Source organism: Bacillota bacterium, from assembly GCA_013178125.1.
Taxonomy (GTDB): Bacteria; Bacillota; SHA-98; order Ch115; family JABLXJ01; genus JABLXL01.
This window is the reverse complement of record JABLXJ010000013.1, coordinates 1-57,671: the sequence shown is the minus strand read 5'-3', so window position 1 is coordinate 57,671 and position 57,671 is coordinate 1. Positions and strand designations below refer to the sequence as shown.

The following is a 57,671-nucleotide window of genomic DNA, read 5'->3' as shown; positions in this document are numbered from 1 at the left end:
TCAAAAAGAAAGTATTAGAGGAGGTAAGGTACTGCTACCACGAGCAGGGGGAAGACGTGGGCTTCTGCTTGGAGGCGAAGAAAAAGGGATTTGAGATATGGGCGAACAGCAAGATTGCATGTAAACATATGATGGAAAGAAGGGCTCCTGGTTTTTAGGAGCCCTTTCTTCTAGCTGCCTATGGATTTATATACATGCCCAGTCCTTGAGGGGTCGAGTCTAAATCTTACCAACCCTCGGCGTCTTGGTTAAGAGCCTCACTACAGGTGACGCAAGCTCATGCTGTCGTCTTATGTCTTCATCGTTAAATTGTAAGTACCGTCTAACCATATCCATACTGGAGTGACGTAAAATCTTCTGGAGAGCATATACGTTTCCTCCGTCTCTCAAGAACAAGGTGGCAAAACCGTGGCGCAAATCGTAAGGAGTGACGCTCGTTCCCAGGATGTCTGAGTATTTCTTGAGCCTTGCTTCCCACCTTCTTACTGTCAGCGGTGTTCCATCTCTAGTGCAGAAGAGTGGTGCGTCTTTATCCCACACGGGGTGTCTTACATGAACGAGCTTTTTCAGGGCATTGACAACCGGCTCAGTAATGGGCAGGATACTGGTCTTCCTGGTCTTGGATATCTCGCGCCTGATGGTAACCGTCTTACCTTCCAGGTCAACATCAGACACAAGTAAAGATAACGCTTCTCTTGGGCGGATCCCGATATCGAGACTTAAGAGGATCAAAGCGTAGTCACGCAGGCCAGTGTAGGTCTTTTTGTTTGGCAGGGACATAAGACGCTCAAGCACCTCCGCTTTAATGTCCCTGATCCGGCCTTCGTCCCTCTTCTTTGGGACTCTGGACAACGGGTTTTCGGGGAATATGCCTTCCTCCATACACCAGTTGAAGAAGATCTTCAGGTACTTCCGTCGGTTGTTAAAAGTGGCGGGTGCCACAGGATGGGACATGTGCATCATCACTGCTCGTTTGAGATTTGAGGGGTTCCAAGCGTCAGGGTAACGGGAGAAGAAAAGCTTGACATGTTGCTGATAGTCATTGATTGTCCTGGGCGATAGACCCATGGCTTGCCTGGAAAGGATAAAGTCGGATAGGGCTTCCTGCCATGTCGAGATTACCTTCCTGTCAATGCGCATAACCCTTGCCCTTGCCAAAGTAAAAACCTCCCATTTTTTACAATGGGAGATACGTTTAGGGTACCACGGCCCCAAGGGGTTAAAACCGACTGTTATTGTTTTCCAACATGGCCTTTAGCAGGATGTTTGCTTCTGAAATGGCCCTCTAGCTGGCCTAGGGCTCCGGAGGCCGGCGCTCTAATCCTCTGAGCTATAGGCGCACTCGATAAAATCCCCGGGATGATTACCCGGCTAGTATCTTCTTTAAAATGCATTATACACTATCCTTCTTTCAATGTCCATACCTGTTTGAGCCGAACTTTTTGAGCCCGACCGCGTTTTAGCCTGCCTCCACCGGGACACACTATTGGTAGGAGGGAGAACGAACACATGCAAAAGGATGTGCGTTCCAGGAAGGTTGTCGTAATAGGCGCGGGCTTTGTGGGCTCGACCTTCGCCTATTGCCTCATGATCAGCGGCCTCGCCTCCGAGATCGTGCTCATAGACGTAAACCGGACCAGGGCTGAGGGCGAGGCCATGGACCTTGCGCACGGGGTGCCGTTTGTGCGGCCCGTTATCATCAGGTCCGGCGACTACGACGAGTGCCAGGGCGCGGATATGGTTGTAATTACGGCCGGGGCGGCCCAGAAGCCCGGGGAAACCCGTCTCGACCTGGTTCAAAGGAATGCAAATATCTTTAGAGACATTATACCGAAAGTTACCAGGCATATGACATCGTCGGTTCTCCTCATAGTCACCAACCCCGTAGATATAATGACCTATCTTGCCTATAAGCTTTCGGGTTACCCCCCATCCATGGTCATAGGTTCGGGAACGGTGCTGGATACCTTGCGTTTCCGGTCCCTGTTGAGCCTCCACTGCAATGTAAGCGCGAGAAATGTCCACGCTTACATAATCGGCGAGCATGGCGATAGCGAAGTCCCCGTCTGGAGCCTCGCTAATATCGCAGGGATGAGGCTGGCAGAGTATTGCCCGCTCTGCGAAAAGGGGTGCGACCCATCATGGCAGCGCGAGCTCTTTGAAGAGGTGCGGGATGCAGCATATAAGGTTATCGAGAAAAAAGGGGCGACCTACTATGCAATCGGCCTCGCCATGACGGAGATTACAGGGAGCATACTCAGGGATGAGAATTCCGTATTGACAGTATCCTCGCTTCTCGATAATTACCACGGGGTGAGCGACGTATGCCTATCCGTGCCAGCCCTGGTTGGGAAACAGGGCGTAAGCAGGGTCGTCCCGCTTAGCCTCAGCGAGGAGGAAGAGAAAGCCTTCTGCAAATCCGCGGAGATCATAAGGGGAATTATAGATAAAGTGACACTCTGAAGCCAAGCTATGAAAACCGCGCCTTGGAGCTGTATCGTGCTTGAGGCTGCACCTTGTAAAGTTAAAGAAAGAATCTGTAAATGTGAATATGATGACAGCCAGTGGAAGAAAATAGACTAAAGAGCTTTTTGATGCTCCCTGGTGTCGACAGAGAAATCGGCCAGCCTAGACTATCTAAACCATGATCGAAGAGGGGGAACTGGAAACCTATGAGGCGATTCTTAGCTTTGCTTGTCATCATGGCGTTACTTGCAATATGCGTATCGCTTTTATTCTACCCAAACACCATCATGCCGGTGGCCATTTCAAGCCGCAACGACAAAGCCCTTGACCAAGGCCTGATCGCGGCCCCCTGGGATTCGTACAGGTATAACGTCGACTTGATGGCAAGAGTGATACAGGGAGAGGCCTGGGCCGAGCCCTACATAGGCAAGGTTGCCGTTGGAGCGGTAATCATGAACCGATTAGAAAGCCCAAACTTCCCCAAGACCATACCGGGCGTCATATTCGAGCCCGATGCATTTGAGTCGGTAGCTAATGGGCTCATCTGGCTCAGATATCCAGGCACAGATGCTTATAGGGCTACCCAGGATGCCCTTAGCGGGTGGGATCCTACAGGAGGTGCGCTCTATTACTTTAACCCGTCAAAGCCTGTAAGCTGGTGGATTTGGTCCAGGCCTATTATTACGCAAATCGGCAACCATGTTTTTTCAAGATGAATCTCAATCTCATCCCTAACTTATCCAGGAGGTGTACGCCTTGCAACGGAAATTAGCTCTACCTATCCTTACTATAGCCTTGGTGATCACGGCATTCTTAGGGATTCGTGAGTACATATTAAGACGGCATGTTGAAATCCAGGTCGAAAACCAGTACCAGCGGGCGTTTCAAGAGCTATCTTACCACCTGGATGGGATCGAAGCCGAGACCGCTAAGGCTCTTGTTGCTAACTCGCCAAAGGGGCGAGTGCAAACCTTTTCAGATATATGGCGTCACGCCTCGACCGCCCAGGCAAATATCGGCCAGCTCCCTCTCCTCACCGTCCCCCTGACAAGAACCGAACAGTTCATAGGGCGGCTTGGCGCATTTACATACTCACTCGCCATCAAAAACGCTCAGGGTCAACCGATCACAGCCAGCGAATGGGCGACGCTCCGCGACCTTCACCGCCAGGCCAAGTTCATGAGCACCTCGATCGGGAAAATGCAGGCTTCATTTATGAATGAAGGGGCCCGGTGGAATGATATCCAGAGGGCCATGGCGGCGACAAGGGCCGAGCGACCGGGGGCGACTCGAAAACCGCGAATAAACCCCGCGACTAAGAGCCTGAAGATGCTGGAAGACGGGATGCGCAGATTCCCCGACCCGGATTTCGCCGGCAACATACCCCCCGAAAAGATCGTCCCCAAGGGCCTGACCGGGCCTCTAATAACTGAAACCAAGGCCATCGAGATCGCCCGGGGGTTTATCGGGCCAGAGCGGACTGAGGGTAAGCAGCTTACGGTCACCCGGGTCGTGACCGACCCGCGATCATATAGGGTGACTGTAGCAGATTCCAGGAGCGGGGGGGGCGATCAAGATCAAGGCGCCAGCATAAGGGTTGATGTCTCGGAAAAGGGCGGACATGTGATATGGATGCTAGACGACCGGCGCGCTAGTGTCTCAAAATTGTCTCTCGATAAGGTTACTGAGATCGGAGCGGCGTTCCTGGAGTCGCGCGGGTTCAAGAACATGCGCCCCACCGATAGAGATCAATACCAGAACGTTGCCGTTATAACGTATGTTCTTGAACAAGACGGTGTGCTCGTATACCCGGATGCGATCAAGCTCCGCATCGCCCTCGATAATGGAGCCATCCTGGGGTTCGAAGGGTCAGGCTATATAACGTTCCATCACGCGCGCACCCTGCCGATGCCTGCACTGACCATGGATGAAGCCAGGTCAAGGGTCAGCCCGAGGCTGGATATCACAAGCGCCAGGCTAGTTGTGATCCTGGATGACCTCGGCCGGGAGAAGCTATGCTATGAATTCCGTGGGAGGCTGGATACTGAGGAGTTTCGAGTGTATATAGATGCCGTTACAGGTCAAGAAGTGAAGATCCAGCGAGTCACCGCGCGCCGTGTTGAGATAACATAGAGAATACAAAAGCCGAAGTAGCCAGGGAATAATACCAGGAATGGCACCAAACCAGAGACAGTATACGGTATACAGTATAAGGTAAAGATAGCAATAGACAAAAAGGGTAGTAAGGAAAGAAAAGGGGGCTGTACCAGGCTAAATGGCTGCCAGTGCCATGGGTAAGGACCATGAAGGCAACGTGTTGGAGAATGAGGCCGGGGGGGCAGGTCAAGATAAAGCCCGCGGATTCAAGGGGTGCGGTGACAAAGGAAGCTCTCGACAGATTACGGTGCTTGCAATGGATTGACGACCCCGAGCGAGGACCTGAACATAAACATAAGCAGAAACAGAAAAAGGCAAAAAAGGAAAAGGAGTCCTGACAAGATGGGACGCAACGATAAAATCGAGAAGATACTGGAGTTTGTGAGGGAACATAGGGAATCTCAGGCTACACGCGTAGTATGCGGTCGAATTCTCGGCAGGTATGACGCGGAGATATCTGACGAGAACCTCGGGGAGTTAAGGAAGGGTCTCCAAAAGGCCAATGATGATGATGTAGATTCCCTCTACGTGATAATTACCTAGCCTCCACTCCATCCCTATGCCGCGTGCGGTGATACCGCTACATGGCGACACAACGTTACTTATGATAGGTTTCGCCTCTCAATATCTTGAATGCCCTATAGATTTGCTCTAGAAGGATGACCCGCATGAGCCCGTGCGGAAAGGTCATCCTCGAGAACGAAAGCCTCATATCCGCCTTGTTTATGACCTCGGTGGCGAGCCCGGTTGAGCCGCCGATCACGAAGGCTATATCGCTCATCCCGGATAGCATCGCTTTCTCGAGTGCTGCCGAAAGCTCCTCTGAGGAGAGCGCCACCCCCTCGCGATCCAGGGCGATGCAGTAAGAATGCGGCCTGATATGATCGAATATCCTCCCGGCCTCCCTCTGCCTCGCAAGAGTCTCGTCGGCCGGGCTTGCGGACTTCCCCAGCGGCTCCTCCGCAACCTCGACGATCTCGACCCTGGCATAAGGCCTGAGACGTTTGAGGTATTCCTCGACCCCCTCCGACAGGTACCTCTCCTTCAGCTTCCCAACGGCAATTACCCTTATGCTCAACAAACCTTGCAATACCCCTTCTCGATCTTGATGGGCCGGGTCATCCTATTGCGATAGGTGAGGCCTACTCGCAGATCTTTTCCTACGGAGATACCGTTAAGCTTAAGGATAGCTATCACCGTAAGAAGAGCCAGCTCCGGGACGTTGTTTTCCTTGCTAAGGTGCGCAAGCAGGATATTTGACGTCCTCTCGGTGACAATAGATCCCAGGAATTCCCCTGTTGCCTCATTTGAAAGATGACCCAGGTCGCTTAGGATGCGCCGCTTCAAAGCCCAGGGGTAGGACCCGACCATGAGCATCTCTATATCGTGGTTGGCCTCGACAACGAGGAGGTCGCAATCCGCCAGCTGCCGTTTCATAATCTGCGTCGCGTGCCCAGCATCCGTCGCAATCCCGACCTTCCTCGGCCCATCGATGATACAGTAACCAAGAGGGTCTGCTGCGTCGTGAGGCACCGGAAACGGCTGGATCACAAGATCTTTGAGGTCAAAGGGTTCTCCGCCTGCAATCATCCTTTTATTTTTTTCCCTGATGGGTCCGGAAATCCGCGGGTTCGCATCGAGCGACTCCCAAGTGGCCTCGCTTGCGTAGATGGGGATATCGAGGGCCCGCGACAAGGTGCCGAGGCCGCTTACATGGTCAGCGTGTTCGTGGGTTATGAGGATGGCATCGACGTCACCAGGGTGGACGCCGGTCGCAAGAAGGCGCTCCACAACCACCTTGCCGGGGAGCCCTACGTCGACCAAAACCCTGGTGGTATCGGTTTGTATGAGGGTGCAATTGCCCGAGCTCCCGCTCGCAAGGACGCAGATATTTGTGCTCAAAATGATCAAGCTCCCGATTCAAACTGCGCAAACCACGCTTTAAATTATAGCGGAGCGGACAACCCTTTTCAAGGGCACTGCTATCCCCCTATCCTCTCGTAATACTTGCTGCCCAGATTCAGTCCAGGCCCGCCCGGTAGTCGGCTTCCCTGCGACGCAATAGCTTCTTGATGCGGACCTCAACAGCTTCGCGCCTGAGCCTCGTCGCCTCGGTGTCGATGGTGAGATCCACGTTGACCACATCACCCTCCCTGGCGCCCGGCGGCAAGAGCCGGGCCGGCATCTCAAACCTCTCCCGTTCATCATCCCAGTTCGCAAGGATAGCGATATCCCCTTCGACGCGGTCGAGAATCGCCCTTACCCTCCCACTCGCCGGCGCCGTCTCGGCCCTGGGCAACACCATAGTCGACACCAGCACCAAAGCCGCAACCACCAGGGTTACAGGAATAACCAGCCTGGACGCGATACCCGGGGACACGGCGTCCCTGACTCCACCCTCATGTCTACGCCTCGATCTGTCGCGTCTTGACCTATCACGCCTTGACCTCCACTTGCGCCTGACCCCGTCCACCGCGCCCCTCCCCGCCGCCGGCCTCCTCACGACCTGATAACCCCGGCCAGCGACTTGCTTCTCGACGATATAGGGATTCGGCGCGGCAATTTCCCTTTCCTTCGCACTTTAGCTGGTTATTCCTCACCCTTTTGAATGAGTTTATCAAGGAGTCCCCGTATCCGTTCCCGCTGCCTCTGCGTGGCTACCCTGTCAATCTCAAGGTCGAACGCCAATATATCCCCCTCCTTGGCGCCTCTAGGCAGGAGGCTCCTGGGGAAATCGATCTGCACGTCCCTAGCGTCCTCATCCTCATCACCTTGACCCTGGCCCCGGCCTTCCTGGCCCTGCACGAGTAGGACAGCGAAGCCGCCCTCAAATCTATCGATAGCCGCCTTAAATTTCAAGGTTATCCCTCCTGGCTTGCCTTACCTCTTATCTAGCGAGCTGCCGCCCTCTGGTGAATCCTGCCGCGCCGTCTCTCCCGCAGCTCCCTTTGATGTATCTGCCGCTCTGTCTCCCGCTGTATCTCCCGGTGATTCCTTTCCCGGCAGGTCCTCACCAGATAAGTCGCCCAGGGACTCATCGCCTATAGCCTCCCCGATTATCTTCTGGACCTGGGCCACAAGCTCACCGAGCCTGGCCTCGGCGGCGAAAAGCTCCTTTATGTAGGGATTGAAGCCAACGATCTCATAGGTCCGCTTAAGATCCTCCAGCCTGGCCTCATCCACCTTCTCGCCGGCCAACGCCGCCTTCCCGATCTCCTTTCGCTTTCTCTCAAGGTCCTTAAGCATTATCCTGGCCGCTTCGTGGTTGCCGATCTCCTCCCTGGCCCTAATGTAGGCCGCATACTCGGGAGACTCCTTCAAAGCCTTCGCAAGTTCATAAGCCTTGGCAATCACCGACATAGCTGTCACCTCACAGATACGTTTCCTAGATGCCTGATTATGATGCCTGCTTGACGATGGCGATGATGCTTAATGATACCTGTTAGCACCATGAACTATGTATGGAACATCCACGGGCCTGTAGTAATCCTCTGAGATAAGCTCCCTGGTCTCTGTCGCCGGCTTTGGGCCACCCTGACCCTGGTCCCCGCCCCCGTCCTCGTCCAGGTAATGGGTTACCCGCCATGTCAGGACCTTGTAGCCTTCGCGCCCGCTTGCGATCGCGCTCGGGAACGCCGTGCCGGCATCCCGGGCGCCACCACAGACAGGGGGGTTATCAAGCACCCTGGGCTCCACGACCTCCTCGATCGATGTGAGTATCTCCACTTTCCTCCCTAAAGGCCTCTCCGCCAGAGCCTCGATGAGCAAGCGATTACCGTCCACCCCCGCCCTGAGGATTATGGTATCCCTCGTCGGATTCCGAAATTTCAGATCCAGGCTTCCTTCTGCAACAGTCGCATCCCGGCCGAGCGGCACATAACCGACGGGCCTGGAGTGGTGATGCCGCTCGAGAATCTCCATGCCCGCCAGGAGCGCCACGTTGTAAAGCGTTGTAGAAACCTGGCAGATTCCACCTCCGATGCCAGGCGCGGCCGCACCCTCGACAATGACCTTCGCCTCCTGGTACCCCTTCTCCCGTATGCGGGGGCCGACTATAGCGTTAAACGAAAAAACGGCGCCCGGGGCGAGCCTCGTCCCGTCTATGGCCTCCGCTGCGAGCCGGATGTTATTGTTGCGCGTGAGCTCGCCCTCCTCGAGCGCGGTCGAGAAGCTCGCAACCACAACGGGCTGCCCAGCATCGGCAGGCTGGCCGCTCGAAGGCCCGCTGGCGCCGCACCCAGCCCCACCACCGCCTGGCCCCACCAATTCCGCCGGCCCATTCCCGGGCTCACCCCCGACCTCTCCCTCGGCACCTCCCGACCATCCGCCAGGTCCCTCTGGAACCCCGCGAAGGACCGGGACAACAGCCGGGGCGATGGCAACGAGGATCAAGACGATGATACAGGCAACCGCAGCCCAGGCGATCGCAACCCAAGCCCGCCCCCGCAGGCTGAGCGCCCGCCTATGCGAGGTGGGCGCATACTCCTGCCCTTCCGCATTAGCATAAGCATTAGCATCAGCATTCGCATTCGCATTCGCATCCGCCTGCGCCTTTGCACGCATCTGGGCCTCCTCATTCCGTGAGGGCATGACCGCCCGCCTCCTCGACGGCGATCTCGGACGCGCCCGCCACCGCGGTGATTTCCGGATCATACATGCACCATACATTCGTGGGAGCCACGCGGTACCGGCCCGGGCGCTCCGCGCGCAGGCTGTAGATTATCTCGTTCGCACCCTTCCTTAGATAGCTGCTGGCGAAGGCCACCTTTGCATCCCTGACCTCTTTTCGCCCGTACCAGAAATCCCAGCTATAGCTGTCGATATAATCGTCCACGACCTCAAACCCGCTGGGTATCGCATCCTCGATCATCATGTACCTATAGGGACGGTCTGCCTTGATAAGCAACCTGACAAACACCTCATCCCCGGCCCTCACTGGTCCCCTGAGCGGCTTATACGTATAAGTGTACCCCTTATCTCCCCGTGACTCCCCGCCCGGGTCCCGGCGCTCGTGCACCTCACGGGTGAAATAGCCCCGGACCACCTCAATGCCCGCAGCTCTACCTCCGGCAATACCCCCCTCATCGCCGGTCGCACGAGACGCAACGTCCCCGGTCCCAGTCACAGTCCCGGTCCCGGTCCCACGAGGCGCAGGAACATAGAACTCCATGGCAGCTGCGTAATAAAGCTTCCCCTCCCCGGCCTTTTCTATCCCGACCCGGACAGGTCGCCCAGGATGGACGTCGAGCCCGTCGAGCCGCACTACCTTTTCCCCGGCGAAGACGTCGCCCCCTGTGAACGTCAGCTCCCCGACCATTCTCCCATCGACATAGACCCTCGCCGAGAAGCGGGGCGCGAGATTCCCCTTCACCTTCAGGAATTCAAGCAACGCCAGCGCGGCAGCCGCCGTATCCTTCGTAGATGCCCACCGGTTGCCCTGGCGAACATTCATAAGCCACCTTGCCGCCTTTGGCACCAGCGCATCCTCCGGTCGCACCGCCATAAAGGCCCGGAGCACATAGGCAGTCGTCTCGACCTTATTGTCCTGCCACAGGTCGTCCTCATCGCTCTCATCCTCAACCTGCAGGCCCCTCCCACGGGACTCCCAGTAGCACGCTGTGGCGCTTTCACGCGCCGAGCGCCTCAGGTCTTCGAGAACGCGACCTGCGTCAGCCTCCCTGCCCAGGCCCTTCAAGGTCATGGCCAGCAAAGCCCTGGACAGGTTGGTCAGCTCGTCCCGCCTGGCGAGGGCCTCGTCAAGACGGATGAGCTCAGGCTCCCTGGCTCCGGCCTGAGTCAGAGCGTAATGCGTGTAGACCAGCTCATCGAGGCAGGAGGGCTTCATCAATGCCTCATACAGGGCCTTCTTGCCCCGGTCGATAACCCTCTGGTCAACCTGGAACCCCGCCTGTCGCGCAAGGGCCAGGCCCCAAACAACATAAGCGGTCATTCGAGTATCCGTCTCGTCGTGTTCCCACCAGCCCCAGCCGCCGTCGTAATGCTGGAACCGGTAGAGCCGCTGCAGCCCATCGTTCACCATCCGGGGAAGGCTCTTCTCGAGCTCGGGATCGCTAGCACCCAGATCTGATAGGGCTCTCGCGGCCACGATGTCTGGCAAAAAGGAGCTCATTGTCTGCTCAACGCAGCCGTAAGGGTAGGATGCCAGGTAATCGAGGGCCCCGAAGACCGCACCCCCCATGGATGGGGAGAGCCTTATCTCGAGGTTTGCCGTGCCCGGTATCACGTCCGATGGTAGTTTAAACTCGATCTGAGCCGGCCCTGCCGTAGGCCTCCATGTTGACCCTAACGGTGCGCCTCCTCCCGCGCCAGCTTCCTCTCCAGCTCGGGCTCCCGCGGCGCTCCCGGCGCCCCCGGCTCCCCGGGACCCTGCAATTTCCCCTGCAACCGCCTCCCTCCGCTCCACCCCGCACGGCCTGACAGGCAACGACACCTGCATTGCGTCGGAATCGCGCCCCGCCACGGCGCGTGCCACGAGCATGGCGTTGCCAACCCCATTCGCCTTCACGCGCCAGTCGACCCGCCCGGCCCCGCCCGGTGCAACACTCACCACCCTCGCTCCAGCTCCAGCCCCAGCTCCGGCCCGGACCCCCTTAGCCATGGCCGCGCCTCTCGCCGTCGCCGCACCCTCTTCACCTTCACCTTTGCCTTTACCTCCACCTGAACCTGCGGACGCGCCCCCTGCCTCCCTGACCGCGCCGATTTCAACTCCAGATCCAGAGACCTCGAGGCTGACCTTGGCCTGAATGCTCCGCGAGGTATAATTATGCACGATCGTCGATATGACCGTCTCATCCCCCTGGGTGAGGAACCTCGGGGTAGCCACTCTTACGAAGAATTCCTTGCTGGCCCGGATATCGCAGGTCCCGCTTCCCACGGAGGTATCCAGCGTGTGGGCTCGCACCGTCGCCCTCCACGTGGTGAGCGAATCAGGGAGCCTCACCTTCAGCCTGGCGTTCCCGCGGCCGTCTGTGATGACGAAAGGCTCCCAGGCCGCCGTGTCGGGGAACCACTTCCGGGTCTCGCCCGCCCCGGCATCCTTATCAGCGCCGCCGTAATACCACTCGGGAAAGGAGTAGTTGGTCACAACCCTGTTCGCCCGCGCCCCATAGAAGAACCTTCTTATATCAGGGGCCATCTCACCCTGAACCGCGTAGACCGACGCGTCCACGAGGCCGAATGAGAGCTCCGCCCGCACGGGCTTTCCCGCCGAATCCGTGGCCTTTATGGTATAGGTTGCCTCCTCCCCGGGCCCGTATGTATCCTTGTCGGGCTTGATGGTCACATTCAGGAACTTCTCGCGCGGCGATATATAGATGGCCTTTTCCCGGGAAATAAGGCGTTTACCTGCAACAAGCGTCACCCCAAAATAGATGTTTGGCGAATACTCCCGCCTCAAGGGGATCTCGAAAACGCGCGAGTGTCCAGCGAGGTGAACCACCTCGGCTGAATAGAGTCTATAACCTTCAATGGTCACAAGGGCAAAGACATCCTTCTGAGTCGTGTTGACCACGACCCTGGCGACATCATTCCTATCATATGAGACCTTATCCGTCACAATGTCGAGCTCGGGCCCACCATAGGAATCAAGAACATACTCCTCGCCGGTCACCCAGATGAGCTCGGTCGTTGCAATAACATTTCCCCGCTCATCGCTCCCCCTGATCTCGATCTCGTACGAGCCCTCCTCGCGCGGCAGGAAGGTGAATCCGCCCCTGCCATCGCGGCCAGTCGCCACCCTGACCGACATCGCCTCCCACCTTCGCATCACCTTGCCCTGCCATTCGACCCTGTAGACCCTGGTCTCGAGGCGTTGCGCCACGGGCTTCCCCTCTAAATCCTCCGTCCTGACCTTGATCTCAACTCGCTCGCGCGGCTTGAGCACATAACGCTCCGGCCGCAGGGCGATCTCAAAGGTACCCCGGGCCACGACAACGCTGGTCCGGCCCATGACCTCCCTACGGCTCTCATCCACGACCCGGGCCTCTATTATAAAGCGCCGGTTGCGCCCGATTTTCCTGGTCGCCACCGAAAACCTGGCCACCCCACCGCCATCGGTCTTCGCCTCGCCCTGAGTAACCAATTCACCGTAATACATCCCCTCGTCGCTGAGATACGAGTAATAACCCTCCTCCTCAGGAGGGGAGAAATATGTATAGTACGGCTGGCTATACACATAATACCTAACCCTCGCTCCGGCCACCGGAGCTCCGAAATAATAGCTGGCCGAAACCTCTACCGGCACGCGATCCCCAGCCACATAGGTGGGGCGGGGGCATTTCACGGTAACCTGGTATTCAGGCTTTCGATATTCGGCAACCTTGAACCAGGCATACTGGGTGCTCCCCTTCACAGTCGTCAGAATACGATAAGTTCCTAGGGCGGGCTCCCTTCCAAGGGTGAATTGCCCCCCAAAGGCTCCAAATTCGTTTGTCACCAGCTCGGCGCGATAAACTGAGGCGTCGCCCGCGTCTCTTATATCCACCAGGACCTTTTCGCCCCCGAGCACCCTGTAGTCCCCGCCCGTGCCAGTGTCCTCGCGCGCTATCCCCTTGAAAAAGACCTCCTGGCCCGGCCTGTATACCGGCCTGTCGGTATAGGCGTAAACCTTATAGCGCGAATCCTCCCAGTAGTATGTGGAATTCACGTGCGCGAAGTTTGGACCGTAGCGGGCAACCACCACCGCATTCCTGGGGAGGCCGGCCTTCCCGACATAGAGAAGGCCATTCCTGTCGGTATAGCCGCTCGCAATCGCGGTATGGCCGTCATACACCCTGACGAGCACCCCGGCGAATGGCCGACCACTGGCGAAATCCTGGGCGTAGACAACTAGGGCGTTATTTGCTTGCTTGGTTACCAGCCCAAGCCTGGTTACAATTACCCATGTGGCCTGCTTCCTCCCTCGCTGATCCCTGGCAACGACCAGGTAGCCGCCAGGTCCGGGCGGGGAAAACGGCACCTTGAGCAGGAAGTCGCCTGATTTATCCCGCCTTCGCGGCGTAAGAGAGAAGCTCGCAACCAGCCGCGCATCCTCGGGGGTAACACTGCCGACCCTGCTGAGGGTCTTCTCCTTCTCAATGAGAGTGAAGGGATCGAACCGGTAGACTTCGAACTCGAGCTCCAGGCCCCTTGGGGTCCCGGCCCCGCTCCCGGCGCCGGTGCCTCGCGCCATGACGTAGGGCTTCTCTTGAGGAGAGAATACCCTCTCGGTCGTGTAAAGATAAAAGGGGGCCGCCTCGCGGGCCCACACTGCAGCCGGCGCGGCGCCAGGCATGAGAACGCACAGTAGAGCCCAAATGAGGGCTAAGATACATAGAGCTTCATATCGGACTCCACCTCGGACTCCACCCCGAGCTCTGTCCCCGCTATACCCGGGTTCATTTTCATCTCTGCATCTATCCAGCCTATCCTTCACGCAACATTGCATGGAGCCCACCCCCGATCTCTGGATGGTATCGGCGTCTGGATGGCCAGCTGGGGTGGCCAGCTCGATTGCCCGATTACTCGGTTGCTCGGTTGCTCGATCGCTGGCGCCAGCTGGATTGCTGGTATAAACTGAATCACCGGGCCGCTGACGGCACGGCGGCATGCGTCAGCGGTAAAGCTCGAGCTTCTTGCCGAAGCTCGCCGCCTGAAACCTTTGAACCTCGAATACCTCTCCGGACGAGATGCCCGCCTCCTGCATCGCCCACGAAACCGCTTTGGACCACGTCCTCGCCTCCCCGGGGAGTATCACCCCTGCGCGGCCTTCCCCTCCCGGAACCGGGGTTACCAGGACGCCAAACGCCCCCGGGTCAAACTCCATGCCCGGGTCCACCCGCTCGACCCTCCCCACGATCGCCACCGAATAGCCCAACTCAACGAGCTCATCCTCCCGCACCGGGGGATGTCTCATATCAGCGCTCGCGGCCATTACCGCATTATGGATGATCTCGGCCTCGATGGAATCCTGCTGAGGGGAGATGCTGCCGACGCAGCCGCGGACCCTGTTATTTGCGATAATTGTAACGAACACGCCCGCGCGCTCCGAGAGCAGCAGGTCAACCTCCTCCTGAGCCGCCCCTTCTCCCTGGCCAGCGTGCTCGCGCCCATGCTCATGCTCATACTCATGCTCATGGCGGCCGGCGCGCTCGTAGCCCCTCTTATAACCCCTCTGTGGGGTGGCAGTCGTCATCACAACACCGGTTCTCACAAAGCGCTCCACAGCCTCTTTCGCGAGGCCGGTCACCCGCCGTTCGAAATCAGGCCCGGCCGCCCTCACGCGGTCAAGCAGGTCCCCGCCCGAGCCCTCGCCCAGACCCTCGACCGGGCTTTCGCCTGGATTTTCGCCCGGACCATCCTCCCCCCGGACCCCTTGGAGCCTTCTCGACTCCCCTGCAGGGTACAGGCTCGGTGTACCAGCAGGTTCGGGATTCCCTACCTGGCGGCTATTCAATACTCCTCTATTCAATACCCCTATACCCGTAAAGCCCGCCAATAAGAGAGCTACAAAGATAAGACCAGACAAGAGAGTCCGCGACCGGCCCCTGCCGGCGATCCCAGCCCCGGAGGCCTGCTCCCTGCCACGGTAGGCTCCGTGGTTATACCCGTCATTTCTATGCCTATAATCTTTCACAAACAAACCAGCCTCGATGTATATGAGGCATGCCAATGCATACCTCAGATATACCTTAATATGGCCTTATAGTCTCACAGCCCGGCACGATCATACTACCACTACTATTCTCCGTGAGATACATATTCCCTCCACATCTGCTATAAGAAAACCATGATGAACCATAATAGTATCCCATCAGGTCCCACCTCGTTCCAGAGCGCACCCGTAAAACAGTAGCCAAGATAATTACCGGGCGCACAATAAATAATAATTAGGCGGGGATAACCCCGCCTAACAGTGGATTTGAGGGTTATAGTGCTAGCTATTAACACTGTCCCTGGCAGACGATGCTAGCCATTAGCATTGTCACCGCCGGATAGTGCTAGCCATTAACACTATTCCGGGGGAACAGTGTTGGCCACCAACATTATTCCTGACGGACAATGTTAACCACTAGCATTGTTCCTAACGGATGATGTTAACCATCAGCACTGTTTCCGATGGACGATGCTGGCTATTAGCATTGTTCCTGACAGACGATGTCGGTCACTAACATTGTTCCCGGCTGACAGTGCTCGTGGCTAGCACTATCCCGGCTGACAGCGCCAATTTGAACGGCTCCGGGATGCGCACAGCAATGATATACATTATAGGGACCTTAGGGATCCAGCCTCTAACCATCACTCGAGCTCTACAATCTTCACCCCTATACCATACAGCCGTGCTATCTCATTTATCTCATCCTGGCCTGAGAAAAGGCAGCGCCTCTTTTGCGCCTCGCTCTCCTGCATCAGCGTAAGCGCATCCCTTGTAAACCCGCCCGTCGACACAAGCCATACCGTGAGATCCCGGGCCATCCGCATCTCCTTCAGCGCATCCGCCGCCTCGAGCGCCTTCCTTACCTCCTCTGATGTCATGGGATCACCCTTACGATACTTACACTCCGCAACCCATAGGTGCCTCGTCCCATCCTGGTCATATATCCCGAATGCATCGATCTGGTACTCCCTGGAGGTGGGTAGCTTTACAACCGTATCCCCCCGCATCCTGAAAAGGGGCGCTGTGATGACCTCCCCCGGATGGCCAAAAAGCCTACCGTCGAGCTCCTCGTTGTTGAACCTGGACATCACATTCTGGACCACCATCTCGAGGAGCTTGCCCTTAACGTAGTTGAAGAGCCCCTGCTCCTTGAGGTCCACCTTCTCGATATCCTTTAGCTCGTTCTCATACCGGTGCTGGATGTAGCGCATGAGCATGATGTCGTTGAAGGTGTAATACTTGAAGTCGCTCCTGTAGACCAGGTCTGCCTGGTAGAGCTTCTCGATCTTCTCCTCAACAGCGTACTTGCTCACCCCGAGCTTGCCTGCTATCTCCCCGATATCCACAGGGGCGTTATTGTATTTCGTGAAGTAGTAGATGATCTTCTTCCCAAGCTCAACATCGTTATCCTGGTTTATATACTGCCTATTCTCTGCAAAATGGGTCTCCCAGAAGCCGAATATCTTGCCCCTTGTGACCTCGTATTCTATGACCCTGTCGATGCCATCCTTCGTGGTGAAGTCCTTTTCAGGGTAGTCAGATTCGGCGCAGCAGTATACGTAGTATGGGTGGCCGTTTACCCTGGAACTTAAGTATATGGCAAGCTCATCGGTGATGCCCAAGCCCCGCGCCCTGAGGAGCTTCTTCATCAGGGTTGCGCCATCCTCGATCGTCATGGGCTTCAAGTACTTGAAGCCGAAGCGGCCTCCGAGGGGCCCACCCATGACGGTGCGGAATATCATGGTTACGGCAGAGCCCGAGACCAGCATGGGCGCGCGCCTGCTCTGGGATTGGCGGTCATATGTGGCTGTAAGGTCCACCCCGCCATAGCCTGGCTCACCCTTACGCTCGTTCTTGATCTGTTCCAGGCGCTCCTCGCTTACGTCAAAAATGTAAAACTTCATATCCTGGAATTCATCGATAATAACAGCTACATGGGTCCCGAGAACCGCCCCGAGAAATTCGGGGGTTGCGATCATATCCTCCCAGTGGTTTCGTGCATCCCGCCAGTCACGTTCCTCATATCGCCTGGCAAAGACCTTAATATGCTCCTCTTGAACATAGCGCACCCTCTCATCGCGCGTCTTCCAGCCTAGAAGAGCCGTAAGGTCTACCTTCCTATCCCTATAGAGAGCGGGATCTTTCAACATATATGCAATATACTGCCGGAAGAACGTAGTGTAATATTCCAGCAGGAACTTCCGGAGCGTGGTCTCCTCCCGTTTCATCTTGAAGTAGAAGGGAGCTACGTCATAGTCCTTGAAGAATACGGTATTGACCAGCTTGTCCAGCACGGCGGTCTTGCCCATGCGGCGCGGAGAGATCAGCGCAAGGCTGCTCGAGATCCTGCGCTTGATGTTGCGGTACCAGTCCTCGAGCTCCCTCAGTATCTCCACCCGGTCGGTAAACTCCTCCTCAGAGACCATCTCCTCGACCGGCAGCACCTTAGCCTCAACAGCCTCGACCATTGCTCTACCTCCCTCGAACACCTTACCCTCAAACACCTTCAAAGCACCTTCAGATAGATATGGTTTTCCATGTCGTCCTAATTATACCATACCACTTCTAAGCACGGCGCCGGGTAGCGATTGGTTAGGAATACACTAAACGCCCCTCTCTTATTCTCCGATAATAATTCGTCACCTGCCACATGTCTCCTTCATCGGCCTCCCAAAATAACGTAGCCCTAGGGCTTCGAGGATTTAGCCTTGCGTTTCGATAATTTCAAGTGGTAAACTAGAAATGAAATGTCCGTATGGCCATCTGGCCGAAATCGGAGCGGATGGATTAGGGTGATAATTCTTGTGGCAGCCCTTACTGGATTTCATTGCACATTCCGCTGATATGTTTACAAAGTATGGCATTCTCGGATTGTCAGTCGTCGCCTTCGCAGAGGCATCCTTTTTCCCTGTGCCGCCGGACGTGGTCTTGATTCCACTATGCCTGATGTCACCCGGTCTTGCCCTCTGGTATGCGTTCCTGTGCACGGTATTTTCAACCCTCGGAGGGGTTTTCGGCCATGTAATCGGGGGGGCGGCGGGTCGACCTCTCCTGGAGCGCCTGGCAGGGACGACCCGAACGCGCCAGACTGAGGGATTGTTCGCCCGGTATGGAGGGTGGGCCATACTCATAGCTGCGCTGACGCCGATACCTTACAAGGTATTCACCATCGCCTCCGGCGTCTTTCGTGTAAGCAAAGTCACCCTTGTATGGGCATCACTCCTCGGGAGAGGAATGCGGTTCTTCCTGGAGGCCGCAGTCATTATGATCATGGGACCTGCGGCAACCCAGTTCCTTGCAAGATATTCAGGGATCATAACCATCGGAATCGCTGTAGCGCTGATCGTAGGGTATATACTCTCAAGACATGTCGGAACTCTCCTCGCGGTGCGGAAGCAGCTAATTGATGTGCGGGATCACCTGGAGCTCATGGTCAAGCGTTTCTTCAGGCCAGAGTGGGAATTCGCCGTTTTCATCGCCACCGGCCTCACCCTAGGACTCTCATTCCTCTTCATCTTCACTGAACTCGCCGAGGATCTCTTTGAAAACGAACTCTACAGGCTGGATAACGCCGTAACTCTTCTGGTAAGGACGGTATTCGGCCCGGGTGCCGTAGGCACCATGCGCCTCCTATCCATGATCGGATCCCCCGTCGCCTTGATAGGAGTGGCTCTGGTTGCGAGCTATATCCTGCATCATACTGGTCGCCGCCTTGATTGCCTCACCCCTCCTCTTGCGCTTGCCGGTGGAGTATTCCTCGAAAGCTTCCTGAAGGCGATCTTCCAACGGCCGCGCCCGGACTATCCCCGGCTGGTGGAGGCCTCGGGTTTCAGCTTCCCGAGCGGCCACGCCACCGTGTCCACCGCGGTTCTGGGGGCCCTGGTATATCTCCTGCTTGTGAATATCAAGCCAGGCAGGGGTAAACTGGTGAAACCGGTAATACTCCTCGCAGGACTCCTCCTCATATTGATGATCGGGGCGAGCCGGGTCTACCTCGGGGTGCACTACCCCAGCGATGTCCTGGCAGGATTTGCAATAGGAGGCTTCTGGGCTATATGCTGCATAGTATCGGTGCAGGTCTTCAGGGAAATTAAGAGATGACGGCTAGCCGGCGAACCTCGCGAGCAGGACCCCGATTTCGAACAGGGCCCACAAGGGCGCGGCAACCAGCACTTGAGAAATCATATCCACCGTCGGTGTTATCACGGCGGCGACGACAAAGACCCCCAGGATCACGTATCTGCGCCTGGCCGCGAGGCCGCGGGGGGTCACAAGGCCTAGCCTGGTGAGCAACAAGATCGCAAGCGGCATCTCAAAGACCAGCCCGAGGCTAACGGTCAACAGGACCGCAAAGGAAACATATTCACCGATGGATATCATGGGGATTAGCTGCGGGGTGGCAAACTTCATCAAGAACTTCATTGCGACGGGGAAGGCGACCAGCAAGCTAAAAGCGGCCCCAACAAAAAAGGCTACGAACGCCGCCGGCAGGAAGAGGAGTGCCTGTCTCGCCTCCGCAGGCGTGAGGGCGGGAGCTGCAAATCTCCATGCCTCAAAAAGGATGACTGGCCCCGCCAGGATCGCGCCGCCCACCAGAGCCAGCTTGATCCGGACAACAAAGGCCTCTGCAGGGCTCAAAAAGACCAGACTCCCCACGGGCCTGGTGATCGCCGCCAGGATCCAGTCCACCTTCAGGTAAACGAGGCAGCTCGCTGCGAGCACGGCAACCACCGCGTTGATGATCCTGGCCCGGAGCTCCTCAAGGTGCTTGATAAGCGTCATCTCCCGCGCCGCGGTCGTCGCGGGCTCGGTCCCCCGTATAGTCTCCCGCATAGCCACGACCTCACCCTGCGCCCCCTCGTCCAATCCGCCTGCCCGTATCGTGTTCAAAAGTCCTCACACCTTCAAGTTTGAGGCCATTACTGATCTTGTATTAGCCTTTGCAAATCGCCATGGAATATTACTGCCTAATCTCAGTTTTCGACGCAGACGCCGATTGCCATGTCAGATAGGCGGATTTGGCCTCCATTTATCCTGACATGCACCTGGGGTTATACCGCATCCTGATGCTGCCAGGAGGGTTCTCGTACGGTAGGGCGCGCGCTATTCAGACTAAACCGACGGCACGATGAAGGCGCTCGAGCGTGCCTTCGAGCTATCCATGTACATCTCTCCCATTTCCACGCTCACGCTCATTCCTCACCCGGCCTGGGTGAAATACGGGGTATAGACCTCAGCATCAAGTAGCTCCTTGAGCTCTTCATCGAGCCTGCACAGGGTGATGGAGAATCCCGCCATCTCGAGGGCGGTGAAGAACTCACCTACAAGCGCCCTGTATATCCTTATCCCCTTATCCGTTACGTTCTTAAAGAGCCGCCTATTTGCTATGTAGAGCTCAAGCTGAGGCGTTGCTCCAAGGCCGTTGATCAATGTCACGACCTCATCGCCAGCCTCAAATGGGAAATCGGGAATGACCTCGGCACAAAGCATATCCACTATCTCATCCACGGGTCTTAACTTCTCCCTCTTAAGCCCGGGCTCCCCGTGGTGGCCAACCCCAACCTCCATCTCATCTATACTAGAAGGGAGGGCATGAGCACCACCTTTATCGAATCCTCGCCAGATCCCATCTTCTCAAAGGCCTCTTTATACTGCTCCAGGGGGAATGCATGAGTTACGATGTCACTTACGGGCACACTACCGTTTGCTATATAATCAATAGCTTTGGGATAACAGTAAGGGCTGAGATGAGCCCCGAAGAGATTCAATTCCTTCCGGTCCCCGATAATGCTCCAGTCAACCGTAGTAGGATCTGAAAAGACGCTAAATTCCACAAACGTCCCAAGCTTTCTGATCATCTGAAGTCCCTGGATCACGCTTGACGTATGGCCGGTAGCCTCGATATACACATCACAGCCATAGCCGCCTGTTAAATCCTTGACTATAGCTATAGCATCATCTTCCTTGGGGTTGATGACCATGTCCGCGCCGAGCTTTTTCGCGAGCTCCAACCGGTTGGGCTTAAGATCCAGCACTATGAGCTTGCCGGGAGCTCTAAGCCTGGAGACCGCCACCATCCCGAGGCCAAGCGGGCCCGCCCCGGATATAACCACCACGTCCCCGAGCTGTATGTCGGCGCGCTCCACAGCGTGAATCGAGCACGAGAGCGGCTCGATCATGGCCGCCTCCCTCGCCGGGATCGTCTTCGGCACCTTGTAGTTTATTGCATCCTTTGTAAACTTCATGTACTCGGCCATGCCCCCGTGGACTTCCTTTTGAAAACCGTAGATGTTATGGACCTCGCACATCCAGTAATGTCCCGTCTTGCAATACCGGCATCTCCAGCACGGGACGATCTGCTCGGAGATCGCCCTGTCGCCTATCTCAAGCCCATACTTCTCCCTCGCCCCGGGCCCCAAGGCCGCTACGGTGCCTATAAACTCGTGCCCCGGAATAACAGGGGCCTTGATCCATGGCGGATTGATGCCGCCCCCCCAGAAACTCTCGGCGCTACCATGGTAGGCCTTCACATCGCCCGCACATATTCCGCACGCTTCTACCTTTATGACCACCTCCTCGGGCCCCGGCGTCGGGGTTTCTACCTCCTCCAGCCTATAATCATGCGGCGCATAACAAACAAGGGCCTTCATGGTCTTGGGTAGATCTACCATTCTTACTCCCTCCCCAGGTAGAACCCTGATTTATTTAAAGTTCAAGAATTAGACTAAATTATCCATGAATACCGGATGCATACTTCTATCCCACACCCCCCACATCAAGCGGTAGGTCTCACGGTAGACTTCATACATCCGGCGATAGCGCTCCGTCCTCTCGGGCACTGGATGGTACTCCCTGGAGACCTTCACCGTCCGCTCAAGCGCATCCTCAAAGCCCCTGTAGGCCCCAACGGCCACCCCAGCGTTTATCGCTGCCCCCTTCGCACCAAACTCCGTCCCCACAAGGGTCCATGTGGCCTTTCCGGTCACGTCGGCAAACATCTGGGCCCAAAACCTGCTTTTGGCACCCCCGCCCGCGAGCCTGATCACCCTGATCTCCTTTGGCATATAGCTGTAGCAATCCAGCGCGGACAGGGCTACCCCCTCATATACGGCCCTGAGCAGGTGATGTCGCGTGTGAAAGGAACTCAGCCCGAGGAATTGGGCCCGCGCTGATGGTTTAACGAATGGCACCCGTTCGCCTGCAGGGTCTATATAAGGATGGTAAATCACCCCCTCCGAACCGATTGGTACACGTTCAGCAATTTGCTCCAGGTAATTCCATGAATCCATCTCGAGCCGGCCGGCCTCCTGGATGTCCTCCCAACAAAAATGCCGTATGAACCACTCCAGATTCGAGGTGCATGCCATTGTCGGCAGCATGCGCAACCACTTACCGGGAGGCCCGTAGCACAGAGTATACCCTACATCGGGTGGCTCAGTGAGGGGTTCATCCATTACAATCTGATGTATCCCTGCCGTGCCTATGACCGAGCACCCATCCCCTTCGTACAACGCACCCGCCCCTATGGCCGTAGCCGCTACATCTACGGGCCCCGACGCGACAGGCGTGCCAGGGAGCAGGCCGATCTCGCGGGCGATATCGCCGTCGAGCTCACCGATATTCTCGCAGCTCGGATGGGCGGGTGGGATCAAGTGCCGCCACCTTTCGATACCGAGAATTTCGAATACCCTGTCAGAATATCGGTTATTCCTTATGTCGAAAAACGTATATGATGCCTCAGATTCATCAGTTGTTATCTCCCGTGTGAACTTGAAGAATATCCAGTCCTTGGCATGAAGGACCGCCTTCGCCTTTGCCAGCGACTCCGGCTCGGCCTTATCCAACCAGTATAGCTGGGAGCTCTGGTGACCCGGGGTCAAGACCGTGCCCGTTTGCTTGAAAACCTCATGGTTGGTCCCATCCACGTGCCATCTCGAGACCACGTCGCCCGTCCTCCCGTCAAGCCAGATCAGGGCGCGGCGTACCGGGTTTCCGTCCCTCCCTATAAGCCATGTCCCATCACCCTGGCCCGTTATGCCCACAGCGGTCACGGCCTCAGGGGGCACAGCGCTCCTGGACATTACAGCCCGAACTGTTTTCTTTGTGATCTCCCAAAGGAGCATCATATCCTGTTCGGCCCAGCCCGGCTGGACTGATTCAACTGCGTTCCTCTCACCGGCCACGAAAATCTCGTCCCCGTCGAGATCCAGCAGGACGGTCTTGACGAAGGATGTTCCCACATCTATACCCATGAGATATCTAGAGTCAGAAGACCCCGACATGTATATACACGCCCCTACACCATAATTCAGCAGATGGCTATCCCCGTAGCTGCATCGAATAAATGAAGCCGCTCCTCGCTGAAGATCAGCCAGACCTTCTCCTCCGGCCGGGTATCGAGGACCGGCGGGGTTATGACCGTTACGAGTTCATTCCCGATCTGGACCGTCAGATGTCCTTCTTCACCAAGGGGCTCGAAGGTATATACGACCCCCCCGGCCTGCTGCCCATTAAGCTCATCCGGTGGTGTAAAAGAATATTTGATGTCCAGGGGCCTTATACCGAGTTTCACCTTGCGCAGGTTAGACTTCTTCAACCCTTCCCACGCCTTGCCAGGGATCTTGAGCCTCAAACTGCGGTTCCCACCCACAGCGTAAAGCTCTCCATTCTCAGCTACAATCTCGCAATTCAGAAAATTAATTGGAGGCTCCCCGACGAAATCAGCTACGAATTCATTCACAGGGTTGTTGTACACCTCGTCGGGGGTGCCGACCTGTTGCAGCTCTCCAAGATTCATAATGGCCACTCTATCCGCCATGGCTATGGCCTCGAGCTGGTCATGGGTCACAAGCACGGTTGTGGTGCGGATCTCCGCATGGAGGCGCTTGAGCTCCTTCCTCATGTGATGGCGCAGTTTCGCATCGAGGTGCGAAAGCGGCTCATCCATGAGAAATACTGCCGGATTTCTTACAAGCGCGCGGGCCAGGGAAACCCGTTGTTTTTCCCCGCTGCCGAGCTCGCCGGGCTTACGATCCAGAATCCCCGTTATATCCAGGATCTCCGCAACCTGGGAAACCCGCTCCCTCACCCCAGCCTCCGGCATCTTGCGCGCCCGGAGACAAAAGGCTATATTATCCCTGACGCTCAATGGGGGATACAGGGCATAGGTTTCAAACGCCAGCGCCACATCCCTATCCTTCGGCTCGAGATCGTTCACGCGGCGCCCTCCGATATAAATATCCCCCGAAGTTATCTGCTCCAAACCCACGATCATCCGCAGGGTGGAGGTTTTCCCGCAGCCGGATGGCCCTAGAAGCGCCAAAAACTCGCCATCCTCTATGGTGAGATCGAGATTCTTTACCGCCTCGACCTCCTCCCTCCCACCTCTGCCGGTGTATGTCTTGCATACCTTATTAAGCACTACCTCAGCCATAAGATATCTCCCCTCTTTATGCGACAACATCCGCTTTTTGCAACCCTGCCTGGTTGCCCCCCTGGCCGCCTGGCTACGCTGTTACCGTCAGGGCGATATTCTCTGTGGTCTCGGGATCGAATACTATGATCTTGCTGCAGTCGACCTCCAGCGTGATGCTCTCATCGACATTAGCCTTGAAATTCGCGGATGTCAACACACTCAACCTGGCCTTTCCGACCCGAACGGTCAAAACGCCCTTGTTGCCCAGCGATTCAAAAACGTAAACCCTTCCCCTGAAGCGCGCCTTGTCGCCATCTCTGTCGACCTGATCATCCCCTCGGCCGCGAGCCCTCACCACCCCTATGTCAAACGGCCTCACGCCTATGCGTGCCTTTTTGAGACCCTTCTTCATCAAAGGTTTATGCAATATCTGGGGTACTCTAATCTTAAGCTCGCCGTCCATAGCAACAAATACCGGGGCACCGGCCTCCGTTATAATATCCCCATCAATAAGGTTTATTTCAGGTTGTCCCAGGGCCGTCGCGACGAACTGATTTACAGGGCGGTTGAAGATCTCGTCAGGTGTCCCGACCTGCTGTAGCACCCCCTGATTTATCACCGCTATCCTATCTGCGAGGGCGAGCGCCTCGAGATAATCATGAGTTACATATAGTACGGTGGTATTCAGGCTGGATTCCAGCCTCTTGAATTCCATCCGCATGTGGTGACGCAGCTTGGCATCCAGGTGGGACAAGGGCTCATCGAGGAGGAATATGTCCGGCTCGCGGACCATGGTTCTGCCCAGAGATACCCTCTGCTTCTGACCGTTGCTCAACTCCGCCGGCTTCCTATCGAAAAGCATGTCAATATTGAGCACCTCAGCCACGCGCCTGACCCTTCGCTCGAGCTCCTGCGGTGAAAGCCTCATACCCGGTGCTCGTAGCGGAAAGGCCAGATTCTCATACACCGTAAAATGCGGGTAAAGGGCGTAGGTCTCGAAAGCCATAGCTACATTACGTCGATGCGGCTCCGTCGCGTTCACGACCTTGTCCCCGATCATAACATACCCGCCATTCGGCTTTTCAACACCAGCGATGAGCTTCAGTGTCGTAGTCTTACCAGCTCCGGATGGACCAAGCAACACCACAAACTCCTTATCCTTAACCTCCAGGGTTAGCCCCTTAACGGCTGTGAGTTTCCCGAAATGCTTCCAGAGGTTGTATAGACCAAGCCTTGCCATAACGTGAGACCCTCCTTAACTCCTTCCTGGGGTCCTCTAGCGTTCTCATTTCTCACCGTATCCTGTCCCACCGTATCCTGCCAGGCACTGCATCCTCCTATCCCACCTATCCTTTAACTCTCATAGCTCTCACTTATCCCTTAACCGCACCAAATGTAAGGCCGCGGACCAGGGACTTCTGGATTATGAGCGCGAGGACTATCTGGGGCACCGCCGAAATCAGGCTAGCGGCCGCCATCTGGTTGTAATGTGCCTGCTCCGAAGCCAGAAACGAGAGGGCGGCAACGGTAACCGTCTGGACCTTTCCGCCACCCAGGATCATAGCGAAGATGAAGTTATTCCATGCGAATACAAATGCCAGCAGCGCGGAGGCAGCGAGGCCCGGCCTGATCAGCGGCAGTAGTATCCTCCAAAAGACCTGCCAGTAGGTATACCCATCGGTCATGGCGGCCTGCTCGATCTCTGTGGATATATCCTCAAAGTATCCACGTAACACCCAGATTAAAAGGGGTAATGTGATGAGCTGGTACACCCATATTATGCCGATGTAGGTATCGTAAAGCCCGAACCTCCGATACAATATAGATAGCGGGATGATCACGCTCAGCTCCGGGGCAAACCGGAAGGACAGGAACGTGAAAGCAAGGTTTTCCTTGCCCGGGAACTTGAACCTGGCCAGAGCGTATGCGGCCGGCACGCCCACCAGCACCGATATCGCTACGGATGTCGTGCTTATGATTATGCTGTTTAGAAAGAATCTGGGAAAATCCGGCCGGAAACTCCCCGTGCCTTTTAAATATCTGAGGCCTACTGTTATAGCCTTATAACTCTCGATCGTTGGCTTGAAAACAAATTTCGTTGTGAAAAGCTCCGGCTGGCTCTTAAGGGATATCAATATCATCCAAATTATCGGGAAGAGAGCAAAGGCGAAATAAATCAACATAATAACGGTCAAAAGGCTTTGAGTGAATTTATTTCTCGCGCTGGATTCCATCTTTATACCCCCCTCGCCATCGCACCGTAATCCAGGACCTGCAACCCAGGACCCGGGGTTATCCTGCTCTGCTCCGCTCCGCTTCCATAGCGCTCCTGTAGCATAGGAAGCAGTCTATGAAGCAGTCTATATAGTATATAGTTCATATTCGCCGTTCATATTTGCCTGAAGTCGGGTAGCTAGAAGCCTGCTGCACGCTGCTGGGCTTTGCCCCAATATACCACCAGGATCTGGCTTATCAGGTATACAATAGCCCAAAGAATGATCATGTAGGTCAGACCGTAGCTCAGATTCATGTAAAGGATTCCGTAATAATATGCCTGGAGGGGAAAGTTCATTAGAGTCTGACCCGGGCCTCCTCCCGTCATCGCGTAGATTACATCAAACATCTTCAAAGAATCTATGAGCCTGAATATGACAGCTATGAGAAGAAAGGGCGCAAGCATGGGAAGGGTTAAATTCTTAAATGTAAACCAGGCGGAGCCGCCATCAACCCGGGCGGACTCAAAGGGTTCTTTAGGCATGGATTGAAGGCCCGCCAACAGCAAAAGCGATATAAACGGCGTATAAATCCAGACATCCACCAGCACCACCGAAAACAGGGCGCTCTGCGGTGCCGCCGCCCATTCGAAATGAGAAAGGCCGATAAAACCAAGCAGATAATTCAGGATGCCGACGCTGGGCTGCATCATCAGCTTCCATATCAATGTGCCGATAACCGGGGCGATCATGAGTGGAAAGATCATCACCGTGCGAAGCGCTTTCGCCAGGCGCGTCTCCCTGTTGAGCAGGAGCGCGACGCCCAGGCCAAGCAGCGTTTCCACTACCGTCGCGCTGAATGCGTACGCCAGCGTGACTTTAGCGCTGTGGTAAAACTCCGGGTCTGTCAGGAGCATCGTATAGTTGAGGAAGCCCACAAATGAATAATTCGGGTTGCTCAATGTATAATTGGTCAGCGAATAGTAGACGGCGAGGCCAAACGGGTAGAGAATGCCCACCGTTAACAGGAGCGCCGGCAGTATGATCAAGTAAGGTCGGGCCCTAACGGACAAAGGCGGCCTCAGGTCGCGTGGGTCCGGTGCAAACTGCCCGGGCTGAATGGCTGATTCGGCTGACGCATTATAGCGAGTCATTGTCATATATCAACCCCGCCCTTTTCAAGTCTAGTTAAGCCCCACTTAAGTGCCTGCTTTGGTAATCTGTACTTTACATACTCTATATACATACCTACCTCATATACATACCTCATACCTCCAGGCGCCCCGGCTTCGCCAGATACCAGCTCAGCGCGTCAACCGGCCGACCTTTGCCCCAATTCCATCCTGACCTGACTTGACCACAGGGTTAATAACAGAGTTAATGTTAGAGTCAGGAGCACGGTGCCAGGCGGAAGCCGAGGCACCTGATACGCTATTAGTTCATGACATCACATGACATCACATCATATTACGCTACATCACATTGCATCACATCGGCCACATTACGGCTCCCGAATTCCCTGGCCACAACTAACTTCAGGGTTATGGCTTTCGGATGCCGGCCTGGGTCATCATGCGATTGATCTTGGCGACCAGCTTATCCAGGGCTTTCTTTGCATCTTCGCCATAGTAGATGTCATGTAGCGTCGCTGCCCATTCGGTTGTCGTCTCGAAGAATTTGGGTTGTGGCGTAAACAGGATTGAGCAATTATCGATTATAGCCTGGAACGTCTCGTAGAAGTGATAATTCTCCTTCATCTTAGCTATGAACTTGGGATTCTCCCAGACGGACTTCCTTACGGGGTCCACCATTGCAAAGTCAACGGCAGCCTTTGTTAGGTGCTCTTTGCCTGTCGCCCACTGCATGAAGTACCATGCAGCCCCCTTATTTTTGGACTTCGCACTCATGGAGAGCGACCATATCCACATGTTGGTTACAAGCTTTCCCTCAGGGCCTTTGGGACCCGGGGCCCAGCCTACCTTGCCGGAGCAGGCGGACGCGCCGGGTACATTCTGGAAGTAGCCCAGGATATCCGCATCAAAGAGCATAGCAGCCTTTCCGGCGCCGAAATCCGAGCCCGCCTGATACCAGGTGTAGGTCGTCCAAGCCTTGGGCCCGGCTTCCCTAACCATCTTCACCCACAGATCGGTCATCTCCACAGCCTTGGGGCTATTCATAACGGCGTTAAGCTTATCATCGAAATCTCTTGCGCCGTAGCTCGCATACTGGGTCATAAAACCCGGGTGAATTGTCGCCCAGTTCTTGCTGCCGCGCACAACTATGCCAGCCATTCCAGAGCCATCAATGTTATTCAGCTTCTTGGCTGTCTCATAGAGCGCGGGCAGGCTCTCCGGCACCGCGATCCCGTATTTCTTAAATAGATCCACCCTGTACATCAAGGCGTTGGCCTCAAAGCCCCATGGGATGGCCCACTGGTGCCCGCTCCCGAGGGGGTTGCCAGGCTTCAGATTCCACTGGTCAGACTTTCTCAGATTGGGGTATATATCTTCCCAGTCGTAATCCGGATTTGTCATCGAGGGATCGTTAATGTAGGGTTCAAGGGGCTCCATCCACCCTGGAGGCGCGTACTGCCAAACTTGGTACGCCCCAGTCATGAATACGTCGTATGACCCGGATCCGCTCGATAGATCGATGGTCACCTTATCGAAGTAGTTCTGCTCGGGGAATATATCATACTCCACTTTGATGCCTGTCAAGTCCTCGAAGGCCTTCAGGTCTCCCAGCAACGCCTCAGTATACGGATGCTTGTTGAGCAACAAACGTATTTTGGCCCCTGAATATTTCTTCCAGTTAAATTTCTCGGCCGCGCTCGCCGCGGTCAGGCAGGCGAACACCAACGCCAGCGCTAGCGCCAATGCAATCCATGAGACAACTCGTGTTTTCCTCATTTCATCGCGCCTCCATATCATCTTAATTATTTAATTATTTTGACTTTAACTTCTATTGCAGAATCCTTAAGCTGCCCTGCAACAAATTCCACAGCAACCCCAAGCATCACATCCTTCCGCCTGCTTCCCATCACCCCCTTCGCTACTTGTCACCGGGCCCTACCGGAGTTCATACGAGCCAACCATCCGACTATCTGCCCCTGTCATCCACCTGGCCATACCGGCTCAGGTAGAGGGACCGCAGTTTTTGCACCTCCTCATAGGGCACTGTAGAAGGCTCTCCGATCTGGGACGCCAGCCAGTAGACAACCGCATTATCTTCGACCACAATCGCCACCGCCATAGCATCTCTCAGGTCTTCGCCGATTGTAACGACACCGTGATTTCGCAATACCACCGCGCGTCTATCCCCCATAACGCGGTATGCAGTCTCAGCCAGGGCGGCGGTTGCAAAGGTGATATATGGCGCCACGGGAATTGTGCTGCCAACTATAGCCCCGAGTTCGGCGAGGGCAATCGGAATCTCATCCTTATAGATGGCTATCGAGGTTCATAAGCTCCCGCGCCGTCTCCTCGTCCGTCACCAGGACGTTGATGTAGCGCCCCCGGAGGGCCCCGAGGATCGCCTTAACCTTCTCCGGCCCACCCGCCACGCCGATCACCCTCTTGATCTGTCTCAGCTCTATCGGGCTCAACCCGACGATACGGGGGGATAGGGGAGATTCCACGAGGGAACCATTTATATCGTAATGCCATACCAAGATCTCACCCACCGCTCCCCGCCCGGCCAGTTCCTTGAGTTCCGTGAGCGTCAGGTAACCAGTCTGTAGCAGGGTTGCACGTTCGCCCACGTCGCCGATTCCCACCACAGCGATATCGGCCTGCCTGGCCAGGTCCAAGATTGCCTGAACGGATTTTTCTGCAAGAAATATATTCCTGGTTTCGGGAAGGTTGGCGACCGCAGGGGCGGAGATGTAATACACCTCGGCGTTGAACACCTCCCCGATCTTGTTGACAATAGAATAGGGATGAACAACCAGAGAAGTGCTCAGTGATCCCATTAACGATACGACGCGCAGGCCTGGGCACAGATCAGGCTGGGGGCGGGGTTCCAGAAACTGCATCATCTGAAACACCGTCCTACCCCACGCCGCCCCTATAGTCATACCGGGCGTGAGATGCTCTGTCAGATATCGAGCCGCGAAACGGGCGATATTCTTCTGGAGCAGGGACGGATCCGCAGGCGAATTGACAATAACGGCGTCCACCAATGAGAAACGGCTTTTTACCTCATCCTCCAAGGCCAGGCAATTGCAAATGGGATCTTTGATCGTAATCTCCACGATCTGCTCCTTCCGACACTGCGCCAATATGCGTTGAACGGCCATGCGAGATAAGCCAAGCGCCTCGGCTATTTCCGTTTGAGTTGCCCCATCCAAATAGTAACGACGTGCTATATCAACCTTCAGCCTTCGCTCATCTCTTACAGATCGAGCCATCGCAGCGCACCGCCACCTACAGCCTATATGTCTTTTGCGTTCCGCTCCGCTAAGATTCGTGCACTTGCTCAATTAACTTGCAATTGTTCAAACTATATATTCGGCAATTTTGCGTATTATCCTCCTACTGTTAAGACAATTTTTTATATTCGGGCGAACCGACTCGTCTAATACATTTACTCTTGCTCTTAATCTACTTATCGCTTCAGCCCCTAACGCTTGGTCGATCCCTCGCCACTTTTCCCAATGGACCTCCATGTCGCCCAGGCGGCACCATAAGATGGATGAAAATCTCCCGGACGGATGCGTCTATTTTTCAAAGGGGGCGTTGTAAATATCACTATAAGGTGAAGCCTAGTTACATACATTACTGTGCGCTTACCTTTTGAATTAAATAAATGCAGATGGCCTTCAAGAACCCTGCTCAATCGGTTGATATTTGGATTCGGAAATTTTAGCTTTCTTAAAGCAGGAATATGGGGATGCACATCGAATGATTAATATATAAAATGTTATTTCACCATATGAAATAACCTGGACTTGTAGGGGATCAATCTTATGGCAACTCAATCGACAAAAGAGAAGCTGGTCGATTCTACCGTAAGCAAAGCCCTCGTCGTGTTGCAGGCTGTAGCCGATCATGTAAAGACAACGCACAAAGGGATTAGTTTAAGAGAACTCGCTAAAACAACCAAATTCAACATCTCAACGGTTTATCGTTACCTTGCCTGCCTCGAGTCTTATGGCTTGATACGCCAGAATTCTGTGGACGGTATGTATGAGCTAGGTTTCAAGGTGGTCGAGCTAAGTAACATCTTCTTGGAAGCGCAGGACCTACGTAAGATCGCCCTTCCCATCATGGAAGAGTTATGTCAAGTCACAAAGGAAACGATCTATCTTGGGATACTAGAAGGCTTGGAGGTAGCCTATCTGGAGCGAGTCAATAGTCCCCTGCCCATCCGTCCCCATACCCAGATTGGGGGCAGAAATGAATTATACTGTACAGGACTTGGCAAGGCCATACTGGCCTTTGCTCCAGAAAAGCTCATGGAGGAGGTGATTCGCCGCGGGTTGAGGCACCATACGCCTAACACCATTATCGATGTCGAGCAACTGAGGAGGGAGATAGCGAAAACGAGAGCTCGAGGTTATTCGATTGATGACATGGAGAATGAGGAACAGGTTCGCTGTGCAGGTGCCCCTATTTATGATAACACAGGGCGCGTGATCGGCGCCCTGAGCATATCGGGTCCGGCTTTTCGTATTAGCCTTGAACGAATAACATCTGACCTGGGAGAAAAGGTCAAAGGAGCTGCCGTACGGATCTCTGAACAGCTTGGGTATTTACCTAATTTAACATCTCTAACACCTCTCGCAGGCGCAGCTTCCAAGGCGTAGACAGCTCCTGAGAGATTCTGAAGACAGCTAAATTCCAAAACCACCAGGAACTGGCTAGGTTATTCGTTTTCGTTATAGAAAGGAGAATTACGGCAATGAAAAAACATAAGGTTATGACTATATCTCTGTTCGTTATCTTCCTTATACTTACGGCTTTAAATTTCCAGTCATATGCAGCGTCCATAACACTGAGGGTGCTTTCAACGACCATTGTGGAGAAGCCCGAGGGAAACGTAGAACGCCAGATTGCTGAAGAGTTCATGCAGAAGAATCCGGATATCAAGATAGAATTCATCGGGGTCCCGATGAACAATGTCTATGCAAAGATAACTACCCTGGCGACTGGGGGAGATATGCCGGATATCTTTACGAATGTGCCACAATTCGTTGCACAAGCTGCCGACCTGGGAATAGTGGAAGATCTAGACGAACTATTGGGGCCGGATTTCATTAAAGGGTTTTATCCCAACGCAATCCGCGAAGCAAGTTTAAATGGAAAACTTCAATTTATTCCTTGGTTTAGCACACCACTCGCCCTGCTTTATCGTGGTGATTGGTTCAAAGCCGAAGGGTTAGCGGCTCCTCAAACCTGGGATGACTTCGTAGCGGTTGCTAAGAAGCTTACCAAAGATGTCAATAACGATGGCAAGGTTGACCGCTGGGGTTTCGCTATGCTCGGCGCCCGTAATGACTCAGCCATGTCGCGTTATAATTGCATCTTGAAAACCTTCGGAGCATATGAGCTTCGGCGGGATACATCCGGGAATTGGGTTACCGATGTGGATAGTCCAAAGGGAATCAACGCGCTGCGTTTCTTCACTGATTTATACTTAAAAGACCATGTCGTACCCCCGGGACCGACCGAGGTAAGCTACGCTGAAGCCCTTGAGTTGATGGCCCTTGAAAAAACCGGCATGATGATAACTGGCCCGCATTCCATAGGCGGCATACTTGCGCGGAATCCAAAACTAGCCGGCAAAATCTATAGTGTACCTGTGCCTAAAAAGGAAAAACACGTTTCCTTCCTGGGAGTCTACGGTTTCTCTATCTCTAAGACGAGTAAACATAAAGATGCTGCAGTAAAGTATCTCAAATATCTTATTAGCAAGGAAAACCTGCTAGAATGGAACCGGGTAACAGGACGTATGCCATGCCGTATTGATGCGGGTAAGGAGCCCCAGATTTCAGGCCCCGTCTATGCTGGCTTTGTCAAGGCAATGGACTACGCGGAGGCTGTTCCAAACGTAGCTTTTTACCCGGAAATAATTGATATTGAAGGCGAGGCCGTGCAGGCGGTATTAACCGGTCAGGCTACCCCTGAGCAGGCTGCAAAGAAAGCCGGAGAAAAGATCCGGGCGGCTATCCGTCGCGCTCAATAATCTACCGTTCTCAGTAGTCTATCGGCCTCAATGTTCAACTCCGGGGAGGCACCGGGGTGTCTCCCCATCAGAGAGATAGGATCAAGATTATATTGAATACGAATCGTAAATGGCTGCAAAAACTCGTTCATGCTCTCGTGCCATGCTAATGAGGCTAGGGGGATATTCCAGATGGGGGAGAGGTTAAGAACGGCAAACCGGAGGGAGTTAGGGGGATATCTTTTCATCTTTCCCGCCTTCCTGGTGATGCTGATGCTCGTTATCTACCCTCTGATATACGGCGGGTATATAAGCCTTTTCAACACAAACCTCATGGCGAGATGGAATCTCGTCGGGCTTAAGTATTACCTCAGAATATTAACGGATTCGGTCTTCTGGTCGAAGATCCGGATTACGATATCATTTACCTTCTGGACCGTGCTGGGACATTTTATCTTGGGAATGGTCCTGGCGCTTATGCTTAATGTGAAGATCCCTGGCCGTGCAGTATTTCGCGCGATTCTGCTCACCCCGTGGTTGTTTCCCGAGGTGGTCGTTGCGCTGGTGTGGAAATGGCTGTATAACCCAATGTACGGGCTCATTAACCATTTTCTCGTTCAACTGCATGTCATCGCCGCCCCCATATCCTGGCTGGGCAGCCCATCAGCAGCTCTGCCGGCCGTTATAATCGCTGCGATATGGAAAGGCTATCCACTAATAATGGTCATGCTGCTAGCGGGTTTGCAGGCTATTCCGCAAGAGCTTTATGAGGCGGCCCAAATCGATGGGGCTTCCCCCATCCAGGCATTCAGATATATAACATTGCCAGGCCTGCGATACGTGCTCGTGGTTTCCCTTATTCTGGATACTGTGTGGTGGTTTAAACATTTCACTATAATTTGGGTACTAACTCAAGGTGGGCCTGTCGACGCTACTAACGTTATAAGCATTGATATTTACAAGACCGCCTTTGAGTATTTCCGATTCGGAGAAGCCGCATCAATGGCCGTGATAGTCTTCTTCATCTGCTTCTTATTTGGTTACGGGTACAGGAGGATGCTTGGCGATGAGGGGAACTAAACGTGATTGGAAACCTTTGATTTATGTAGGACTTACCTTGAGCTCGCTTATCGTGATTATACCCATCCTCTGGATGTTTTCGACCTCCATCAAGACGTTAGAAGAGACTTTCTCTATCCCGCCGAGATGGATTCCATTGAGTCCTACCCTGGATAATTATATAAACATATGGAAAAACTACCCGCTCGCCAGGTATTTTTTCAATAGCATCTTCGTAGTGTCTGTTTCCACTATCATCTCGCTAGCATTTTCGTGCTTGGCCGGCTATGGGGTATCACGATTCCGTTTCGCGGGCAAGGGAGCCTTCCTTACCTTCTTGCTGGCCACACAGATGTTTCCCTCGATTATGCTATTGATTCCTTACTTCAAGCTAATGAGGACTTTTGGCCTAATCAACACCTACACCGGCCTCATCCTAGTGTATATTTCATTTACTATCCCCTTTTGCTCGTGGATGATGCTGGGATACTTCGAAGGGATCCCGAAGGAGCTGGATGATGCGGCTCTAATTGATGGCTGCAACCGGCTGAGGACATTTCTGAGTATTATTTTGCCTCTCACCCTGCCAGGCCTGGTTGCAACGGCCATTTATTCTTTCCTGGTAGGGTGGAATGAGTACATGTTTGCGCTTGTCTTAACTACCACAACCGAGATGAAGACAGTTGCCGTGGGGATCGGTGAATTAATCGGTCAATATCGAATAGCCTGGAACGACATGATGACCGTGTCGATTCTAGCCAGCATCCCGCTCGCTATTGTATTCTTATTCCTTCAGAAATATTTGATCAACAGCCTGACCGCAGGTGCCGTGAAACAGTAAATAATGATACGAGGTGTATAGTCGATGAAGATCACCAGATTGAAACTGACTATGGTGAAACCAAGATGGATGTTCCTCGAGATGTATACCGACAAAGATATCATCGGCTATGGCGAACCCATCCTTGAAGGTCACGCTCACGCTGTCGCAGCGGTAGTCCATGAACTTGAGGACTACCTGATCGGCAAGGATCCACGCACTATAGAACACCACTGGCAGGCAATGTACCGGGGAGGGTTTTACCGCGGCGGACCTGTGCTGACAAGCGCGATCAGTGGGATTGAGCAGGCAATGTGGGATATTCTCGGTAAATCCTTAGGTGTTCCCGTATATCAACTACTTGGCGGAGCATGCCGCTCGAAAATCCGGATGTATGCTCATGTCGGAGGAGCGACGGCCGAAGAGCTCGTCACCAATGCCCGCGCGCGTGTGGGAGAGGGCTTCAAGGCTATCAAGATGACTTTCGATGCCCCTATCCACTTCATGGAAAGCCAGGATTTCATTGAGCAATGTGTAGAGAAATTTAAGGCTGTGCGCAATGCTGTGGGTAAATCGATCGATACAGCCATAGATTTTCATGGCCGCTTTTCGCCAGCACTGTCCAAGAGGTTGATTAGAGCCCTTGAGCCTTATTACCCTTATTTCATCGAAGAGCCATGTTTACCCGAGAACGTTGACGCCATGGCGGATATCGCGCGTTCAACTACAATCCCTATAGCAACGGGCGAGCGACTCTATACAAAGTGGGGTTTCCTCAAGGTCCTAGAAAAGGGAGCCGCTTCGATCCTACAGCCAGATTTATGTCACGCTGGGGGCATCATGGAATGCAAGAAGATTGCAGCCATGGCTGAGACGTACTATGCTTCGGTTGCCCCTCACAATCCTTTGGGGCCGATTGCACTGGCCGTCTCCCTTCAATTAGATGCGTGTGTTCCCAATTTTTTGATGCAGGAACAAGTTACATTCGGCGAGGGCTACCTTAAGCAACCGTTCGTTATGGAGGACGGGTATGTCAGGGTGCCTGAAGATGCCGGCTTTGGGATCGAATTAGACGAGCAAGCCATCAAGGAAAAGGAATATGATGGCTGGTGGAATACGCCTAGAGTATATCATAACGACGATGGATCCGTAGCAGACTGGTAACCAGGGCTGCGGTTTTCGAGGGGAAACCTCTCAGAAATCCTATGGCTTCAATTCACCAGGAGATTGCTCAAAAACCCTTACCGCCTCCATATGTTGTGGCCATCCTCAGAAATTGTGCTGATACATTGTGGGATGTAGCCCCTCGATAGAGGCTCCGAGCGTACTCTTAGTAAGGTTGTAGGGTTTGAACTTGAAATTGTGAAATTGTGGAGCTTGAACTTAGAAAGGAAGTCCTGCAATGGCCTTTGATCTAATAAGCTTCGGTGAAGCGATGCTGCGATTTTCTCCTCCAAAAGGTCAGTGTATTGAACAGGCCTGCGGCTTTGATCTCTACGTTGCTGGAAGTGAACTGAATGCCACAATTACCGCCCAGCGATTAGGGTTGCAAACATCCTTCATAACCAGGCTTACCAGAAGCCCTCTCGGATCCATTATAGCGAACTGCGCCCGAGCGCAAGGGGTTGATATCTCGAATGTGGTATGGACGGATGGCGATAGGGTAGGGCTTTACTTCTTTGAGTATGGGAGTCCCCCTCGCCCCGCGGTCGCATACTATGACCGGCAGGATTCTGCTTTCGGCCGCTCTTCGCGCCATGACTACCAGTGGGAAAACATCCTGAAGGGCAGCAAGGTCTTCCTGACCAGCGGGATAAACCTTGCTCTCAATCCTACCATTGAATCAATAACTTTAGAGGGAATGCAAAAGGCAAAAGAATTAGGCCTGCTGGTTGCGTTCGACCTTAATTACCGGTCACGCTTATGGTCGTATGAAGCTGCCGCGCGGGCCATTAGACCCCTTCTCCGATATGTGGATATCCTCTTTGCGTCGGGAGACGATGCCCGACATATCTTGCAGGTTGACGGCCCGCTATGCGAGGATTCTGTTTTGGAAATCGCAGCCCGGTATGGCGTGAACACAGCCACTATTATTTTCAATCCAAACGAAAACAACGGCCCGTCGTGGAGAATCATCACGGCACATAAGGGCGAGGTTTATGGGGCCGAACAGCGCGCCCCGGTTGCATCGGTAGACCGGCTTGGTGCAGGGGATGCCTTCGCCGGCGGGTTCATTGCGGGTTTATTTGAATCAGGTCCCGAGCTCGCTATAAAGATGGGGAATGCGTGCATGGCGCTGAAAAATACGCTGCAGGGTGATATATGCTGGGTAACACGGGAAATGGTAATGAATTATATTGATGGTGACGGCGCGATGCTCAAACGATAACCCTCTGTTTATCCCGTTGCCATGTTGCTATATTACATGTTGCTATATTATATTTTTATCTTTGCTATATTGTGGCCAACACTCCCATCCCATCATCCCCTCCATCCCCTCCCCCGGTCCTGTATCAAGGCCCCTGAGGCCCGTGTGATTCCTGACAGGGGCCTAATTCGATATATCTTCCCACGCAGGCACCATCTACGGCCGATTAAAGTTATATAACGAGTTCGACCGCTCCGAAGGCTTTGAAGATCGTTTGCTAAAATACTACGGAATTTACAACAAGCAAAGTAAACTTGATGTATTTGAACGCTAGAGCCTTGTCGGTCCGTGACTCTCACGGTCCTTGTCACCCTTATTATCCTCGTCATCCCACGTAAGGTGCTTGAGGTCGTCCGGCGTATTAGTCTCACGCCACTTGGCAAAGTCCTCTTCCACATCCTCCGGCCAAGGATCCACGTCTATCTGTGCAGACGTGTATTTGCCCTCCCGGATTCTTTCAAATCCAAACATATCTCGCAGTCGTGTCTTTTCTGCGCTTACGACACATTCCTCAGCGAGGTGCGGCGGGATGAACAGGACACCGGATGCGGTACCAAAGACCACATCGCCCGGCATACAGATGGCATTGCCAATCCTACATGGGACATTTAATCCGACCAAGGTCACGTCGCGAATCGGCGTCGGATCGACTCCTCTGTAATACGTCTGCAGATTTGGGATCTTGACAACCTGCTGAAGATCGCGAATACCTCCCCAGATTACCTGTCCACGCTTTGTCCGTGAAGATACAGTGGTTGAAAGGTTCCCACCAGAAAATGTACCTTCGAAAATCTTGTCAAACATATCAACGACCATCACGTCATTTTCAACCAAGGTTTCGATAACCCAAGCGTTAAAGAAACCGGTTCGGCCTTCTTCCTTTTGACCATATTCGAGAAGGTAGTCATGCAGATCCGGACGCATCGGCATCATGACGGCAGTTACCGCTCGCCCGACAAGCACCTTGTCGGGATGAACGATTTTCCACCCCCCCTGGAACTGATATTTATAATTATGCTTCCAGAGAACCGCCCAAGCTTCTTCGGTCGTGATCCTCTCCATCCGGCGCAGAATGTCGTCGGGGACCTTTGGCCTGCCGTCATCAAAGCGCTCGCCCTTCCAGAGCGGAGTCAGCTGAATTATATCTTCCTTGTTGTTAAATCGCATGAAACACCACCTCATCCTCTTTGAATAACTACACCACATACGGCTATTGTCGACCTAGTCATTTCTAGCTCCAGATACGATCATGTGACAGGTTTCCATTCCATTCATCAGTAGGTTCCCACAGTCCCGGAACATCAGGATGAATATGCTCCTTGAGAACCTCGTCATCGAAATCATCAATACCGAGACCAGGTTTGTCAGGAACTGTAATGAAGCCGTTTTGCACGATGTTTGGCAAACCAACCACTATATCATTCCACCAAGGTACATCCGCCGCATGGAATTCGAGGGCCAGGAAGTTTTCTGTAGCCACGGCAACGTGTGCAGCTGCCATGCAGGCGACAGGGCCTTCTGCCATATGAATTGCCATTGCCACGCCGTATTCGTATGCCATGTCACCGATCTTTTTCGTTTCGAGAATACCTCCGGTTGTGAGAATATCAGGATGGATCACTGATACGCCTCTCTTTTCCAATAGAGGCCTAAAGTTCTCCTTTAGATAGATATCCTCACCTGTACAGATCGGTACGGCCGTCGAATTGCTTAAACGAACATACTGATCAGTGTACTGCCAGGGAATCGGGTCCTCCAACCACGCCGGGTGGTATTTTTCCAACCTGCGAGCCAAACGGATCACGCTCTCGACATTGATGTGGCCCAAGTGGTCAATCGCCAACGGGACTTGGTCTCCGATAATTGAACGAACGTCAGCCATGTATTGCTCCAAGACATCAAGCCCTTTCTCAGTTAGCTGGACGCCCGTCAGAGGGTGAGGTATGTTCAGAACATCGTAGGCACGATTACGCTCGACCCGTTCCTCCATGGTTTTCGGCACTCGTGGCAATCCAATGTCAGCATCCTTCAGCTTCTCGATAAAGCCCAATGGTGCACTAATGGTACCTTCCTCGCCATAGAGTAATGAGATTCCCAAGTCCATCTTGAGAAAAGTGAATCCTCTTTCCATGCGTTTTTTGAGTGCCTCACCCATTATCTTGCCGTTAATTTTCCCACCCACGTCGGTGTCGCAATACAAACGAACCTGATCACGGAACTTACCTCCTAACATCTGGTAAACGGGAACACCATATGCTTTTCCGGCCAGGTCCCACAGTGCGACCTCAATCCCACTGACGCCGCCTCCCTGTCGCGCAAACCCTCCAAACTGCTTGATGCGCCGGAAAATCTTGTCAACGTTGCAAGGATTTTCGCCCAGGATTCGGCTCTTCAACATCAATGCATATTGCTTGTCTGCAATATCACGTACCTCTCCCAGACCAACCAAGCCCTGATTCGTATAAATCTTGATCAGGCTGGAATGGAACGGTGCTCCCAAGATGTCGGTGAAACGCATGTCAGTGATGCGGAGATCTGACGGCTTGGAGTAAGGATTTACATGGTTCAATGCTTCCTCTGGTTGTATCATTAGCAAAGTCCCCCTTAGTACAATAAAATCATCTCAAAGACCTTCCTGTGAATAGCATTTTCATAAAACAGAACCAGTGTTTCTTGGTAGGCTGATCACTTCGAACCCCCGTGGCAAATCAATTTCTTGCACGTGAATAGCGATTCTGCCATGGCCGCCTTATCACATGGTTTAGCCTTTGACTCCACCTGCTATCATTCCACCTACCAGCCAGCGCTGAGCCAGCATATACAGCAGAACAACCGGAACCGATGCTAGAACGGAAGCAGCCATAATGCGCCCCCAAATATAAACATCGCTAATAATAAAGCCTGATATACCTATTGGCAACGTTTGAACCGATGGACTCGTCGTTAGAACAAGGGCGTAAATATACTCGCCCCACGCCATGGTAAAGCTGAATACTGCCACGACAGCCAATCCTGGCGCTGCCAGTGGTAACACTATTTTGCGCATCGCCTCCAGACGCGTACAGCCATCGATCATAGCAGCCTGCTCCATCTCTATTGGAATGCCACGGAAATAGATCATCAGCATCCATGTTCCATAAGGCACCAGAAAAGTTGGATAGACCATTACTAGCGATGTCAATGTATTGGGCAGTCCCAATGAGCTGATTAATAGAAACATCGGGATAAACAAAATCGACTGCGGCACAAGGTAAGTTATGAGAACAAGAACCGCAAGTCCACCACGCCACGGCAGATCAATTCGAGTAATACTATAAGCCGCTAGCGCCGAAATAACGACAGAAATAGCCATGCTGACAAGCCCAACAATCATACTATTCTTAACAAACACGAGGAAAGACGTATTTTTTAACAAGTCGACATAGTTTTCAAGGGTCACATATGAAGGCCATAGACCCGGCATAGGCTGGAACATATCCGCCATGGGCTTTAACGATGTGATCCCCATCCAGTACAGCGGAAAAATTGTCCAAGCCAATCCGGCAATCAAAATGACCCAGATGACCAATCTCTTTGCTCTACTGGCCAGCATCATTCATCCCTCCTTAAGAAGTACCTGGTAGCCAACATAATCAAGCCAATGAACAGCGGAGCAGCCGCAGTTGAAATGGCAATACCTTTACCGATTTCAAGGTTCCAGAATGCCCGCTCATAAGTGAGTGTCGGTATGATTGTGGTCGCATGTGCGGGCCCGCCACCAGTGGCAATATAGATTGTCTGGAAGTCGTTAAACGTCCAGATTGTCGACAGTAAGGAGGAAATAATTATAATTCCAGAAAGCGATGGAATGACGACGTGTCGAATCTGCTGCCACCAGTTGGCTCCATCAATCGCTGCTGCCTCATAAAGCTGTGCGTCAATTCCCTGCAGGCCTCCCAACAGCGAGAACGTGAAAAAGGGAATGCCTTTCCATACGTTGATAACGATTACAGCGAACATGGCTGTGGAAGTAGAAGCCAGCCATGGTATGGGATAGTCAATGATTCCGGCCTTTAGCAGCAGGGCATTAATTATTCCATTAGTATCACTGTACATCCACCGCCAGGTGAGTGTAGCCACAAGGTTGGGAACTGCCCAGGGAATCAGGATTATCGCCCGCCACAGATTACGCAGGGGCAATTTTTCGTTTAAGACCAATGCCAGGCAAAAACCAAACACCAACTTCAAAACAACGGAATCAAAGGCATAGATGAAACTGTTCTTGATGCCGATCCAGAAAAGACCATCCCGAAAAATCTCGATATAGTTTTGCAGCCCCACAAAGGTCTCGCCCATACCAATTCGCTTATTGGTAAAACTAGTATAAACGGCTTTGGTAAAAGGGACACCAACAACGCCGAAAATCACGGCCAAGAGTGGGATCACCAATAGAATGCCCAGCACCAGGTCAATTTGATGTTGATTCATTGACTGAGTACGAAAATAGCGGGATGGAGCCTTGGGCGTTCGCTGTCTCAACGTCACCAACTCCTCTTTCAAATCCATAAGAGTCAACAGCCGGGCAGGCCGTGCACCAGCCTGCCCAAACTACCCAATAGCAACTCTCGAAACTAGACAGACGTTCAAACCCTTACTGATCCTACTTGTTGTACTTTGCCTTGATTTGCTCAATCTCAGCTTTCGCCTTTTCGAGACCTTCCTTGACAGGCACGTTGTCGACAATCATGCTCTGCAACGCACGCAACATAACTTGTGAGCTCATAGTCTCGCCTGCCCATGGAGTCGTCGGACCAGGATAGCCCAGGTTGACGTTGATCTGCCCCGCCTGGAGCCATGCCCGATTGTTTGGATCCTGGTAGAACGCCAGCTTCTCCATGCCAACGAAGACCGGTGCCCACATTGGGCACATCTTAGGCAGGAGGTTTGAGTAGTTGTCGATTGCCAAAACGCTCCTAACCAAGCTGGACGCCAACTTTGGATGACCTTTTTTGAAGATAACCATGGTGTTGCCGCCACCAACGTTAAACCGGCCAGCAGGACCTGCAGGCATCGGAACGATACCGGTTTTATCGAGGAGCGGATGCTTCATTTGGACCATGTTGGCCCAAATGCTACCGGAATTGTAAACCATCACTGCGGTACCAGACATATAGGCGTTGTTGTTGCCACCATCATCCCAGCTCAGAGCGCCCGGCGGGATGGTCTTGTCTACCTTGAACATATCGACAAGAGCCTGGAGCGCCTTCACGTTCTGGGCTGAATCAACGACAACGGTCTTACCGTCTTTGTCAAAGATTGAGCCACCATTAGCCCAAATGATATTGCGGATCCAGCCTTCAATGTCACCGCCGCCGGAACGTCCAAGAGGAATACCGGCACCATAGACACCTCCGCGTGGATTGTTGGTGGCCTTGGCTACTTTGCGGAAATCATCGAGAGTCTGAGGAGCTTCAACTCCAGCAGCCTTCAGAAGGTCTTTACGATAGTAAAGGGCGGCTGGGAATGTTGCCAACGGAACACCACGACGAACCCCATCAATGGTTACCAGGCGAAGTGCTCCGTGAGAGAACTTGTCATTGTTTTGCTTCTCAATGCTGGTAATTAGGTCGTTGGTGTCGATAACAGCATCCATACCAGCCAACTGAGCGACCATGCCAACCTCGACAGTAGCGATATCAGGCACGTTTCCACTCTCAATAGCCGCCATCAACTTAGTGATCAAGTCCGCAGGCGGCACTACGGTGTACTCCACTTCAACGCCATTCTTTTTTGCCCAGTCATTAACTGCTTGTCGCATATACTGGTTGTATGCCGGAATGTATTCCGACTTGTCCCAAATGACGATTTTCTCGGCTGCTTGTGCAGCAACGCCCAGCACCAAAATCAGAAGGAGTAGTACTGCACCAGTTTTTAACGATTTCATAAATCTTGCCTCCCAGTTTAGTTTTAGTTTATGTTCTAGCAGCATCTACTTTGTCACTGCGCTACCCCGGCAACCACCCCCTTTAACTATAGTAGTAGTAGACTCTCAGAAATTTCGAACTCGCTTGTTTACTAGATTTACAGACTGGATGCCTTTCCCTCACCCCCAAAGAAATGGTTATATGTGGCAAATGTGGTGCTAAAATTATCCGCCTCGGATATAGACCCCATGAAATAACAAGAGTCTTTCACCTGAAATGGCTAGCCAACTGGAATTGACGAAGGGCTTTAAGATGAGCGAAATCACTGGATATGAGCACGATTAGGCATCCATTGGTTACCTTGACCCTTGCTATATATCGGATAAATGTATTTACCATGTTGCCCAAGGTCTCATTCGATAGTGATAAGCATATCACGAGCGCATTCTATGGTGGCTTTCTAATTTATGGGTATCCTACCATCTCAGGTGAAAGACTTTTGGTAGAAAACTAACCAACAGAAAGGGTGAGCATATGAACTTTGTAGCTAGTTTCCCACGTCATCTCTCCTCATTACGAGTCCTTACCCCCCTTGAGAATTTGACCTTTATGACAGACTACACCTACTTTCAATGAGCCCTTCTCCCCCTACTGCCTATGACTATTGATTATATCTTACCAGGCCTATTCTTCCCTTACCAAATACTATCGAGCTATATCAGGAAATCTCCATAACCCATAAGGATTGCAGGCTATTCGATTGTCAATGTACAAAGGGGTCGAGATCAAAACAATATCAACGCTTTTCCTCAGAATTGGTGGAGAGCTTTGCTTCTCAATTATTTACCGATTAGTCCGAGAGCGTTCTATGAAGACACTGAAGTCACCGCTTTACCAGTCTGCCTTTTACCGGCTAAGAACCTCTCAACATTAAGAATCTACTACCTCTCCTGTCTCAGGAAGTTCTCAACCTCCGTCCAAGTGGGCAATCCCTCCACATCTCCGCTCACCGTAACGGCATAGGCACCCATTGCATTCCCGAGGCGGGCCGCTTCAACCGCCGGCCAACCCTTGAGCAGGCCCACGATAAAGCCAGCGGCAAAGGCATCGCCCGCACCCACCGTATCGACGGTCCTTTCGACCTGGAAAGCCGGTACTGATATTATCTCGTCGTCGCAAACCCCGGATTGCGCCCCATGTACTGCCGCTACAATTGCCTCAGCGTTTGAGGACACGGACCCAGGCTCAGGCTTGGATCCAGACTTGAACCCAGGCATAGATTCTGGCGCAGGCCGAGGTGAGGATACCACCGCTCCTTCCGCTCCTAACTTTATCACAATTGTTGAGGCGCCGAGCTCTTTAAATGCCCTGATCAACTCCTCGGGCTTATCAAGTCCAAAGAGGACCTTCCCCTCATTGCGTCCGGCCAGAATGATATCTACACCCCGCATCAGGTCAAGAAGTACCGGGCGGATCCGATTTCCTGACCAGAGCTTGAGGCGAATATTAGGATCAAAGCTAACCTTAACGCCGTTCGCCCGCGCAATCTCAATGGCCCGGGCAACGGTAGCCAGGCACGAATCTCCTAGCGCCGGGGTGATCCCGGTAACGTGCAAAAATTCTGCTGACGCAATGTAGTCAGGGTCCAAGTCCTCCGGCGTCATCCGACTCGCAGCTGATCCGCTGCGATAGTAGTAGACCCGTGTCTCCCCTATTTCCCGGCGTTCTTTAAAGTAGATACCCGTGGGCGCGTGTGGGTCGATCTTTACCTGAGACACATCCACTCCCTCACCACGTATAAAGGAAAGCACTGCGCGCCCAAATTCATCATCGCCGACCCTGCTGATCCACCCGGCGGAGTGCCCAAGCCTTGCAATTCCAATCGCAAAATTGGATTCAGCACCAGCCACCTGTTTCTGAAAGAATGATACATACTGCAATGGTCCTGTGCTTATTGGATTGAAGAGGACCATGGACTCACCCAGTGTGACGACTTCTGGCATCCCTAGCACCACCGTTATTTAATTGTGAACTTAAGTCTACTGCCTCGATTGAGTCTGTAGTTCCAATTCTGGATCTGTAACCTAGCCTTTCAGAAATCTTCCCCCCACATTCTGTAACCAGAGGTGTGACCCGCTCAATCTTCTCACGCGTCATCCGAATAGATGGGCCTGACACGCTGAGGGCTGCCACAACGCGGCCATCCTGGTTATAGATAGGAGCAGCCACGCATCGAATACCCTGTTCGTGCTCCTCATCGTCAATCGCGAACCCGTTTGCCCTCACGGTCTGGAGGTGGAGGTAGAACTGCTCAAGGGAGGTTATTGTATTATTAGTGAGCCGGGGAAGCCCCTTCTTGGAAAGGATCTCCTCGATCTCCCGATCATCTAGCGAGGCTAGGAGGACTTTGCCAAGGGCAGTACAATGACAGTAAACCCTACGACCTATCTTGGAGTACATTGTAAGCGTCTGGATGCTTTCCACCTTGTCGATATATACAACCTCGCCCTGATCGAGGATGGCCAGGTGCACAACCTCTCCGGTCCTCTCCATCAGCTCCCGCAGGTAGGGGTATGCCTCCTGCCTGAGATCTATCTGCTGGAGGAGGGCGCTGCTAAGCTCCAGGACCTTGAAACCAAGACGATACTTGTCATTTTCCTTTTGCTGCTCCACATAGCCGTGTATCATGAGGGCCGTGAGCAGGCGATGAGTAGTGCTGGCGTTAAGGCCGAGCATCTCGCTGATCTGCCCGAGGCCGAGGCTGCGGCCCTCGGAGGCTAAAAGATCCAGTATCCGTAACGCACGGTCGACGGATTGCACTGAACTTACGGGTTCCTTCCGCCTAGCCATGATAAACAGAGCTCCTTGTTATCCCTTATTACCCCTTACAGATCCCTGGCTCCTCGAACTCTCTGCCAGGTCAGGTCAACACCATCCCTGGAAGCTTGCTCAGGCGCTTGCAGGAAACGGGGTTTATCCCTTATATATTTCGTAATATGAAATTCGATTCCTAATATGACCCACATTGAGCTATTTCTCCATGAATTTCTGCTTTCCTGCTGCCAAAGTACTATTTCATAAAAATAAATTTCACATTATGAAATATAAGAACCACCCCCCCCCCTGTCTGCGCTTACCCACCCATAGCCCCGGCTCTCCATGGAACTCATCTTCCGTTTCCATGTTAGATTCCCATGCCGCGCTGCGGCGCCGCGGAGAATGAAAGTATCTCCGAGGATAACTAGTACTTCATTTCATAAATCCTGATAGCTTTTACTCTCCGAACATGCGCTCAAACCCAAGCCTAACTATGTGCATGCCAACTTTCTTGGCAGGGTGCCCCGGCAAAGAGGCGAGGGTGCCAACTTTCTTGGCAGTCTACATGTGAAAATGCCAAGATTTTTGGCAGGTACTCGCTCATCCTGCCAATATTCTTGGCAGTTTGGCCCGCCCCCACTCTGCCAAAAATTTTGGCAGGTCGCGCGTAAAGGTGCCAAGATTCTTGGCAGTTTTGCCGCCCATAGGGGTTGACCTGCCAAAATTCTTGGCAGAGTGGGGGCGGGCCTGCCAGAATTCTTGGCAGACGCCCATGCCGCTACGCAGCATCATCAGGTAGAGAGAAATCCCCTGATGCGGGTGGAGCTATTTTCAGGGTAGGGTAGGGGTGCGTCACCCAGCCAAGTTTCTTTGTCGCCACGACGTATCAGTAAGAGGCCCGGCGCAGAGCTGCCAGGTAACCTATTCAAGGCTACCCGGTATTGAGTTCCATAGGTTCAAGCGTTTAGGGAGTATTTCGTTCGTCACGCATTTAGATATATGAGGCAGAGCGCGGCTACTAGCCCGACAAACTATAGAGTAATACCCGATATCTTATACCCTATACGGTCTTATGAGATGGAGTACTAGTCGCCAGGACCGGATAAACCAGGGGTGGATAAAGCGGAGCGGCCCCAGCGAAGCCGGGAGCCGCTCAATCCATATGTCTGTACATGGCAATGTTCCTAAGTTTGAGTCCGAAAATTACTACCACTTTTCCAGGTATTGCCGGCGCTTGCGTGACGGGGGCCTTCGAAATTTGGCATGGCCCCCGCGCCAAATTCCAACGGAGGCGCGCCGCAAGCGCGCCGTCCCCGGAGCGCAACACCAGCAACACTGGGACGTACTGGTAAACTGGCACAAATTAAGGAACTAGCACTTAGATAGCAATAATGTTCACAGATAGCAGTGTCCCTATATGATGGACTACTCTCCCCGCGCCCCCGCTATGGCCTGGATGAAGGCCCGCGCCCTAGCCGTGAGCTCGCCCCAGCGCCGCTCGTCGACAAGTTTCTTGTCGACGAGGGCTGACCCCACACCCACAAAGGCCGCACCGGCCTTTATAAACTCCGCGACATTATCCAGGCTTACGCCCCCGGTCGGGGTTAACAAGACCTGCGGCAGGGGCCCCCTCATATCCTTGAAGAATGACGGGCCAAGCTTCGTTGCGGGAAACACCTTAACAGCGTCAGCGCCCGCCTCCCAAGCCGTCAATATCTCAGTTGGAGTAAACGCCCCGGGGATGACAACCTTGCTGTAGCGCCTGCACATCCGGATCACGTCCAGATTAAGCGTGGGACTAACCACAAACTCCGCCCCTGCAAGCAGCGCAATGCGTGCGGTCTCGGGGTCCAGCACCGTTCCGACACCGATGACCATTTCGCCCGCTCCACCCTCTTCGCCCACCTCACAAGGCACGCCAGGCACGCCCTGCCCACCAGCTCCAGCAATGCCGCTTACAATCTCCCTAACAACATCTACCGCCCCGGGCGTGGTCATGGTGACCTCCATAGCCCGGATGCCGCCTTCTCTTAACGCCTGGGCGACATTCACCAGATCATCTGAACGCTCCGCCCTTATTATCGCTACGATCCCCGTGCTGATCATTGTGTCCAAGACCCTTTGCTTTTTCATTGCCAGATTTACCATTACTACCGCAGCCCTCCATAGTCTCTAACATTTTTTGAGATGGTTATAGCTTTCTATGAGCTGTGAGGCGTTAAGCTCCCATATTGAGGATAATCCATTTTGTATTATGAAATTAGATTGCACATCCTGGCCCCTGCCTTTATTTCTCCACCAGGGCGCAAAATCCTTCAGCGAAGTGCGGAGAGAGGGCTGCCAAGATTAGCTTAATCATGCCTTCCAGCCTTCCAGCCGAGAATATAACTCTCAGAATAAGCTCTCTATCCGACCTGCTCGAAATCAACCTTAACTGTATCACATCAACCTTAACTATCCGGATCCTATATCCGTCTCGTTGTCTCGCCGTCCCGCCTGTCTTGCCCAGCTACTTGACGCAATCGCTTTTATTTTGTAAAGTAGACTCGTATTAGGAACATAAACACGTCATTTGCCGATCTCATCTTCGGAAGGGGATGGATTTGATAATACTCCATGGGGCCCATGTCCCATTCGCAAAAAACATAATGCAGCTTCCCGTTCCCGGCGGTGTCGCCCTCCATGGAGGATCTTTTTTCATGTGGGGCGAATCGGACGGAGGGGGCCTTAGTGCCCCTAGTATTCGAGTGTCCTTTGTCTACCCCCGCCAGGCCAGCGAGATCAAGCTGGGAATGTGTGTTACAACCCTGACCAGGATAGTTACCGGTCGCGATGATGGCGAGTCTTGCTTGAGTGTCGAATCCGGCACAAAAGGTGAATTCGGGCCGGCCTTGGCCTTCTTACCCTCCGGCTTACCTCCCGGAGACGGACAACCCCCGGAGGCCCCGCCGGATGGCCAGGATATTCGGCTAGTATCCTCTCCACCGGAGTCTCCCCTTGAGCCTTATCTTGTAAATGGCCTATGGCTTCCCCCTGAGGATGCCCTGCTGCTCTTGAGCATGCTTCCGGGGGGTGAGGGAGAAGGAGGTGCGGGCTTTCTGAAAAAAGCCGGCTTTCGCCTTGGGCACGACATAATATTCTGGAGCAAGGTTGCCAAGCTCGGGCTGGAATTTCTCATCCGGGGAAGATTTATCCCCAGCCTCGCCAAGGTGCCCCCGCAGAGGGCCAGAACCCGCGAGAGCTTCAGGGCGATGTGGATCGTGATCCCCGATGAGGACAGGGACCTCAAGCGCCTGCGCGAGCTGGGCGACTCCATGCCCGGAGTGGCTCGGACCTTCATGAAGCCCGAGTCCCTCTCGGAATACGATGGCTCGCGGGCGATCCCTCCATTCCCGGCGGGGCGCCGCCTTGTAATGGAGTTCCTCAATTCAGCTATAGATGGACTCATTCCACAAATTGCCGCCCTAGACAAAAAGGACTTCAAGAATCTAGTGGACCTTGGGGGTATAGCAGGCCGTCGGGATCGGGGCCATACAATCGTACGAAGGTGGCTCAAGGCACTTTTTGATGAGGATGGAGACCGGAAGGTCAAGCCCACGGCAAGGCCATCATCGACCTTGGCCTCGAGCTCGAATTCGGCCCCGACCGCGAGCGCCGGTATTTCCCAAGAAGAACTCGAGGATTTCTATAAGGGCATGGGCGAATGGCTCAGCCCATTCTTTGCCTCCGTGACCCCAACGACGTTTCGCACCTGTTTCCGGCTCGAGCCGCCGGACCCGGAAATCAGCGCCTCGAAGGAAACCACGGATCCCGGGAGCGGCGGGAAGAAATCGAGCGGAAACAAACCAAGGAGGAAGGCGGCGTCCCAAACCTGGATGCTCCGGTTTTTCCTGCAGGCTACGGACGACCCGAGCCTGCTCGTGCCGGCCTCCCGGGTCTGGAAGGAATCGGGGCGGGTCCTCGAGTTCCTGAATCGGAGGTTCGAGGATCCCCAGGAAAGGTTCCTTTCGGACCTCGGCAGGGCCTCGAGGCTCTTCCCCAAGATTGAGGAGAGCCTGCGATCCTCGTGCCCGGAGGCATGCAAGCTCTCGACGGAGGAGGCATATGTCTTTCTCAAGGAGGTGGCCGGGCTCCTCAAGGAATCCGGATTCGGCGTCATTGTGCCCGCGTGGTGGAACGGGACGCGGGTAGTCGGGCCCGGTCTGGGAATTCACCTCTCCCTCCAAGGCCCGGGAGCTTCTCGCGGAAGGTCGGGGTCTAACGACGGGGCGGGCGGCGGGATTCTCGGGCTCGACTCCATCGTCCAGTATGACTGGCGGATAGCCATCGGTGATGAGACGATAAGCAGGGAAGAATTCATGAGACTCGCCGAACTCAAACTCCCCCTCGTCAATATCCGGGGGAAGTGGGTCGAGCTCGCAGGGAATATTCTTGAAAAGCTCCTTTCTATTATGAAGTCTGGAAAAGATGAGGGCAAAATAACGCTGGGAGAAGCCTTGTCGTTTGGCCTCTCCGGCGCCGGCGAGGCTAAACAATCTCCGTGGGGGGCTCATTTGGATACCGGCCTCCCCGTGACGGGACTTGAGGCTGAAGGGCCCCTCAGGGAGTTTATCGAGAATCTCAAACATGGGGAAAGGATGGAAGAGCTTTCTCAGCCCGAGGATTTCAGAGGGAGGCTCCGTCCCTACCAGGTAAGGGGGTATTCCTGGCTCTGGTTTCTTCGAAATCATAACATCGGGGCTTGCCTCGCGGACGACATGGGGCTGGGCAAGACTATACAGGTTATAGCGCTCCTTCTCCAAAACAAGCTCCAGAGCAAGCTCCGGAATAAACTCCAGAATAAGCTCTGGAACAAACTCTGCACTCAAGACGATGGCCGAGATGATGATAGCCAAAATGATAGCCAACACGACAGCGGAGCGCATGAAGGCCGCCGGCCCATGCCCGTGCTTCTGATCTGCCCGACCTCCCTCGTCGGCAACTGGCAGCGGGAGATATCCCGTTTCGCTCCATCCCTGAGGGTGATGATCCACCACGGGATGAACCGCCTTACAGGTGAGGATTTCAAGAAAGAGGCCGGCGACAACGACCTCGTCATAAGCACCTATTCCTTGGCGCGCCGGGATGAGGCAGAGCTGGCCCAGGTGGACTGGGATGGTATAATCCTCGACGAGGCTCAGAATATAAAGAACGCGTCGGCGCAACAGACCCAAAGCATAAGAAGGCTCACGGCCGGGTTTAGGGTAGCCCTCACGGGAACCCCGGTGGAAAACAGGCTTTCTGAGCTCTGGTCGATCATGGAGTTTCTAAACCCGGGCTATCTTGGTTCACTGGCCTCCTTCAGGGAGCGCTTCTCGATTCCTGTGGAGCGTTATGGAGACCATGATGCGGCAGAGAGGCTCCGCAGGCTGGTGACCCCCTTCATCCTCAGGCGCCTCAAGACCGACCCAAGGATCATCCAGGACCTGCCCGAAAAACAAGAGATGAAGGTTTACTGCAATCTCACCAAGGAGCAGGCGACCCTTTACGAGGCGATGGTCAGGGATATGATGATGAAGATCGAAGGGTCCTCAGGGATCGAGCGGAAAGGCGCGGTGCTTGCGGCCCTGACCAAGTTGAAGCAAGTCGCAGACCATCCCGCGCTTTTTCTCGGGGACAACAGCGTCCTCGATGGGCGTTCGGGGAAGCTTGCGCGTCTTAGAGAAATGCTCGAGGAGATATCAGACTCCGGGGAGCGCGCAATCATATTCACCCAGTTTGCCCGGATGGGTGAGATGCTCAGGGATTACCTGCAGGATGCGTTTGACCGTGAGGTTTTCTTCCTCCATGGTGGCACGGACCGGAGGATGCGAGATCAGATGGTCGAGCGATTCCAGGGTGACCCGGACGCCCCTTTCGCCTTCGTCATGTCCCTCAAGGCGGGTGGGGTCGGGTTAAATCTTGTTCGGGCCAACCATGTCTTTCACTTTGACAGGTGGTGGAACCCAGCGGTCGAAAACCAGGCGACCGACAGGGTGTTTCGCATAGGGCAGACCCGGACCGTGCAGGTACACAAGTTCCTGTGCGCGGGCACCGTGGAGGAGCGAATAGATGAACTCATTGAGAGCAAGAAGGCCCTTGCGAAGAATATTATAGGGACGGGCGAGAACTGGATTACCGAAATGACCACGGAGGAGTTAAATGAGCTCTTCAGGCTTAACTGGGACGCGGTGAGCGAGGAGTAACGGGGTAAGACGAAAAAGACGAAAGAGAGTAAGACGGAGGAGAGATGAGATAGTCATATGGCGAGAAGGAAGGAGTTTGGAGACAGCTGGTGGGCCCAAAGGTGGATTTCGGTCCTCGAATCCTTTGGCTGGGACAACCGGTTGCGCCGCGGGCGCAGCTACGCAAGGGCCGGGAACGTCCTAGAGATAGAGATATCCGAGGGCAAGGTGCGCGCATCTGTCCAGGGCTCGCGGCCGAGGCCCTACAAGGTCAAGATCGATGTTACGACCCTCTCCGCTGCCGAGTGGGATAGGGCTATCGAAAACATGGCAAACCAGGCCATCTTTGCGGCACGGTTGCTATCCGGTGAAATGCCGGAGAACATCGAGGAGGCGTTCAAGGGCTCTCGGGTGTCCCTTTTCCCCGTATCCACACGCGATATTCAAACTGAGTGTTCGTGCCCCGACTGGGCTAACCCGTGTAAACACATAGCTGCCGTCTGTTACCTCATCGGGGAGGAATTCGACAGAGATCCATTTCTAATCTTTAGGTTGCGGGGCAGAACTCGTGAAGATATTATCGAGGCTCTGAGAAAAAGGCGGGCCTCCGCGGACCGGGAGTTGAAGTCGAAGTTGAAATCGAAATCGGGGTCGGAGTCGGACTCGATACCGGACCCGGGGAGCGGCAAACGCATGCCGGCCCCCGAGCCCAGCGTCTGGGTCAGGGAATTGTTGATGAACGCCGAATCCGAGCCTCTGAAGTGCTCCCCGGAGAGTTTCTGGCGCCCCGGCGAGGGCAAGCTCGCCACATTTGAGGTCTCCATCTCGCCTGCGGCCATCTCCTCCATTCCGGCCGGACTCCTCCGGCGCCTGGGCGCCCCCGGCTTTCTCGATGGGAATAAGGGGAATAAAGGTAAGAACGACTCCCACAAAAGCATAACGATAAGGCCGGGGTCTAGACGGGGAAAACGGGGAAGGGAGGAAGGAGATGCAGATGAGGAAGCAAATACAGGGGAGGATTCCGTAACCGCAGCGCTGGCCCGATATTACAGGGCCATCAGCAAGAGGGCCCTGGACCTCGCCTATGGTAAGTGATTTTGCCTGCCACATTCCTATTATTCTGTTGCATATTCCTATCGCGATATCCCTGTCGCGGTATTCAGAGCCATACCTGCCACCTATTGGAATTATACAATTTTCACCCCTATGCCGTAGAGCCTCGCTATTTCATTTATCTCATCCTGCCCCGAAAAAAGGCAGCGTCTTTTGGAGCTAATTGGAGCTAATACGTGACATATGTCACTGGTTCCGGTCCCACCCGTTCCATACGTCATGCATCCAAAGGAAATGCTGATGCACATCACACGTCCCACCCAACCCGTGCTGTAGGTCACTCCATCTCGCTCTACCCGTGACATAGATCATCATTCCTCCCCCATCTATGCCGTACATCACTTATCCCGCTCCGCTCGCGCTGTACGTCATTTATCCGGATTCACCCGTTCTCCACGTCACAGATTCCCCGGAATCGTTCTCCACAGAAATCCTGTTGGCCCATTACCACTTCTTTTGCTTGCATTAGTTGCAACTTTGACGGAACCCTGTCGTGTCCGTCCCGTTCGCTTGACAAGACCTGGAAAAAGTGCTACTCTTGAAGCAAGGTGATGGCATAGAAGCCTTTTAGGGGTATTAAAAGGGGTGTAATAGCTAAATGCAGACGCTATTGGACCTTGCTCCGCTCGAATTCAGGATTTCATCTCAGTTCAAGCCTGACAGTGATGTTGTCCTCTTTCAGGGAGACTGTCGCGATCTTCTTGCTACGATACCATCCGGTTCTATGCAACTCGTTGTTACCTCGCCGCCTTATAACATTGGAAAGCCTTATGAGCAGCGCCTCGATCTGGATGATTACCTCGACCAGCAGAAAGAGGTGATCCGCGAGTGCGTTCGCACCCTCTCGGACCGAGGTAGCATCTGCTGGCAAGTGGGAAATTATGTCAACGATGGCGAGGTCGTACCGCTTGATATAGCATTATATCCTATTTTTAAATCACTCGGCCTCAAACTCCGTAATCGCATTATCTGGCACTTTGAGCACGGGCTTCATTGCTCAAGAAGACTCTCGGGAAGACACGAAGCGATCCTCTGGTTCACCAAGTCGGATGAATATGTATTCAATCTGGACGCTATTCGCGTTCCCCAGAAATACCCGAAGAAGAAATACTATAAGGGCCCCAAGGTAGGTCAATACTCCGGCCATCCCTTGGGCAAGAATCCGGGAGATGTATGGATAATCCCGAATGTAAAACATAACCATGTCGAAAAAACGTGCCACCCCTGCCAGTTCCCTGTTGAATTGGTGGAAAGGTTAGTGTTATCCCTTACTAATGAAGGGGATTGGGTCCTAGATCCCTTCATTGGAGTGGGGTCCACGGCAGTCGCTGCCGTAATGCACAAGCGGAGGGCGGCAGGGGCCGATATAGTGCAGGAATACATACACATAGCGCAAGAACGGGTTACGCTCGCAAGGGAGGGCAGGTTGAGGACAAGGCCAATGGACAGGCCCATATATACCCCTCCAGAAAACGAAGATCGCAAAGAGCGCCCTAATGAGATACAGGAGGAACTACCACTATGAAGAAGATTTTCGAGTATTCCCACCTTGGGGGTAGACAAATCCTCCAGGTTGACTATCCTGAGATAGACAAGGAAATTAACTCCATAATTGAATCTGTAAATATCTCCGCCAAGACTAAGGTGAGCAACGAAAGGTCCAAAAAGGGTAAACTCCTGTATTCCCCAAAGGAGCTGAACAAAAGATTCCGCGAGGAATTCGAGGTAAGAGGCTTCCATGAGCTCAAAGATACATATACCATAAGCATCCCCGGGTATGATATCGAGGTCAAAGGGGCTTTTAAGCAAATTGACTTCGTAAAATCTCGCGTTCTCGTGGAGGTTCAGTTTGGAAAGTATGCATTTATGTTCTATGACCTAGCTAAATTTCAATATTTCTTTAACGAGTATAAGGCAGATGTTGGGGTTGAAATCGTCCCGGCGTACAGTCTACACAAGCAGATGTCTACCGGAGTATCCTATGGAGAGCAACTAATCTATGATATTGAACGCCTTAGGCGCCATTTTCCAGCTGTGCCCATTAAGGTGATCCTAATTGATGTGTAAAACGGCACATGCATCTGTGTGACTGCTGCATACTTTTGTGCTTGATGTCTGCATAGATATCCTTACTCTGGAGGTAGCTGTCATTATGAAAATATTCCTCGTCCGTCATGGGCAGACCAAGTGGAACAAGGATAGCATATGTAGGGGGAGGCTGGACGTCGAGCTAGACGAGACCGGGATCAGCCAGGCCGCGGCAACGGGCAAGGCCCTCAGCCACCTTGAGTTTGAGGCTGTATACTCGAGCCCGCTGAAGAGGGCCATGAAGACCGCAGAGGAAATAGCTGCGTTTCATAAGTCTCATAATCCGAATTCCAACATTGCACTGACCGTAACGCCTGTCGATGGGCTCATCGACATCGATTTCGGGGAATGGCAGGGCCTCACGATCGAAGAAGTGAGCCAGAGATACCCTGACATATATCGACTCTGGCAAAGGGAGCCGCAAAACGTTCGCTTTCCTGGCGGGGAAAGCCTTGATGAGGTGTCGCAGCGGGCTACGAGCGCTATGAAGAGCCTCATAGCCAAACATCCCGAGGGGAATATCGTCATGGTATCTCACCGGGTTGTGAACAAAGTCCTGCTCTGCGCCGCGCTCGGCCTTGACAACTCCCACTTTTGGCTGATCGGCCAGGATACATGCTGTATCAATGTGATCGAGCCGGCCTATGACCGTTACATAATTCATACGCTGAATGACACATGCCATATAAAAAGGCTCGGCGAGGTTCCGACGCTACGGTATTTCTAGCTACACTCCTAGCACTTCTAGTAGTCAGTTCGTAAAATAACATTGCAATATGGTTGATAGTGGTATATGATCTTCTCAAAGGAATTTGGGGGGATTGTGAATGACACCACGAAGAGTAAGGCCAAGAATTCAATGGTCAAATGAGGAACGAATGATGTTAAGACGGATCGCCAACTCCAGAACAGAGGCCCATTCTAGTGTTACGCGGGCTAAAATACTACTGGACTTCGCGGATGGCAAGTCCGTATCCCAGATGGCCCGGGAGCTGCATCTGAGCAGGCCAACTGTCGAGCGATGTATTGATAAGGCCTTGGATCTTGGCCTACAGGCAGCTCTCGAAGACCTGCCGCGTTCTGGGCGTCCTCCTCGGATATCTTCTGAAGCTAAAGCGTGGGTGGTGGAATTGGCTTGCCGAAGACCGGTAGACTTCGGGTATCCTCATGA

General features: G+C 53.6%; 48 protein-coding genes and 1 pseudogene (1 of these 49 running past the window's edge). 19 read left to right on the top strand and 30 right to left on the bottom strand.

What is annotated here, in order from left to right:
• Positions 1–158: the 3' portion of a hypothetical protein gene (locus HPY71_11505; GenBank protein NPV54133.1), read on the top strand. It extends 535 nt beyond the left edge of the window; only the last 158 of its 693 coding nucleotides appear in the window; its start codon lies off the left edge, out of view; it ends in the stop codon at positions 156–158.
• Between the two features lie 61 nt (positions 159–219).
• Here HPY71_11505 and HPY71_11500 read toward each other — a convergent pair whose 3' ends face one another.
• Positions 220–1,158, bottom strand: a complete 939-nt coding sequence (locus tag HPY71_11500) for a tyrosine-type recombinase/integrase (protein ID NPV54132.1) — start codon at positions 1,156–1,158, stop codon at positions 220–222.
• A gap of 351 nt (positions 1,159–1,509) precedes the next feature.
• On the opposite strand from HPY71_11500, the gene HPY71_11495 reads away from it, so the two are divergent.
• The 5 genes from HPY71_11495 (at position 1,510) to HPY71_11475 (ending at position 5,166) form a co-directional block, all read left to right on the top strand.
• Positions 1,510–2,463, top strand: coding sequence for an L-lactate dehydrogenase (locus HPY71_11495; protein NPV54131.1), 954 nt, complete (start codon positions 1,510–1,512; stop codon positions 2,461–2,463).
• Between the two features lie 209 nt (positions 2,464–2,672).
• Positions 2,673–3,182, top strand: a complete 510-nt coding sequence (locus HPY71_11490; GenBank protein ID NPV54130.1) for a spore cortex-lytic protein — start codon at positions 2,673–2,675, stop codon at positions 3,180–3,182.
• A gap of 40 nt (positions 3,183–3,222) precedes the next feature.
• A complete protein-coding gene (gene ypeB / locus HPY71_11485; protein NPV54129.1) occupies positions 3,223–4,599 on the top strand; it encodes a germination protein YpeB in 1,377 nt (458 codons plus the stop codon).
• 142 nt (positions 4,600–4,741) lie between these two features.
• Entirely contained in the window at positions 4,742–4,888 is a 147-nt protein-coding gene (locus tag HPY71_11480) for a hypothetical protein (GenBank protein NPV54128.1), read from the top strand.
• Between the two features lie 77 nt (positions 4,889–4,965).
• Entirely contained in the window at positions 4,966–5,166 is a 201-nt protein-coding gene (locus HPY71_11475) for a hypothetical protein (protein NPV54127.1), read from the top strand.
• Between the two features lie 55 nt (positions 5,167–5,221).
• Here HPY71_11475 and rlmH read toward each other — a convergent pair whose 3' ends face one another.
• From rlmH to HPY71_11430, 9 genes are all read right to left on the bottom strand, one after another.
• Complete coding sequence (gene rlmH / locus HPY71_11470; GenBank protein NPV54126.1) at positions 5,222–5,701, bottom strand: 23S rRNA (pseudouridine(1915)-N(3))-methyltransferase RlmH; 480 nt, start codon at positions 5,699–5,701, stop codon at positions 5,222–5,224.
• Positions 5,698–6,525 (bottom strand): MBL fold metallo-hydrolase, encoded by an 828-nt coding sequence (locus HPY71_11465; GenBank protein NPV54125.1) that lies wholly within the window; start codon positions 6,523–6,525, stop codon positions 5,698–5,700. Before HPY71_11465 ends, rlmH begins: the two co-directional genes overlap by 4 nt.
• A 118-nt stretch (positions 6,526–6,643) precedes the next feature.
• Positions 6,644–6,928 carry a DUF3006 domain-containing protein gene (locus HPY71_11460; protein ID NPV54124.1) on the bottom strand — a complete coding sequence of 95 codons (285 nt, stop codon included), beginning with the start codon at positions 6,926–6,928 and terminating at the stop codon, positions 6,644–6,646.
• A gap of 284 nt (positions 6,929–7,212) precedes the next feature.
• Positions 7,213–7,488 carry a DUF3006 domain-containing protein gene (locus tag HPY71_11455; protein ID NPV54123.1) on the bottom strand — a complete coding sequence of 92 codons (276 nt, stop codon included), beginning with the start codon at positions 7,486–7,488 and terminating at the stop codon, positions 7,213–7,215.
• Between the two features lie 15 nt (positions 7,489–7,503).
• A complete protein-coding gene (locus tag HPY71_11450) occupies positions 7,504–7,992 on the bottom strand; it encodes a YlbF family regulator (GenBank protein NPV54122.1) in 489 nt (162 codons plus the stop codon).
• Between the two features lie 60 nt (positions 7,993–8,052).
• Entirely contained in the window at positions 8,053–9,291 is a 1,239-nt protein-coding gene (locus HPY71_11445; protein NPV54121.1) for a VanW family protein, read from the bottom strand.
• Positions 9,197–14,056, bottom strand: coding sequence for a hypothetical protein (locus tag HPY71_11440; protein ID NPV54120.1), 4,860 nt, complete (start codon positions 14,054–14,056; stop codon positions 9,197–9,199). The genes HPY71_11445 and HPY71_11440 overlap by 95 nt, the downstream gene beginning before the upstream one ends.
• A 177-nt stretch (positions 14,057–14,233) precedes the next feature.
• The gene (locus tag HPY71_11435; protein NPV54119.1) at positions 14,234–15,256 is read right to left on the bottom strand and encodes an AMMECR1 domain-containing protein; all 1,023 of its coding nucleotides are present in this window, start codon (positions 15,254–15,256) and stop codon (positions 14,234–14,236) included.
• A gap of 662 nt (positions 15,257–15,918) precedes the next feature.
• The gene (locus HPY71_11430; GenBank protein NPV54118.1) at positions 15,919–17,781 is read right to left on the bottom strand and encodes a hypothetical protein; all 1,863 of its coding nucleotides are present in this window, start codon (positions 17,779–17,781) and stop codon (positions 15,919–15,921) included.
• 340 nt (positions 17,782–18,121) lie between these two features.
• Here HPY71_11430 and HPY71_11425 point away from each other — a divergent pair, with 340 nt between their 5' ends.
• Positions 18,122–19,378, top strand: a complete 1,257-nt coding sequence (locus HPY71_11425; GenBank protein ID NPV54117.1) for a phosphatase PAP2 family protein — start codon at positions 18,122–18,124, stop codon at positions 19,376–19,378.
• Positions 19,379–19,381: 3 nt separating this feature from the next.
• On the opposite strand, the gene tatC is transcribed toward HPY71_11425, so the two are convergent.
• The 11 genes from tatC to HPY71_11370 form a co-directional block, all read right to left on the bottom strand.
• On the bottom strand, positions 19,382–20,167 hold the full coding sequence (tatC, locus tag HPY71_11420; GenBank protein NPV54116.1) for a twin-arginine translocase subunit TatC: 786 nt from the start codon (positions 20,165–20,167) through the stop codon (positions 19,382–19,384).
• A gap of 309 nt (positions 20,168–20,476) precedes the next feature.
• Complete coding sequence (locus HPY71_11415; protein ID NPV54115.1) at positions 20,477–20,845, bottom strand: hypothetical protein; 369 nt, start codon at positions 20,843–20,845, stop codon at positions 20,477–20,479.
• A gap of 5 nt (positions 20,846–20,850) precedes the next feature.
• Positions 20,851–21,948 (bottom strand): alcohol dehydrogenase catalytic domain-containing protein, encoded by a 1,098-nt coding sequence (locus tag HPY71_11410; GenBank protein NPV54114.1) that lies wholly within the window; start codon positions 21,946–21,948, stop codon positions 20,851–20,853.
• Between the two features lie 48 nt (positions 21,949–21,996).
• Positions 21,997–23,559, bottom strand: coding sequence for a carbohydrate kinase (locus HPY71_11405; GenBank protein ID NPV54113.1), 1,563 nt, complete (start codon positions 23,557–23,559; stop codon positions 21,997–21,999).
• A gap of 26 nt (positions 23,560–23,585) precedes the next feature.
• Positions 23,586–24,710, bottom strand: coding sequence for an ABC transporter ATP-binding protein (locus HPY71_11400; GenBank protein ID NPV54112.1), 1,125 nt, complete (start codon positions 24,708–24,710; stop codon positions 23,586–23,588).
• A gap of 73 nt (positions 24,711–24,783) precedes the next feature.
• Positions 24,784–25,932 carry an ABC transporter ATP-binding protein gene (locus HPY71_11395; protein NPV54111.1) on the bottom strand — a complete coding sequence of 383 codons (1,149 nt, stop codon included), beginning with the start codon at positions 25,930–25,932 and terminating at the stop codon, positions 24,784–24,786.
• Between the two features lie 133 nt (positions 25,933–26,065).
• The gene (locus tag HPY71_11390) at positions 26,066–26,926 is read right to left on the bottom strand and encodes a carbohydrate ABC transporter permease (protein ID NPV54110.1); all 861 of its coding nucleotides are present in this window, start codon (positions 26,924–26,926) and stop codon (positions 26,066–26,068) included.
• A 179-nt stretch (positions 26,927–27,105) separates the two neighbouring features.
• Positions 27,106–28,059, bottom strand: a complete 954-nt coding sequence (locus tag HPY71_11385) for a sugar ABC transporter permease (protein ID NPV54109.1) — start codon at positions 28,057–28,059, stop codon at positions 27,106–27,108.
• Positions 28,060–28,446: 387 nt separating this feature from the next.
• The gene (locus tag HPY71_11380; GenBank protein NPV54108.1) at positions 28,447–29,814 is read right to left on the bottom strand and encodes a sugar ABC transporter substrate-binding protein; all 1,368 of its coding nucleotides are present in this window, start codon (positions 29,812–29,814) and stop codon (positions 28,447–28,449) included.
• A 190-nt stretch (positions 29,815–30,004) separates the two neighbouring features.
• The gene (locus HPY71_11375; protein NPV54107.1) at positions 30,005–30,358 is read right to left on the bottom strand and encodes a hypothetical protein; all 354 of its coding nucleotides are present in this window, start codon (positions 30,356–30,358) and stop codon (positions 30,005–30,007) included.
• Positions 30,345–31,313, bottom strand: coding sequence for a sugar-binding transcriptional regulator (locus HPY71_11370; protein ID NPV54106.1), 969 nt, complete (start codon positions 31,311–31,313; stop codon positions 30,345–30,347). The genes HPY71_11375 and HPY71_11370 overlap by 14 nt, the downstream gene beginning before the upstream one ends.
• Before the next feature lie 558 nt (positions 31,314–31,871).
• Here HPY71_11370 and HPY71_11365 point away from each other — a divergent pair.
• From HPY71_11365 to HPY71_11340, 6 genes are all read left to right on the top strand, one after another.
• Positions 31,872–32,711, top strand: coding sequence for an IclR family transcriptional regulator (locus tag HPY71_11365; GenBank protein ID NPV54105.1), 840 nt, complete (start codon positions 31,872–31,874; stop codon positions 32,709–32,711).
• Between the two features lie 95 nt (positions 32,712–32,806).
• Positions 32,807–34,090, top strand: coding sequence for a sugar ABC transporter substrate-binding protein (locus HPY71_11360; GenBank protein NPV54104.1), 1,284 nt, complete (start codon positions 32,807–32,809; stop codon positions 34,088–34,090).
• A 171-nt stretch (positions 34,091–34,261) separates the two neighbouring features.
• Positions 34,262–35,149 carry a sugar ABC transporter permease gene (locus HPY71_11355; GenBank protein ID NPV54103.1) on the top strand — a complete coding sequence of 296 codons (888 nt, stop codon included), beginning with the start codon at positions 34,262–34,264 and terminating at the stop codon, positions 35,147–35,149.
• Complete coding sequence (locus HPY71_11350; protein ID NPV54102.1) at positions 35,136–35,969, top strand: carbohydrate ABC transporter permease; 834 nt, start codon at positions 35,136–35,138, stop codon at positions 35,967–35,969. Before HPY71_11355 ends, HPY71_11350 begins: the two co-directional genes overlap by 14 nt.
• 24 nt (positions 35,970–35,993) lie before the next feature.
• Positions 35,994–37,112, top strand: a complete 1,119-nt coding sequence (dgoD, locus tag HPY71_11345; GenBank protein NPV54101.1) for a galactonate dehydratase — start codon at positions 35,994–35,996, stop codon at positions 37,110–37,112.
• 238 nt (positions 37,113–37,350) lie between these two features.
• Positions 37,351–38,337 (top strand): sugar kinase, encoded by a 987-nt coding sequence (locus HPY71_11340; protein NPV54100.1) that lies wholly within the window; start codon positions 37,351–37,353, stop codon positions 38,335–38,337.
• Positions 38,338–38,646: 309 nt separating this feature from the next.
• On the opposite strand, the gene HPY71_11335 is transcribed toward HPY71_11340, so the two are convergent.
• The 8 genes and pseudogenes from HPY71_11335 to HPY71_11300 form a co-directional block, all read right to left on the bottom strand.
• Positions 38,647–39,543 carry an RraA family protein gene (locus HPY71_11335; GenBank protein ID NPV54099.1) on the bottom strand — a complete coding sequence of 299 codons (897 nt, stop codon included), beginning with the start codon at positions 39,541–39,543 and terminating at the stop codon, positions 38,647–38,649.
• A gap of 64 nt (positions 39,544–39,607) precedes the next feature.
• Entirely contained in the window at positions 39,608–40,966 is a 1,359-nt protein-coding gene (locus HPY71_11330; GenBank protein NPV54098.1) for a mandelate racemase/muconate lactonizing enzyme family protein, read from the bottom strand.
• 171 nt (positions 40,967–41,137) lie between these two features.
• Positions 41,138–41,971, bottom strand: coding sequence for a carbohydrate ABC transporter permease (locus HPY71_11325; GenBank protein ID NPV54097.1), 834 nt, complete (start codon positions 41,969–41,971; stop codon positions 41,138–41,140).
• Positions 41,968–42,921: a sugar ABC transporter permease gene (locus HPY71_11320; protein NPV54096.1), complete on the bottom strand. Its 954-nt coding sequence runs from the start codon at positions 42,919–42,921 to the stop codon at positions 41,968–41,970. Before HPY71_11320 ends, HPY71_11325 begins: the two co-directional genes overlap by 4 nt.
• 94 nt (positions 42,922–43,015) lie before the next feature.
• Complete coding sequence (locus HPY71_11315; GenBank protein NPV54095.1) at positions 43,016–44,299, bottom strand: sugar ABC transporter substrate-binding protein; 1,284 nt, start codon at positions 44,297–44,299, stop codon at positions 43,016–43,018.
• Positions 44,300–45,544: 1,245 nt separating this feature from the next.
• Positions 45,545–46,282 (bottom strand): annotated as a pseudogene (locus HPY71_11310) (sugar kinase).
• Positions 46,257–47,129 carry an IclR family transcriptional regulator gene (locus HPY71_11305; GenBank protein ID NPV54094.1) on the bottom strand — a complete coding sequence of 291 codons (873 nt, stop codon included), beginning with the start codon at positions 47,127–47,129 and terminating at the stop codon, positions 46,257–46,259. Before HPY71_11305 ends, HPY71_11310 begins: the two are co-directional and overlap by 26 nt.
• Positions 47,130–48,521: 1,392 nt before the next feature.
• The gene (locus tag HPY71_11300; protein NPV54093.1) at positions 48,522–49,229 is read right to left on the bottom strand and encodes a 2-dehydro-3-deoxyphosphogluconate aldolase; all 708 of its coding nucleotides are present in this window, start codon (positions 49,227–49,229) and stop codon (positions 48,522–48,524) included.
• A 2,318-nt stretch (positions 49,230–51,547) separates the two neighbouring features.
• Here HPY71_11300 and HPY71_11295 point away from each other — a divergent pair.
• Together HPY71_11295 and HPY71_11290 are read left to right on the top strand one after the other, a co-directional pair.
• Entirely contained in the window at positions 51,548–53,320 is a 1,773-nt protein-coding gene (locus tag HPY71_11295) for a DEAD/DEAH box helicase (protein ID NPV54092.1), read from the top strand.
• A 57-nt stretch (positions 53,321–53,377) separates the two neighbouring features.
• Positions 53,378–54,394, top strand: coding sequence for a hypothetical protein (locus HPY71_11290; GenBank protein ID NPV54091.1), 1,017 nt, complete (start codon positions 53,378–53,380; stop codon positions 54,392–54,394).
• Positions 54,395–54,486: 92 nt separating this feature from the next.
• Here the strand turns inward: HPY71_11290 and HPY71_11285 are convergent, their stop codons facing one another.
• A complete protein-coding gene (locus tag HPY71_11285; GenBank protein NPV54090.1) occupies positions 54,487–54,717 on the bottom strand; it encodes a hypothetical protein in 231 nt (76 codons plus the stop codon).
• A gap of 293 nt (positions 54,718–55,010) precedes the next feature.
• On the opposite strand from HPY71_11285, the gene HPY71_11280 reads away from it, so the two are divergent.
• The 4 genes from HPY71_11280 to HPY71_11265 form a co-directional block, all read left to right on the top strand.
• The gene (locus HPY71_11280) at positions 55,011–55,937 is read left to right on the top strand and encodes a site-specific DNA-methyltransferase (protein NPV54089.1); all 927 of its coding nucleotides are present in this window, start codon (positions 55,011–55,013) and stop codon (positions 55,935–55,937) included.
• The gene (locus HPY71_11275) at positions 55,934–56,479 is read left to right on the top strand and encodes a BstYI (protein NPV54088.1); all 546 of its coding nucleotides are present in this window, start codon (positions 55,934–55,936) and stop codon (positions 56,477–56,479) included. Before HPY71_11280 ends, HPY71_11275 begins: the two co-directional genes overlap by 4 nt.
• A gap of 85 nt (positions 56,480–56,564) precedes the next feature.
• A complete protein-coding gene (locus tag HPY71_11270; GenBank protein ID NPV54087.1) occupies positions 56,565–57,227 on the top strand; it encodes a histidine phosphatase family protein in 663 nt (220 codons plus the stop codon).
• A gap of 100 nt (positions 57,228–57,327) precedes the next feature.
• Positions 57,328–57,671: helix-turn-helix domain-containing protein (locus HPY71_11265; GenBank protein NPV54086.1), on the top strand; the 344-nt coding region annotated here is incomplete at its 3' end.

Coding starts and splice junctions, on each gene's coding strand:
- HPY71_11400 (NPV54112.1), bottom strand. CDS start 24,710: ATGGCTGAGGTAGTGCTTAATAAGGTATGCAAGACATACACCGGCAGA.
- HPY71_11350 (NPV54102.1), top strand. CDS start 35,136: ATGAGGGGAACTAAACGTGATTGGAAACCTTTGATTTATGTAGGACTT.
- HPY71_11480 (NPV54128.1), top strand. CDS start 4,742: ATGGCTGCCAGTGCCATGGGTAAGGACCATGAAGGCAACGTGTTGGAG.
- HPY71_11280 (NPV54089.1), top strand. CDS start 55,011: ATGCAGACGCTATTGGACCTTGCTCCGCTCGAATTCAGGATTTCATCT.
- HPY71_11495 (NPV54131.1), top strand. CDS start 1,510: ATGCAAAAGGATGTGCGTTCCAGGAAGGTTGTCGTAATAGGCGCGGGC.
- HPY71_11300 (NPV54093.1), bottom strand. CDS start 49,229: ATGAAAAAGCAAAGGGTCTTGGACACAATGATCAGCACGGGGATCGTA.
- HPY71_11355 (NPV54103.1), top strand. CDS start 34,262: ATGGGGGAGAGGTTAAGAACGGCAAACCGGAGGGAGTTAGGGGGATAT.
- HPY71_11340 (NPV54100.1), top strand. CDS start 37,351: ATGGCCTTTGATCTAATAAGCTTCGGTGAAGCGATGCTGCGATTTTCT.
- HPY71_11380 (NPV54108.1), bottom strand. CDS start 29,814: ATGAGGAAAACACGAGTTGTCTCATGGATTGCATTGGCGCTAGCGCTG.
- HPY71_11290 (NPV54091.1), top strand. CDS start 53,378: ATGGCGAGAAGGAAGGAGTTTGGAGACAGCTGGTGGGCCCAAAGGTGG.
- HPY71_11490 (NPV54130.1), top strand. CDS start 2,673: ATGAGGCGATTCTTAGCTTTGCTTGTCATCATGGCGTTACTTGCAATA.
- HPY71_11395 (NPV54111.1), bottom strand. CDS start 25,932: ATGGCAAGGCTTGGTCTATACAACCTCTGGAAGCATTTCGGGAAACTC.
- HPY71_11445 (NPV54121.1), bottom strand. CDS start 9,291: ATGTATGGTGCATGTATGATCCGGAAATCACCGCGGTGGCGGGCGCGT.
- HPY71_11320 (NPV54096.1), bottom strand. CDS start 42,921: ATGGATTTGAAAGAGGAGTTGGTGACGTTGAGACAGCGAACGCCCAAG.
- HPY71_11460 (NPV54124.1), bottom strand. CDS start 6,928: ATGGTGTTGCCCAGGGCCGAGACGGCGCCGGCGAGTGGGAGGGTAAGG.
- HPY71_11330 (NPV54098.1), bottom strand. CDS start 40,966: ATGATACAACCAGAGGAAGCATTGAACCATGTAAATCCTTACTCCAAG.
- HPY71_11325 (NPV54097.1), bottom strand. CDS start 41,971: ATGATGCTGGCCAGTAGAGCAAAGAGATTGGTCATCTGGGTCATTTTG.
- HPY71_11295 (NPV54092.1), top strand. CDS start 51,548: ATGAAGTCTGGAAAAGATGAGGGCAAAATAACGCTGGGAGAAGCCTTG.
- HPY71_11305 (NPV54094.1), bottom strand. CDS start 47,129: ATGGCTAGGCGGAAGGAACCCGTAAGTTCAGTGCAATCCGTCGACCGT.
- HPY71_11405 (NPV54113.1), bottom strand. CDS start 23,559: ATGTCGGGGTCTTCTGACTCTAGATATCTCATGGGTATAGATGTGGGA.
- HPY71_11360 (NPV54104.1), top strand. CDS start 32,807: ATGAAAAAACATAAGGTTATGACTATATCTCTGTTCGTTATCTTCCTT.
- dgoD (NPV54101.1), top strand. CDS start 35,994: ATGAAGATCACCAGATTGAAACTGACTATGGTGAAACCAAGATGGATG.
- HPY71_11385 (NPV54109.1), bottom strand. CDS start 28,059: ATGACTCGCTATAATGCGTCAGCCGAATCAGCCATTCAGCCCGGGCAG.
- HPY71_11415 (NPV54115.1), bottom strand. CDS start 20,845: ATGGAGGTTGGGGTTGGCCACCACGGGGAGCCCGGGCTTAAGAGGGAG.
- HPY71_11285 (NPV54090.1), bottom strand. CDS start 54,717: ATGTCACGGGTAGAGCGAGATGGAGTGACCTACAGCACGGGTTGGGTG.
- HPY71_11475 (NPV54127.1), top strand. CDS start 4,966: ATGGGACGCAACGATAAAATCGAGAAGATACTGGAGTTTGTGAGGGAA.
- HPY71_11275 (NPV54088.1), top strand. CDS start 55,934: ATGAAGAAGATTTTCGAGTATTCCCACCTTGGGGGTAGACAAATCCTC.
- HPY71_11270 (NPV54087.1), top strand. CDS start 56,565: ATGAAAATATTCCTCGTCCGTCATGGGCAGACCAAGTGGAACAAGGAT.
- HPY71_11410 (NPV54114.1), bottom strand. CDS start 21,948: ATGGTAGATCTACCCAAGACCATGAAGGCCCTTGTTTGTTATGCGCCG.
- HPY71_11425 (NPV54117.1), top strand. CDS start 18,122: ATGTTTACAAAGTATGGCATTCTCGGATTGTCAGTCGTCGCCTTCGCA.
- HPY71_11335 (NPV54099.1), bottom strand. CDS start 39,543: ATGCGATTTAACAACAAGGAAGATATAATTCAGCTGACTCCGCTCTGG.
- HPY71_11315 (NPV54095.1), bottom strand. CDS start 44,299: ATGAAATCGTTAAAAACTGGTGCAGTACTACTCCTTCTGATTTTGGTG.
- HPY71_11390 (NPV54110.1), bottom strand. CDS start 26,926: ATGGAATCCAGCGCGAGAAATAAATTCACTCAAAGCCTTTTGACCGTT.
- HPY71_11370 (NPV54106.1), bottom strand. CDS start 31,313: ATGGCTCGATCTGTAAGAGATGAGCGAAGGCTGAAGGTTGATATAGCA.
- HPY71_11365 (NPV54105.1), top strand. CDS start 31,872: ATGGCAACTCAATCGACAAAAGAGAAGCTGGTCGATTCTACCGTAAGC.